This is a genomic window from Bradyrhizobium sp. USDA3010 (assembly GCF_056429065.1).
This window is the reverse complement of sequence record NZ_JBWJZD010000045.1, coordinates 1-42,966: the sequence shown is the minus strand read 5'-3', so window position 1 is coordinate 42,966 and position 42,966 is coordinate 1. Positions and strand designations below refer to the sequence as shown.

The window sequence follows — 42,966 nt, the reverse complement described above, 5'->3', positions numbered from 1 at the left end:
TATACTTCGACGTATCCATACCAATGCGGATAATCTGGTTCACGGACGGCTCCCATGTATGAGATCTAGACAACCTCATTCTGGCACACCGATGCCGTAGGGGGCCGTCCACACCATCAACCACAGGGTTGGATTGTTGAGATAAGCTGTAGCCCCAGCGATGCACAACAACCGCCAGCAGTGGTTATGGGTCCCGGGTCGCGCTTTGCTTGCCCGGGACGACGAGAATGGGGTCAGCAGAAATCCTCGCCCTCGATCTTCTCGATACTCGTGCGATCGAGCAGATGCGCACCAAAGCCGCCGCGCGCCAGCGATGAGGCGATCGGCGGCGATGCCAGCAGCAGCAGTGTCGTCATCACGAGCGGCACGGCACTGAGCCAATCGAGTCGCACCGGCGTCAACTCCTCGCTGCTTCCCCGATAGAGACCTTCGCCCGCGGCGATGCGGCCGCATTCCCTGATCAGGTCGCGCCGGGTGCCGTCGCGCGATGCGCTGCCGAGCAACGCCTGCATGGCGAGATGCGTCCGCACCCCGGCACGGCTCTCGGCCAGCGGTGCCGGCGTCTCGCCGAGCGAGACCCGCAGCAGGAGATCGACCAGATCAGTGCCGGACCGGCACGCGTTGACAGGTTCGACCAGCCGCGGGTTGCAGTCGATCAACAGCGGCGTCGCGCTGTCGAGCGGCATGATGACGTCTACCGAGAGTGCGCCGTGCCAGCCGAGATGCGCGCCGATCGTCTCGAGCGCGGCACGGATCGCCGGCCGGCTCACGCTCTCCTTGATCGCCTCGCCGCCGCCGACACCGGCCGCGATCTGCCGGTAGGCGTGGAAGCCGACCAGCGTGCCGCGGCAGAACACCGACTGGGCCTTCTCGACCGTGCCGGTGATGAGATCCTGCGCCAGCACCTCGCCGGCAAAATCGCCGGCGGATTCGAGGTCGTAGAGTGTGCGATTGAGATCGCCCGCGTCACGCACGAACCAGACGCCGCGGCTCGCGGTGCCGACCGACGTCTTGACCACGGACGGAAACCGCACCGCCTCGCGCAGCTCGTCGGCCGATCGGACGATCCGGGTCGGCGGCTGCGGCAGTCCGAGCCGGTCGAGCAGCCGGCTGAAGCCGGCCTTGCTGTGCACCGCGCGATAGCTGTCGAAATCCGGCAGCGCGAGACCGGTACGTGATGTCAGCCGCGCCGCGGCGCGGGCGAACAGGAAGCCCTGCTCGTGGGTCGGCAGCAGCACATCGAAATGCCGCGACGCCAACAGCCGCTCGACGAAGCGGAGGAAGCCGGCAGAATCTGACCGCAGCGGCGGACAATGATGGTATCTGCGGACAAAGCGGGAATAACGCGCCAGGCACCAGCGCGAAGGATCGCAGACCTCGACGTGATGGCCGGCCAGCCCCAGGATCGTGATCGCCTCGCGGCCGGAGGTGCTGGAGCCCTCTGACACAAGCACCCGGAGCGGCTTTTTGGCGTCGATCATGGCCGATCATCACCGCAGGACCACACTTTGTCGCCGCCTTTAATGCCGCATGTGTCGATCCGGCACGCCCGCGCCGGGGGCAGCCATGCGCCCGCGTTCATGGACAATTAGCGGCCAGCCTTTATTTTCTGCCGGCCCTGCCGGGCATTTTTTTGACGCGTTTTCGTCACGCGAACCGGTACCCACTTCGCTCGAAAACGCTTTGGAATTGGGGCTTCACTGACATGGTCGACATTCTGGCCGCACCGCAGCAAGCGAAAGCCGACAGCGCGCTGCGCACGCTGACGGGGATTTCGGTCGCCCATTGGGTCAGCCATTTCCATATCTTCGTGCTGCCGATGCTGTTCCCGTTCCTGAAGCAGCAACTCGGCGTCGGCTATGTCGAACTCGGGTTCGCGCTGACGGTGTTTGCGGTGGTGTCGGGCTTGACCCAGGCGCCGATCGGCTACCTCGCCGACCATATCGGCGCGCGCAAGATCCTGCTGATCGGGCTGACCATCGGCGGCTGCGCGCTGATCGGGCTCGGCCTGCATCTGAGCTATACGTCGCTGATCGTCTGTGCCGTGGCGCTCGGCCTCGCCAACAGCGTCTACCATCCGGCTGACTACGCGATCCTGTCGGCCCATATGGACGAGGCGCGGATGGGCCGCGCCTTCTCGATCCACACCTTTGCCGGCTTCCTCGGCGGCGCGGTGGCGCCCGCGATCATGGCAGCGCTGGTCGCCTCGATCGGCGGCCCCGGCGCGCTGATCGTGGCCGGCGCGGTCGGCCCGCTGGTGGCGCTGTTCCTGATCGTGCTCGGCATTCCCGATGCCGGCGCCAACAAGAACAAGCCGAAGGACGATGCGACGCCGAAGGCGAGCGTGATCACGCCGGCGCTGATGGTGCTGACGGCGTTCTTCACGCTGCTCAGCCTCTCGACCTCGGGCATCAACAATTTCGGCGTGGTCGCGCTGATGGGCGGCTACGGCGCGTCGTTCTCGACCGCCAACATCGCACTCACCGCCTTCCTCGGCGCCAGCGCCTCGGGCGTGCTCGCCGGCGGCTATCTCGCCGACTGGACCCATCGCCACAGCCAGCTTGCCGCAGCCTGCTTCGCGGTCAATGCCGTGTTGGTCGTGCTGGTCGCACTGGTGAACCTGCCGCCCGTGGCGCTCACGCTCGCGATGGGGCTTGCCGGATTCCTTGGCGGCGTGATCGCGCCGTCCCGCGACATGATGGTGCGCAATGCCGCGCCTCCCGGTGCCGCCGGCCGCGCCTTCGGCATCGTCTCCACCGGCTTCAACTTCGGCGGCATCGTCAGCCCGCTGCTGTTCGGCTGGATCATGGACCAGCACATGCCGCACTGGGTGTTCGGCGCTTCCGCGGTCTTCATGGTGCTGACGGTGCTGCTCGCGCTGGTCACCGAACGCAAGCCGCAGGCCTCCGCACTTGCGATCCAGGCGCAGCCCCGTTAGGCAACCCCCGCGGATCGCCTTCCGCTGCCAAACTCACCGGCCCCAGAATGCCGGCGTCGTCTTGAACCGCCGCCAACTCTTGCGCAGCGTTTTCGCCACCGCGATCTGATCGCGGGCGAGCCAGCCGGCCATCGCGCCGATGCCGAGATGAAGCGCAGGCTGGTCGTCCTGCCGGATGGCATGGAGCAGCACGCGCGTGCTTCCGATGTCGCACACCCGCCCCAGACTGGTCTGCAGCCCGGCGAGCCGCTTCACGTAGCGCTTCGCCGGCGCGTGCGACGCATAGAGCGGCAGGAAGAACTCCGCCGCATAGCGCAACTTCTTGAGGTTGATCCTGAGATTGTGCTGCGCGTGGATATCGAGCCGCCGGAAGCCCGCACCCCGCTTCAATGTCTTGCGATGCAATCGTTCCAGAATCTTGTCGGCGAGCACCGGCATCGGTTGCGACAGGACAGCCAGCGCTTCGCTGTCGATCTCGTTACGCCAGCCCCGACGTTCCACCAGATGCCCGAGCGAGAGCAGGAAGCGGCTGCACCGGGGATCGGCCAGGACGTTCTGCAAGGTGCCGTAACTCGACTTCCGTTGCTGCTGAACCGCCTGGCGAAGGCCATCCAGGTCGATATCCGGAACCGCGCTGACCAGGCGGGTGATCGTCGTTTCGGCGAAGACGTCCCAATCGCGGGCCTGGCCGAGCTGCCGCATCAGCCATTTTGCTTCGCTGTTGATCGCCGGGAATGCCGGCGATGGAACGTCGCGCCGGAACAGCGCGCAGATCGTCCGCAAGCGCCGCAAGGCCACGCGCATCTGGTGCACGCCTTCGGGGTCCGATCCCTGCTCGGCCACCGCGTGATTTCTCAAAAGATGGTGCCAGCAGGAGCCCACGAGCAGCGCGATGACGTCGTCGACCGGAAGCTCCGCGGTGATGCCTGGCAACTCGGCCTTCGCCGCCGATGGCGCGACATCGAACGCGAGCGCATAGCCGCGTTCCGCCTTGCTGAGCGTGCCGATCTGCAGCGGTGCTGCATCGAGCAACTGGGTTCCGAGATCGAACAGGACGCCGGCATTGCCGCTCTTCAGTTCAAGCTCGATTTCCGACAGGACCTCGTGGCGCGCATCGGCCTCGATCGTCCCCTCGTCGAATGCGATCTCAACCGACGCATCGGGCAGGTCGAGCTGCCGCGCGTGGCGGCGCACTTTTGTCGCGAACACCGGCACCAGCGCATCGTTGCTCAGCGCCGCCACGGGATCGCCGACCTCGTCGGCGGGGAACCGCGCCAGATCAGGGGCGATGCTCTCAAGCGGCACCTCCCATTGGCGCCGCCTCAGAGGCTGCGAGCGATTCGGTGAAAGCTTCAGTGTCTGGATGAAGGTCTTGCCGCTGCGTCGCACGCGCAGTGACATGCCATGCCGAAACAATAGCCGCTCCGGCGTGTCGTAATAGACCGTCTCCAGCCGGTGAAATGCACCGCGATTGCGCGCATGCTGCACGATGCAGGCTGCCTCGCGCAGTTTTTCGAGGCTTCCTTGCGGCGCAAGCAGCTTGAGTTCGATTTCCGCCTGATCGCCATGCCTGACGGCAATGGGAGTCCCCGCATCGGTCACGACCGGCCGCCGTCCATTCAATGATATCGCCCCCGGGATGGTCTATGAAGGTTTCATGACAATGACAAGGCACATCGCTGGATTGCAGCCCGCGTTGGCCGCGAATTGCATCTAAAACCGCGCCTTTAGGTTGGATTTGGCCGCGTCGCGATCCAAGCGCGAGAAGCGCGTTGCGCGGGCGCGAAGCGTTATGCGCAGCAGGAATTCATTCCGATCGCCGCGACAGCTCATCGAGATGAACCGCAGACAGTTCGGCGAGATGATCGGCCGCGAGGCCGGTTAGCTTCAGCCGCACCCGCCGCTGGTCAGCGGGGTCAAATTTCCGCAACGCGCAATCCCCGCTGCCAAATCATCGCCGGCGCATCCCAGAGCTTCGCCGGCGATGGTTGACAGCATCAGGGGCTCACCCATGATGCCAGCAACCAAGAACAGCCTCGGGATGAAACGCCATGACCTCGACCCCAGACCTCGTGATCCGCGGCGGCAACATCGCCGACGGCAAGGGCGGCGACCTCTATGAGGCCGATGTCGCGATCTCGGGCGGCAGGATCACCGAAGTCGGCAAGGTCTCCGCAAGAGGCAAGGAAGAGATCGACGCGCGCGGCAGACTGGTGGCGCCCGGCTTCGTCGACGTCCACACCCATTACGACGGCCAGGTGACCTGGAGCCAGGACATCACGCCGTCGTCGCAGAACGGCGTCACGACCGCGATCATGGGCAATTGCGGCGTCGGCTTCGCACCGTGCCGGCCGAGCGATCACGGCAGGCTGATCGAGCTGATGGAAGGCGTCGAGGACATTCCGGAGCCGGTGCTGAGCGCCGGCATTCCATGGGCGTGGGAAAGCTTCCCCGACTACATGGAGTGGCTGTCGAAGCGCAGTTTCGACATGGACATCGGCGCGCAACTGCCGCACGCGGCGCTGCGGGTCTATGTGATGGGCGAGCGCGGCGCGCGCCGCGATCCCGCCACGCCCGAGGACAACCAGGCAATGGCGGCGCTCGCCGGCGACGCGGTGCGATCCGGCGCGCTGGGCTTCTCGACCTCGCGCACGCTCAACCACCGCACCTCGACCGGCGACTATACGCCGACCCTGAAAGCGGGCGAGGATGAATTGACCGCGATCGCCGGCGCGATGCACGGCGTCGGCCGCAGCGTGCTGCAATTCGTGCTCGACCAGAGCACCGTGCATGAAGACCTGCCGATGATGCTGCGGGTCGCCGAGAACACAAGGTGCCCGATCTCGTTCTCGGTCGCCCAGGCCGACAAGGCGCCACGGCGCTGGCGGCAGACCATGGACACCATCAATGAAGCCGCCGCCCGCGGCCTGTCGATCACGACCCAGATCGCGGCGCGGCCGGTCGGGCTGCTGCTCGGGCTCGAATTGTCGCGCAACCCGTTCCAGACCCATCCGAGCTATCGCGAAATCGCCAGGCTGCCGCTGGCCGAGCGGCTGACGCATCTGCGCCGGCCCGAGGTGCGCGCCGCGATCCTGAGCGAGAGCGCGACGGCAACCGACGATCCGCTGTTCTTCCGGCCGAACTACGACAAGATGTATCTCCTGGGCAATCCGCCGGACTATGAGCAGCCGCCCGAGAACGCGCTCGGCCCGCAGGCGCGCCGCCAGGGCCGGCAGCCGGAAGAGCTCGCCTATGACGCGATGCTGACCGACGAGGGCCGCGGCATGCTCTATGTGCCGTTCCTGAATTATGCCGACGGCAATCTCGACGCCGTGCATGAGATGCTGCGCGAACCCAGCGCCGTGCCCGGCCTGTCCGACGGCGGCGCGCATTGCGGCATCATCTGCGACGCCAGCTTCCCGACCTATCTCTTGACGCACTGGACGCGCGACCGCAGCCGCGGCGAGAAGCTCTCGATCCCGTTCGTGATCGCGGCGCAGTCGCGCAAGACCGCGCTGTCGGTTGGGCTCACTGATCGCGGCGTGATCGCGCCGGGCTTCAAGGCCGACGTCAACGTGATCGACTACGACCGGCTGCACCTGCATCCGCCGAAGGTGCATTACGACCTTCCGGTCGGCGGCCGCCGTCTCTTGCAACAGGTCGACGGCTACGACGCCACCATCGTCTCCGGCGTCGTCACCCAGCGCGAGGGCAGGGCCACCGGCGCACGGCCGGGCAGGCTCGTCCGCGGCGCGCAGGGAATGAACTGAGGTAGCTTGTAGCCCCGATGAAGCGAAGCGCAATCCGGAGCAGCTCTATCCGCGGATAGCAAGGCCCCGGATTTCGCTGCGCTTCATCCGGGCTCCAGAGAGTCCGGGCCACCGAGAGCTCGACATTGATGCGAACCGCGGCCGCCGCGTCACCCTCCCCTGGAGGGCAGGGGAAGGTGGAAGCCGCGCCCCTCACGTCGGCGACATCGCGCCCTTGATCGTGCCTGCTGGCTGCGGCGTGCCGGTCAGCCGCGCACGCTCGGTGTTGGGCCACAGCAGCAGCAATCCGAGCAGGCCGGAGCCGGCCATGATCGCGGCGTTGATGGTGAAGCCGCTCATGTAGCCGGCCATCGGCGTGGCGGCGTGCTGGATCACACTGCCCATCACCATCGGCGCCAGGATGCCCGAGACGGTGTAGAGCGCACCGTAGATCGCGATGATCGCGCCACGCTGCGACACCGGCGTGAACTCGCCGAGCATCGGCGGGCACACCACATAGATCGAGCCGCACAGGCCGGAGCCGATCACCAGCAGTGCGATCATCAGCGCGCCCGGCGGCGCATAGGGCAGCGCAGCGAGGATGCAGCCGCCGACGATCAACGGCACCGAGCCGAGCACGCCGCGCGCGCCGCGGGTGGTGAAGCCGCGCGCCAGCATCAGCTGCGAGATCCAGCCGGTCAGGAGCACGATCGTCGCACCGAAGATCCAGGGCAGGATCGAGACGAAGCCGGCCTGCTGCTGCGAGAAGCCGAGCCCCTCGATGATGAACGACGTGAACCAGGTCAGGCCCAACGACAGCGCCCAATAGGCGCCGAAGGTCGCGACCACGCAGCCGACGAAGGTGCGCGACGTCAGCAGCTTCCAGTAGGGAATCCGTGGCTCGTCGGCAACAACGGCAACCGTCGACACCAGCGGCCCTTCCTTGCCGAGCGCGAACCAGGCGACGGTCCAGAGCAGGCCGACGATTCCGAGCGCGCCGAAGGCGTGATGCCAGCTGTGATTGACGATGATCCAGTTCAGCGCGGGCACCGCGAGGATCACGCCAAACGCCGAACCCTGCGACAGGATCGCGGTCGGCAGCGTGCGCTTCTCATCCGGAAACCATTTGTAGATCGCGTGCGCGGCGACCGAGAAGGCCGGTCCCTCGCCGGCGCCGAGGATGATGCGGCAGATCGTGAGCGTCGTGAGGCTGACGGTGCCGATCATCGGAAATTGCGTCAGCGACCAGATCACCGCCAGGATCAGCAGCACCCAACGCGTGTCGACGCGGTTGACGATGAAGCCGACCACGATCGCCGAGATCGAGAACAGATAGAAGAAGGATGAGCCGAGATCGCCGAACTGCTCCGGGGTGAGACCCATCTCCTTCCGGATCGGCACGCCGGCAAGCCCGACCACGATCTTGTCCGCAAAGTTCACCACCATGTACAGGAACAGAAGGAAGGTGATTTGCCAGGCGCCTTTGGGCGTCCCCTTCGACATCCCTTTGGGCGTCGGTTGCGTCGTCATGTCTGGCTCCCCGTCGTTTCGTTTTTTGGCTTCGTAAGATCGGCCTCGGCAGGATGCTAGCCACGCCTCGCCGCGCAACGCAACCCGCATTTCCTCGGGTTCTGTGGCCGGCGCGACACGATGGCCGGGCAAGCGCGCCCCGATCACGATCGCGTCGTCGCGGCCAGTGAAGCGGTGATCTGTCATGGGTCGGCTGCTATGCTCGGGGCAACGAAAAGCCGAGGTTATTCAAGGTTGGGTTATTTCATGAACAGATCGATCCTTCGCGCGGCCGCCTGCGCTGCGATTATGTCCGCCACGCTGCTCGCGGTGCCTCAAGTCCGCGCCGAGGACGCCGCCGGTCCCGACTATGCGGCGATCGTCGCCGCGCCCGATCGCAGCGAAGCGGATCGCCAGGTCGACCAGCGCCGCCAGCCGGCCAAGATGCTCGCCTTTGCCGGCGTCAAGCCCGGCATGACCATCCTCGACATGGCGGCGAGCGCCGGCTACAGCACAGAACTCCTGGCGCGCACCGTCGCCCCTTCGGGCAAGGTCTACGCGCAGGATTCGGCTGCCGTGCTCGAGCGCTTCGTCAAGGACAAGTTCGACACCCGCGCCAAGGCGCCGGCGATGAAGAACGTTGTCCATCTGGTGCGCGACTACGACGATCCGATCCCGCCCGAGGTCAACAACCTCGACATGATCACCTTGTTCTTTTTCTATCACGACATCAGCTATCTGCCGGTCGATCGCGCCGCGATGAACAAGAAGATGTTCGCCGCGCTGAAGCCGGGCGGCTTCCTGGTCATCGCGGACCACTCGGCCAAGGCCGGCGACGGCACAAGCGTCGCCAAGACGCTGCACCGGATCGAGGAGAGCACCCTGAAGCAGGAGATCGAGGCGGCCGGCTTCAAGCTGGTGGCCGAGGCCGATTTCCTGCATCATGCGGAAGACCCGAAGGACATTCCCGTCTTCAAGGCGCCGGTGCCGATCGACGAGTTCGTCCTGAAATACCAGAAGCCTTGAATGAGGCACGGCCATCGCTTCACCTGACCAGACCGCCGCGGTGCTTCGCGTCACCGGCCTGACCAAGAGTTACCGCTCTGCCGGTGAAGACGTCGCGGTGCTGCGCGGCGTCGATCTCACTGTCACGACCGGCGAGAGCGTGGCGCTGTCAGGCGAATCCGGCAGCGGCAAGAGCACGCTGCTGCATCTGATCGCGGGGCTCGATGCCGCCGACAGCGGCGAGATCAGGCTTGCCGATATCACGGTCTCCGCCCTCAACGACGCCGGCCGCGCCGAACTGCGCCGCGACCGGCTCGGCCTCGTGTTCCAGCAGTTCAACCTGATCCCGAGCCTGACGGTCGCGGACAATCTCGTGTTCCAGTCCCGCATCGCCGGCCGCCACGATGCGGCCTGGCATGACGAACTGGTCGAGCGCCTCGGGCTCAGGCCGCTCCTGAAGCGCTATCCCGAGCAATTGTCCGGCGGCCAGCAGCAGCGCGTCGCGATCGGCCGCGCGCTGGCGCCGAAGCCGCTGTTGCTGCTCGCCGACGAGCCGACCGGCAATCTCGACGAGGACACCGCCGACGAGGTGCTGCTTCTGGCGCGCGATCTGGTGGCGCGTACCGGCTGCGGCTTCCTGATGGTCACCCACAGCGCGCGGCTCGCCGCGACGCTCGACCGCCAGGTCACCCTGCATGCCGGGGTCATCGCATGAGGCGGGCGCTGTGGATTCTTGCGGTGCTGCTGAGCCATTGGCGGCGGCATCCGATGCAGCTTGCGACGCTTTTGATCGGGTTGATCTCGGCGACCGCGCTGTGGAGCGGTGTGCAGGCGCTGAACCAGCAGGCCCGCATCGCCTATGACCGCGCCGCCGCGACCTTCGGCGGCTCGCGCACCGCCATGCTGGTGAGCCGCGACAGCGCGACCTTCCCGCAAAAACTGTTCGTCAATCTGCGCCGCGCCGGCTGGCCGGTGTCACCGACGCTGGAGGGCCGCGTCCAGATCGACGGGCGCAGCTTGCGCCTGCTCGGTGTCGAGCCGGTGACGCTGCCATCGGAGGTCGGCAACGCGCCGGCGGTCGGACGCGGCAACCTGCTATCCTTCGTCACGCCGCCGGGCGAAATGCTGGTGGCGGGCGAGACGCTGCGCGATCTCGGCCTCAGGGAGGGCGAACGGCCGCAGGCCAACGGAACGAGCCTGCCGCCGCTGCGCGTGCAGGCGGAGCTCGCACCCGGCGCACTGGTCGTCGATATCGGCATCGCGCAGGACATCCTGAAGATGCCCGGCCAGGTGTCGCGCCTGCTGGTCGGCAAATCGAAAACGCCGCGCGCGACGCTTGAAAGCGTGGCAGGCAAAAAGCTTCGGCTGGTGGAGCCGAGCGCCGAGAGCGACCTCGAACGGCTGACCGACAGTTTCCATCTCAACCTCACCGCATTCGGCCTGCTGTCGTTCTTCGTCGGCCTGTTCATCGTCAACTCCGCGATCGGCCTCGCCTTCGAGCAGCGGCTGCCGATGCTGCGCACCTTGCGCGCCTGCGGCGTCTCGGCGCGGCTGCTCAACACCGTGCTCGTGATCGAGCTGGTGTCGCTGGCGCTGGTCGCCGGCCTGATTGGCCTCGTCTGCGGCTACTTCATCGCGGCAGCCTTGCTGCCCGATGTCGCGGCCTCGCTGCGCGGGCTCTATGGCGCGCAGATCCCCGGACAGCTTTCGCTCAAGCCCGTCTGGTGGTTCGCCGGCATCGCCATCAGCATTCTGGGCGCGCTCGCTGCCGCCGCCGCGAGCCTTGCCAAGGCGATCCGGATGCCGGTGCTGACGACGGCGCAGCCGCAGGCCTGGCAGCAGGCGCAACGGCGCTGGCTCATGTTCCAGAGTGCCGCGGCGCTCGCGGTGTTTGCGGTGGCGGCAGCTCTCATTCAGTTCGGCGATTCCCTGATCGCGGGCTTTGCCGTGCTGGCCGCGCTGATGCTCGGCGCGGCATTGATCCTGCCGATGGTGCTGCAGATCGCGCTCGCATTCGGCCGGCGCAGCGCGCGGGCGCCGGTCGGCATCTGGTTCTGGGCCGACAGCCGCCAGCAGCTCTCAGGCCTGTCGCTGGCGCTGATGGCGCTGTTGCTCGCGCTCGCGGTCAATGTCGGTGTCAGCACCATGGTGGAAAGCTTCAGCCGCACCTTCCTGGTCTGGCTCGACGGCCGCCTCGCCGCCGACGTCTACATCAGCGCCGCCAGCGATCGACAGGCAAAAGAGATCAAGGCGTGGCTGCGCGATCGGCCGGGGATTCAGGCCATCCTGCCCGGCGGCCGCGCCGATACGCAATTCGGCGGCGCACCGATCGAGGTGCTCGGCCTTCCCGACCACGTCACCTATCGCGACAACTGGCCGTTGCTGGAGAGCACGGCGAATGCCTGGGTGCGCTTGCGTCCCGGCGACACCTGTCTGGTCAGCGAGCAGCTGTCGCGGCGGATGAAGCTTGCGATTGGCGATCATATCGAGGTGCCGGCCCCGGGCGGCAGCTGGCCACTCGAGATCGTCGGCATCTATGCCGATTACGGCAACCCCAAAGGCCAGATCGCGGTCAACTTCGCCGCGCTGACCCGGCGCTTTCCGCTGACGCCGCAGACCCGGATCGGGCTCCGCGTCGCGCCCGATCACATCGCACCGCTGATCGCGGCGTTGCAGGAGAAGTTCGGCCTCGACGACCGCAACGTCGCCGACCAGGCGACGATGAAGCGGGAATCCAAACGGGTGTTCAACCGCACCTTCTCGGTGACGGCGGCGCTCAACACCTTCACGCTCGGCGTCGCCGGCATCGCGCTCCTGACCAGCCTGCTGACCTTGGCCAATTCGCGGCTGCCGCAGCTGGCGCCGCTGTGGGCGATCGGCCTGACGCGGCGGCGGCTCGCGGCGCTCGAACTGTTGAAGACCATGGCGGTCGCGCTGATCACCGCGCTGTTCGCACTGCCACTCGGCCTTCTGGTTGCTTGGTGCCTGCTTGCGATCGTCAATGTGAAGGCATTCGGCTGGCGGCTGCCGTTCCACGTCTTCCCGTTGCAGCTGATCGAGCTGCTCGCGGTGGCGCTCGCCGCCGCCTTCTGCGCGGCGGCGCTGCCGGTCGCAAGACTGGCGCGCATGCAGCCAGCCAGCCTGATCAGGATCTTCGTCAATGAGCGCTAGTGCTGATATTACGCGGCGCGCGTTTGCCGGCGGCGCACTGGCGCTCGCGCTCGGCGGCAAGAGCCTTGCGCAGGGCTTTGCCGGGCTCGGCGAGAATGCCGAAGGTTTTGCCGCCGTCACGCCGGGCAAGCCATTCGTTTTCCCAATCGATCACGGCCCGCATCCGGAGTTCCGGATCGAGTGGTGGTACGTGACGGCGAATCTCTCCGACGCGAATGGTGCAGCCTATGGCGCGCAATGGACGCTGTTCCGCCAGGCGATGAAGCCGGGCGGCCCCCGCGAGGGCTGGGCCAACCAGCAGGTCTGGATGGGCCACGCCGCCGTGACCAGCGCCACCACGCATCGTTTCAGCGAGACCTTTGCGCGCGGCGGGGTCGGTCAAGCCGGTGTCGAGGCCACGCCGTTCCGCGCCTGGATCGACGCCTGGGAGATGCACGGGCTCGACCCGTTCGATGCGCAGCGCGTCGCGCCGCTCGAGCTGAAGGCTTCGGCTGCCGACTTCAGCACCGCGCTCCGCCTCGACGCCAATCGCCCGCTGGTGCTGCAGGGCGACCACGGCTACAGCCGCAAGTCGGACCGCGGACAGGCCTCCTATTACTACAGCCAGCCGTTCTACCAGGCGTCCGGCCGCATCGTGATCGACGATGGACCGGTCGACGTCGCGGGCATAGCCTGGATGGATCGCGAATGGAGCAGCCAGCCATTGGCGGCGGACCAGACCGGCTGGGACTGGTTCTCGCTGCATCTGCCCGGCGACGAGAAGCTGATGCTGTACCGGCTGCGCCAGAAGGATGGCCGCGAGAACCTGTTCGGCAACTGGTTCACGCCGGACGGCCGCTCGGCCGAGATCGCTGGCCCCGGCAACAGCATCACGCCGGTTACGACCACCGAGATCGACGGCCGCAAGCTGTCGACGTCATGGCGCGTCGCCCTTCCGGCACGCGGCCTTGCCATCGAGACCAGGCCGGTCAATCCGAAGGCCTGGATGGGGACCAGCTTCCCGTATTGGGAAGGCCCGATCCGCTTTTCGGGCAGCCACGCGGGAATCGGCTATCTTGAGATGACCGGGTACTGAAACGCCGACAGAAGATCGGCGCGCCCAAATTCGTCCAGCCTGTCACACCGGTCGCGGCCGCCCCGTCATGACATCGGGGCCAATGAAACAAGAGGACACGCCCGACATGTACCACTACACGGCCATCGTCACCTCCCTTGCCATCGCGTTCTATTTCTTCACTTCGACACAGGTCGCGCGCGCCCGAGCCGCCTATGGCGTCAAGCTGCCGGCGATCTCGGGCCATCCGGATTTCGAGCGCATCTTCCGCATCCAGATGAACACGCTGGAGTGGATGCCGATCTTCCTGCCGTCGCTGTGGCTGTTTGCGATCTATGTCGGCGATGCCGCGGCGGCCGCGATCGGCGCGCTCTGGGTGATTGGCCGCATCGTCTACTTCATCGGCTATCGCGAGGCGGTGGCGAAGCGCAGCCGAGGTTTTGCCATTCAGGCCGCCGCGTGCATCATCCTGTGGATCGGCGCGCTCGGCGGCGCGGTGTGGCGGCTGGTGCATTGAAGGCGCGATCGCGCCACATACTCCGCTGTCGTCCCGGGCTTGACCCGGGACCCATAACCACAGGTCGAGTTGCGATGGCTGGGGCCCCAGCCTGATCTCACAACCAAGTTCGGTGGTTATGGGTCCCTGCTCCCGTGCGCAATTGCGCACAAGGCAGGGACGACAGTGATGTTGTGTCGCGAGTTGCGTGATACGTCAGCTGCGCGTCACTTGGTCAGCGGGCAGCCGCTGTCCTTGGCGGTGAAGAACGCCTTGTCGCCCGGCACCACGGCAAGCTGCTTGTAATAGTCCCACGGCTTCTTCGATTCCGACGGCTTCTTGACCTCGAACAGATAGAGGTCGTGGACCATGCGGCCGTTGGCGAGCACCTTGCCCTTGGCAAAGGCATCGTCGACCGGCAGCTCCTTCAGCTTCGCGGCGACCGCTTCGCTGTCCTTGGTGCCGGCGGCCTTCACCGCCTTCAAATAGCTCAGCGTCGCCGAATAGGTGCCGGCATGGATCATGCTCGGCATGTGGCCGGTGCGCTTGATGAAGCGCTCGCTGAAAGCGCGCGAGGCGTCGTCGTGATCCCAGTAGAACCCTTCGGTGAGGACAAGACCCTGGGCTGCCTCCAACCCGAGACCGTGCACCTCCGACAGCGTCATCAGCAGGCCGGCGAGTTTCTGGCCGCCCCTGACGATGCCGAACTCGGCTGCCTGCTTGATCGAGTTGGTGGTGTCGAGCCCGGCATTGGCAAGCCCGATGATCTTGGCCTTCGAGCTCTGCGCCTGCAGCAGGAAGGACGAGAAGTCCGACGAGTTGAGCGGCACGCGGACCGAGCCGACCACCTTGCCGCCCTTCGAGGCGACGATGTCGCTGGTGTCCTTTTCCAGCGCGTAGCCGAAGGCGTAGTCGGCGGTCAGGAAGAACCACGTGTCGCCGCCCGCTTCCGTCAGCGCCCCGCCGGTACCGACCGCCAGCGCACGCGTGTCGTAGGCCCAGTGGAAGCTGTAGGGCGTGCAGGCATCGCCTGAAATGCGCGAGGTCGCCGCACCCACCACGATGTCGATCTTCTTCTTTTCCTTGGACAGCTCCTGCACCGCGAGCGCGACCGACGAGGTGGTGAGCTCGGTGATCATGTCGACATTCTCGACCTCGTACCAGCGCCGCGCGATCGCGGTCGCGAGGTCCGGCTTGTTCTGATGGTCGGCGGTGACGATCTCGATCTTCTGGCCCAGCACCTCGCCGCCGAAATCCTCGACCGCCATCCGCGCCGCCTCAAGCGAATACTTTCCGCCGTAGTCGGCGTAGACGCCGGACTGATCGTTCAGGATGCCGATCTTGACACCTTGTGCCGACGCCGGCGCCGCAAGCATCAGGCTGCAAGCCGCGACCGCAGCCAAAAATCCCGACTTCATTTTTGTGCTCTCCCAGCAGTCTCTCATCAGGAAAAATCGGCGGGACATTATTTTATAACCCCGCGCCTGCCCATCTCTTTCCGCTCAGCCGTTAGTATGGGCTGCCGACGCAAGTCTGCACAATATCTGCTCCGTCACCCTGAGGTGCGAGCCTTGCGGCGCAATTGCGCCGCTGGGCGAGCCTCGAAGGCTCGACGGCCCGGCTGGCGGTCGTGCATCCTTCGAGACGCCTGCTTCGCAGGCTCCTCAGGATGACGGGGAAGCACTCGCTGCTGCGGAATGCCGGTCGCCCTCACCCCGCCACGTTCGCTGCGGGTTCCTTCGGCTTGCCCTCGTTCTTTCCTTCCGCGAGGTTGCGTACCACCATGTAGAAGATCGGCGTGAAGACGAGGCCGAACAGGGTGACGCCGAGCATGCCGAAGAACACGGCGACACCGACCGCCTGGCGCATCTCCGAGCCCGAGCCGGTCGACAGCACCAGCGGCAGCACGCCGAGGATGAAGGCGAACGACGTCATCAGGATCGGCCGCAGGCGGAGCCGGCAGGCCTCGATGACCGCCTCCAGCCGTGGCCGGCCCTCGAGCTCGATATCGCGCGCAAACTCGACGATCAGGATCGCGTTCTTGGCGGCGAGGCCCACCAGCACCACGAAGCCGATCTGGGTCAGGATGTTGACGTCCTGGCCCATGATGCGCACGCCGATGGTGGCCGCGAACAGGCACATCGGCACGATCAGGATCACCGCGAACGGCAGTGTCCAGCTGCCATATTGCGCGGCCAGCACCAGATAGACGAACAGCACGCAGATCGGGAACACGTAGAGGCCGGCATTGGCGCCGTTGACCTGCTGGTAGGACAGATCGGTCCATTCGAACGAGAAGCCGCTCGGCAGGGTTTCGTCGGCGAGCTTCTTGATGGCATTGAGCGCCGTCGTCGAGCTGACGCCCGGCGCCGGCTCACCCTGCAGTTCGGATGCCGAGTAGAGATTGTAGCGCGCGACGCGATCGGGGCCCGAGATGTCCTTGAAGTCGACGACGCTGCCGAGCATCACCATGTCGCCATTGGCGTTACGGGTCCGCAGCCGCGAAAGATCGGTGGTCTCCTTGCGGAACGGCAGATCGGCCTGCGCGGTGACGTGATAGGTACGCCCGAACAGGTTGAAGTCGTTGACATAGGTCGAGCCGAAATAGGTCTCGATCGTGTCGGTGATGTTGGCGATGGGGACGCCGAGCTTCTGCGCCTTGACGCGATCGATATCGACGAACAGCTGCGGGGTGTTCGCGGAATACGGCGAGAACACCGAGGTCAGGCTCGGCGACTTGCGCGCGGCCAACACCAGTTCGTCGGTCGCGGACGCCAGCAGTTCGGGGCCGCGCCCCTGTCGATCCTGGACGCGGATGGTGAAACCACCGCCGGTGCCGATACCGGGCACGGCCGGCGGCGGAATGACGATGATGAAGGCGCCCTGGATCACCGACAGCCGCTTGCGCAGGTCGGCCGTGATTGCGGTCGCCGTCAGTCCCTTCTTCAGGCGTGCCTCCGGCTCGTCGAACACCGGGAACAGCGCCGCGGCATTACCCGCCTGCGTGCGCGTCGCGCCGGAGAAGCCGGCGAAGGCCGCAACGCGAACGATACCCGGCGTATCCAGCGCGATCCGCTCGATCTCGCGCACGACAGCCGTGGTCCGCGCCAGCGACGCGGCGCCCGGCAGCTGTGCCGAGATGATGACGTAGCCGCGGTCCTGCGCCGGGATGAAGCCCTGCGAGGTGGTCGCGAGCAGCCAGCCGGCGCTGCCGATCAACACGAGGTAGATCGCGACCATCACCACGGTGTGCCGGATCACGAAGTCGGCGACCGCCGCATAGCCATGCGCCAGCCGGTCGAACACGCGGTTGAACAGCGCGGTGAAGCTGTCCCAGCCGCGCGCGATGATGTTCCAGCGTGCCGGCGGGCGTTTCTCCCCGTGCGGGACCAGGATCTGCGAGGCCAGCGCCGGCGACAGCGTCAGCGAGCAGAAGCAGGAGATCGCGGTCGCGACCGCGATGGTCACGGCGAATTGCTGGAAGAACTGTCCGGAGATGCCGCCGAGGAAGGCAGTCGGCACGAACACCGCGCACAGCACCAGCGCGATCGAGACCAGCGCGCCGCCGACCTCCTCCATGGTCTTGAGCGCCGCCTCGCGCCGGCTCATGCCGTGCTCGAGATGCCGTTCGACATTCTCGACCACCACGATGGCGTCGTCGACCACGATGCCGACCGCGAGAACCAGGCCGAACAAGGTCAGATTGTTGATCGAGAAGCCGAGCGCGGCCATCACCGCGAAGGTGCCGACCAGCGACACCGGGATCGCGATGATCGGGATGATCGCAGGCCGCCAGCCCTGCAGGAACACCAGCACCACGATGACGACGAGCGCCATCGCCTCGTAGATCGTCTTGATCAGCTCATGAACCGATTGGGCGATGAACTCGGTCGGATTGTAGCCGATGTTGTAGTCGAGCCCCTTCGGAAAACCCGCCTTCATCCGCTCCATCGTGTCGGAGATGCTCTTGGCGGTGGCGAGCGCGTTCGATCCGGGCCGCTGCGTCACCAGCAGCGCAACCGCCGATTTGCGCAGCAGGAAGCTGTTGGTGGCGTAGGACAGCGCGCCGAGCTCGACGCGGGCGACGTCGCGCAGCCGCACGGTACGGCCGTCGGAGCCGGCCTTCACCACGATGTCCTCGAACTGCCTGATGTCCTTGAGGCGGCCGGTGAAGACAAGGTTCGGCTGGAAGGCGCGATCGGCGATCGGCGGCTCGGCGATCTGGCCGCCCGCGATCTGCAGGTTCTGCGCCCGGATCGCCGCCAGCACCTCGCCCGAGGTCAGGCCGAGATTGGCGATCCGGTCGGGATCGAGCCACAGCCGCATCGAGTAGTCGCGTGCGCCGAACATCTGGATGTCGCCGACGCCGTCGAGCCGCAACAGCTGGTCGCGGACCTGCAGCAGCGCGTAGTTGGAGATGTAGAGCTGGTCGAACGTGTCGTCGGGCGACAGCATGAACACGACCATCAGGATGTCGGGCGAGTTCTTGCGGGTGACGACGCCGTTGCGCTGCACTTCTTCAGGCAGCCGCGGCTGCGCGATCGCGACGCGGTTCTGCACCAGCACCTGGGCCTTGTCGAGGTCGGTGCCGAGCTTGAAGGTCGCGGTAATGGTGAGCTGGCCGTTTGAGGTCGCCTGGCTGTAGAGATACAGCATGTCCTCGACGCCGTTGATCTCCTGCTCTATCGGAGCGGCGACGGTGTCGGACACGGTCTGCGCCGAGGCGCCCGGATACTGCGTGGTCACCGTGACGGTCGGCGGCACGACCTGCGGATACTCCGAGACCGGCAGCGTCGGATAGGCGATCGCGCCGACGATCAGCAGCACGATCGACAGCACCATCGCGAGGATGGGCTGGTTGATGGAGAGCCTGCCGAGATTCATGGCTTGGCACCTGCCGCCGGCTTATCCCCTGCCGGGGGCTTGGCTTCGGCCGGAGCCTGGGCCATTTTCGGCGTCACCTTGGCGCCGACGCGGGCGCGTTGCAGCCCGTCGACGATCACATGGTCCTCCGGCTTGAGGCCGTCGCGGATCACGCGCAGCCCCTCATCCAGCGGTCCGAGCGTGACCGTTCGTGCTTCCACCGTGTTGTCGTCCTTGACGACGAACACGATCTTGCGCGACTGGTCGGTGGCGATGGCGGTATCCGGGATCAGCAGCGCCTCATAGGGCGAGGAGCCGATCAGGCGGACGCGGCCGAACTGGCCGGGCAGGATCGAGAGGTCCTTGTTCGGGATCACCGCACGGCTGCGCAGCGTTGCGGTGGAGACGTCGAGGCGGTTGTCGAGGAAGTCCATCTTGCCCTCATGCGAGGGCTTGGTCTCGCCGGTCAGGGTCACCTGCACCGGGTTCGCCGTGTCGCGCGAGCTCGGCCGCCGGCCTTCGAACCACAGCTTGCTGTTGCGCTGATAGGTCGCCTCGTCGACGTCGAAATAGATGTAGATCGGATCGAGCGAGACGATCGAGGTGAGCAGCGTCGCTCCGCTCTCGCTGCCTTGCACCAGGTTGCCCGGGGTCACCAGATGCCGGCTGACGCGACCGGTGATCGGCGCCAGCACATGGGTGAATTCGACGTTGAGCTGCGCGGCCTTCAGCGTGCCCTCGGCCTGCGTTTCGGCGGCGCGCGCCGCCTGCAACGCCTGGCGGCGCTGGTCGACGACCTGCTCCGAGACCGCGCTGGTCTGCACCAGATTGAGCCCGCGCTCAAGATCGCGCTTGGCAAGCTCCCCCTTGGCGCGCGCGTCGGCGAGCTGACCTTCGGCCTGCAGCACGACCGCCTCGAACGGCCGCGGATCGATGACGTAAAGCAGATCGCCGGCGTGGACGATCGCACCGTCCTTGAACTCGACACTGTTGACGAAGCCGCCGACGCGGGCGCGGACCTGAACCTCCTCGATCGCCTCGAAGCGGCCGGTGAATTCATCCCAGTCGGTAACGGTGCGCTTGACCGGCTGCGCGACGGTCACGGGCGGCGCCGGAGGCGCGGCCTGCGATTGCGCGCTCTTGTCGCCGCAACCGCCGAGCGCCAGCGCGGCCAACAGCCCGATCGGCGCGAGGCCGCGCCGGCACGCCCTGACAAATCCCTGACGGCGAAGCGAATGACGCCCGACGCCGGTTACCGGAGCCGGACGCTCCGTTCTGTCAATCGAACTCAATTCGCTCTCCCCCAAAAGACTACGAAGCACGCCGACCAAAGCAGGGCTACGAAAGTCGCAATTGAACTTGCGGTGATTCAACACGGATGAGCCACCGCAATGTCGCGGCAGCGGACGTCACAGATGTAGCCGCACCCCAGTCTGTTCAAGATGGCTGCCGGATCAAGCGAATAGTTGCGCAATCTGAACGCCTTACGACACGCTCGCGAAACCGTGACGACGAAAAGGGGCAGTTTGGCTGGCCTATCGGAGCTGCGAGGTCACAGACAGGCCGCCCCGAATCAATCACAACGCGAGTTCGCTTCAAAGATTCGTCACACTGCACCCGATTCCACTTTTGGCACAGAAACCTCCGGCCCGCTAACGGCAGGACCAGCCAAGTTCCCGCACTCTACCTCCCGCTGCACGAGCGGAATCATAGTTAGCGGCGCGGTTGTCATCCGGACACTCATTGACACCCGGTAGTATCGCCAATACGGTCATGGTTGCCAAAGCATGAATATTCTTGGCCCGCCGCATTTTTCTCGAACATTCATTGTGTTTTGTCGCGGCGCGAGTGTGTGAAAGCAACTACGAAAATGGCACGGGCATTTGAGCTCGCTGATGCCACGGCTCCGCGAACATCGCGGCTTGCTCGAATTGCAGGCGGCTTGGCGCGATCGCCGGTCGCGGTCGATCAACTTCAACGTGTGACCGGCTTCACACGTCATCGTCCCCAACAATTGTAAATATTGATCGGCTTCCACGCCGGTCGCAGGAGTGCGCATGTCGACCATACCCGCTTATACAATCGGTGGTTTAACGCGCCCCGAACTTCAGCTCGATTCGACCGGTCATATCGTCCTCAATGCGGCCGCCCAAGCGTTCGCCGACACGTATGGTCTGCAATATCTCTACCTCGGCTGCCCTCCCGGCACGCTCTGGCCGCCGATCCAGGGCTTCCTGGCGCCGCCGACCGATGCCAATTCCAGCACCAACACGGTCGTTGAAGGCGCGGCAGCCAACACCTCGGTCGGCATCACCGCGCAGTCGAGCAGCCTGATCGGCCTTCCGGTCACCTATTCGCTGACATCCGATTCCTCCCATGGCGGCTTCAAGGTCGATCCGAACACCGGCGTGATCTCGGTCGCCGATCCCACCAAGGTCGATTTCGAGAGCTCCGGCGGCAGCTACATCGTCAATGTGCAGGCAACCGACGGCATCTTCGCTTCGTCGCAGAGCTTCACGATCGCGGTAAGCAACGCGCCGCCGTCGACACCGGTCGACAGCAACGCCGCCGCCAACGCCGTCAACGAGGGCGCCGCCGTCAATACCCTGGTCGGGATCACCGCATCGTCGGCCGATGTCAACGGTCCCGGCGTCACCTATTCGCTGACCGGCGATACGTCCGGCGGCGGCTTCAAGATCGATCCCAACACCGGCGTCGTCACCGTCGCCGATTCCACCAAACTCGACTTCGAGACCGCGCCGAGCCACGCCTACACCATCACCGTGCAGGCCAGCGACGGCCATGGCGGCTTTAGCTCGCAGAGCTTCACGATCAACGTCAACGACGTTCCGGTCTCTACGCCGGTTGACACCAATCCCGCCGCCAACAGCATCGTCGAAGGCGCCGCCGTCAACACGCTGGTCGGCATCACGGCGTCCGCGGTCGATCCGAACGGTCCAGCAAGCACCTACTCGCTGACCGGCGACACCTCCGGCGGCGGCTTCAAGATCGATCCCAATACCGGCGTCGTCACGGTCGCCGATCCGACCAAGCTCGACTATGAGAGCGCGCCCGGCCACGCCTACACCATCACCGTGCACGCGACCGCCGGCGCGACCTCGTCGACCCAGACCTTCACCATCGGCGTCACCGACGCACCGCCGTCGGCGCCTACCGATACCGACGTCACGGCCAATTCGGTGGTCGAAGGCGCGGCCATCGGTACCGCGGTCGGGATCACCGCCCACGCCACCGACATCAATGGCGGCGCCGTGACCTATTCGCTGGTCGGCGATGCGCACGGCTTCACCATCGACGCTGCGACCGGCATCGTCACTGTCGCCGATCCCACCAAGATCGATTTCGAAACCGCCCCCGGCCACGCCTACACCATCACCGCGCAGGCCAGTGACGGCACGCTGACCAGCACGCAGAATTTCACCATCAACGTCACCGACGTGGCGCCATCGACCCCGGTCGACAGCAACGCCGCTGCCAACACCGTCGTCGAAGGCGCAACCGCCGGCACCGCGGTCGGCATCACCGCGCATGCGGTCGATATCAACGGCCCGGCCGTGACCTATTCGCTGACCGGCGATACCTCCGGCGGCGGCTTCGCGATCGATGCGGCAACCGGCATCATCACCGTCGCCGACCCGACCAAGATCAACTATGAAAGCGCGCCCGGCCACGCCTACACGGTGACGGCGACCGCCAGCGACGGCACGCTCGCGAGTTCGCAGACCTTCACCATCGGCGTCACCAACGCGCCGCCGTCGGCCCCGGTCGACGCCGACGCCAACCCCAATTCGATCGCCGAAGGCGCGGCCAACGGCTCGACGGTCGGCGTCACCGCGTCGACGATCGACGTCAACGGCCCGCCCGTCACTTACTCGCTGGTCGGCGACACCTCCGGCGGCGGCTTCACCATCGACGCGACGACGGGTGTCGTCACCGTCGCCGACGGCACCAAGATCGATTACGAAAGCGCGCCCGGCCACGCCTACACCATCACCGCGCAGGCCAGCGACGGCCAGGGCGGCACCAGCACGCAGAGCTTCACCATCGCTGTCACGGACGTTGCGCCATCGACCCCGGTCGATAGCGACGTCGGCGCCAACACGGTCGTCGAAGGCGCCGCCGCCGGCAGCACGGTCGGCATCACCGCGTCGGCGATCGACGTCAACGGCCCGGCCGTGACCTATTCGCTGGTCGGCGACACCTCGGGTGGCGGCTTCACCATCAACGCGACGACCGGCGTCGTCACCGTCGCCGATCCCGCCAAGATCGATTACGAAACCAGCGGCGCGGCTCACAGCTATACCATTACCGCACAGGCGAGCGACGGCACGCTGGCGAGTTCGCAGACCTTCACCATCGCCGTTACCGACGTTGCGCCGTCGACCCCGGTCGACAGCAACGTCGCCGCCAACAGTGTCGTCGAAGGCGCCGCCGCCGGCAGCACGGTCGGCGTCACCGCGTCATCGACCGACGTCAATGGCCCGGCCGTCACCTATTCGCTGGTCGGCGACACCTCGGGCGGCGGCTTCACCATCAACGCGATAACGGGTGTCATCACCGTCGCCGACCCCACCAAGATCGACTACGAGAGCAGCGGCCCAACCCATTCCTACGCGGTGACCGCGCAAGCCAGCGACGGCACGCTCACGAGCTCGCAGACCTTCGCCATCGCCGTCAACGACGCCCCGCCGTCGACCCCGGTCGATGCCGACGCCATCCCCAATTCGATCGCCGAAGGCGCGGCCAACGGTTCGACCGTCGGCATCACCGCATCGTCAGTCGACGTCAACGGCCCGGCCGTGATCTATTCGCTGATTGGCGACACCTCCGGCGGCGGCTTCACTATCAACGCGGCAACGGGCGTCATCACCGTCGCGGACTCGACCAAGATCGACTACGAAAGCGCGGCCGGGCACGCCTATACCGTCACCGCCCAGGCGAGCGACGGTACGCTCGCGAGCTCGCAGACCTTCACCATCGCCGTTACCGACGTCGCGCCATCGACCCCGGTCGACAGCGACGGCGCCATCAACCGCGTCGCAGTCGGCGCACCGGTCGGCTCGGGAACCGGCGTGACGGCATCCTCGACCGACGTCAACGGCCCAGCAGTGACCTATTCGCTGGTCGGCGACACCTCCGGCGGCGCCTTCACCATCAATGCGGCCACCGGCAAGGTCACGGTCGCCGATCCCACCAAGATTGTCTTCAACCCCGCCAGCCCATCCTACGACATCACGATCGATTCCTCCGACGGCACGCTGCACAGCCAGCAGACCTTCACCATCGCCGTCGTCATCGACGCAGCCCCGGTCGTCACCGCCGGCCACACCCTGAACTACACGGAAAACCAGGTTGCGACCGCGATCGATTCGGCGATCACCGCCACCGATTCCGACAACGCCACGCTCGACCACGCGACGATCCAGATCACCGACCACTATGTGAGCGGCGAGGACGTCCTCGGCTTCGTCAACACCGCCACGATCACCGGCACGTTCGATGCCGCGACCGGAACGCTGACGCTGACCGGTACCGATTCCGTCGCCAACTATCAGGCCGCGCTCGCGTCGGTGACCTATTTCAACACCAGCGACAATCCGTCCGGGCTGGCGCGCACCGTCACGATAACGGCCAATGACGGCACGCTCGACAGCACGCCGGTCACCGACACCATCAACGTCACCCCGGTCAACGATCCGCCCGTCGTCACCGCCGGCCACACGCTGAACTACACCGAGAATCAGATCGCGACGGCGTTCGATCCGGCGATCACGGTAACCGACGTCGACAACACCACGCTGGGCGGCGCGACGGTGCAGATCACCGGCAACTACGCCAACGGCCAGGATATCCTGGGCTTCACCACCATCGGCAACATCACCGGCACGTTCGATGCCGCGACCGGCAAACTGACGTTGACCGGCACCGACACGGTCGCCAACTACCAGGCCGCGCTGGCCTCGGTGACCTATTTCAATGCCAGCGACAACCCGTCGGGCCTGGCGCGCACGGTGACGATAACAGCCAATGACGGCGCCGCGAATTCCACGGCAGTCACCGACACCATCAACGTCACGCCGGTCAACGATCCGCCGGTCACGTCAGCCGGCGGCACGCTGAACTACATCGAGAACCAGGCCGCGACCGCGATCGACACGTCGGTCAACGTGTCCGACGTCGACAGCGCCAACATGGCCAGCGCCACGGTTGCTATTACCGGCGGCTTCGCCGCGGGCCAGGACGTGCTCGGCTTCAACCCCCAGAACGGCATCATCGGATCGTACAACGCCGCGACCGGCGTTTTGACGTTGACCGGCTCCTCCAGCGTCGCGAACTACAAGACCGCGCTCGACTCCATCACCTATTTCAACACCAGCGACAATCCGTCCGGGGCGGATCGTACCGTCAGATTTACGGTCAATGACGGCTCGCTGGACAGCAACACCTCGACCTCGACCATCCATGTCACACCGGTCAACGACGCGCCGGTGATCAGCTTCGGCGCCATCGCCGGATTCACCGAACCGCCGAATGGCACGCCGGCAGCGAACTCGACGCCGGTGACGATCACGCCAAACCTGACGATATCCGACGCCGAAGGCAACAACCTGACCGATGCGACCTTCGTGCTGAACGATCTGAAGCCGTCGGACGCGCTCTCAATCGCGGGGCACGCCGGCACCAGCGGCGACATCGGCGGAATCCACTTCGACATCAGCAGCACCGCCGGAACGGAAACGATCAGCTTCACCGGCACCGACACGCTGGCGCACTACAATGCGGCGCTCGACCTGATCCAGTTCAACAACACCAGCGAAAACCCCGATACCACCGCGCGTTCCTATACCCTGACCGTGCACGATGACGGCGGCACCGCCAACGGCGGCAACAACACCGGGACGGCATCGACGACGGGAAGCGTGACCGCCGTCAACGATGCGCCCACCGCGACGGTGCCGGCGGACAATTCGATCGGCACCGCCTTCTCGCACACCAATCTCACGATCTCCGGCCTGTCGGTCGCCGACGTTGACGCCGGCAGTGGGAACGTCACGGCGACGATCGCCTCAAACCACGCGGCCCTGAGCTTCGACACCACGGGGCTCGCTAGCTTCACCAACAACGCCAGCCACATCGTCACGCTCACCGGCACTATCGCGCAGGTCAATACCGCGCTGGCGACGCTGACCTACAACAGCGACGACGGCTTCACCGGCTCGGATATCGTCACGCTCAACGTCAACGATAACGGTAACACCGGCACACCCGGCGCGCAAACCTCCGGCCCGCAGACCTTCCATGTCGGCGTCGTGCCGCAGGTGTTCTACATCGACAACTCGGCCACCACGAGCCACAACCTCGGCACCCAGGCCGATCCGTACACCTCGATCGCCGCCTTCAACGCGGCGAATCCGGCAGGCTCCGGCGACTATGTCGTGCTCGAGCACGGCACCGGCACCTACAGCGAAGCCAACGGCATCAACCTCGCCAGCGGCGTCAACCTGATCGGCGGCAGCCATACCCTGACGTTCACCAATCCGGTGACCAACGCCACGGTGACCGCGAATGTCGGCTCCGGCACCGATCCGGTCATCCATGTCACCGGTGCCGACAACGGCATCGACCTGCTCGGCACGTCGGGCCACACCATCACCGGCGTCAGCATCGACACCTCGGCCTCGACCGGCATCGGCATCAGCGACGACGGCAACAATGTCGGCACCGTCACGATGTCCGACATCACGGTCAAGACGGCCAGCGGTGCCGGCTTGAGCTTCACCCATGGCGGCACCATCACCGTCACAGGCAGCAACAACACCATCACGTCGACGACCGGCACCGCCCTCGATGTCGAGCACACCAACATCGGCGCCGGCAATCTCACCTTCAAGAGCATTTCGGCGACAGGCTCGTCGGGCAATGCCGGCATCATCCTCGACACGACGGGAACGGCCGGCGGGCTCACGGTCACCGGGACCGGCTCCGCGGGATCCGGTGGCACGATCAACAACAAGACCGGCGGCGATATCCTGAGCGGCACCGACGCCGGCGGGCAAACCACATCCGGCGACGGCGGTACCGGCATTTTCCTGCACAACACCGCCAACGTGTCGCTGACTGACATCACGCTGCACGACTTCAGCAACTTCGCGATCTACGGCAATGGCGTCACCAATTTCACGCTCGCCAACAGCGCGATCAGCGGCACCAACGGCACCACCAATGCCGGCGACCGCGAGGAAAGCAGCATCCGGTTCGACAATCTGCTCGGCACCGCGTCGATCACGGGATCGAGCATTTCGGGCGGCTTCACCCAGAATGTCGATCTCTACAACACCAGCGGCACGCTGAACCGCCTGACCATGGACAGCGACACGTTCGGCCTGATCGGCTCGAGCGGCAACGACAACGTCCTCGGCCAAGTCTACAACTCCGCGACCGCCAACTACACGGTGACCAACAGCACGTTTGCCGGCACGCGGTCCGACTTCATCGCGTTCGCCGCCAACAACAATTCGTCGATGGACGCCGTGGTGCGGAGCAATACCTTCCACAACGGCCAAGCGATCGTTCCCGGCGGCGGCACGGCCGTCCATATCGCCAGCGGATCCGGTGGCCTCGTCTCCGCCGCGGCCACCACGTTCGACATCTCGCACAACATCCTGACCGACGGCGGCACCAACGCCTTCGACACCGTTGGCATCTTCGTCTCGAAAGGCCAGGACAACGGCACGATGTCCGGCACCATCGCCAGCAACGATGTCGGCCCGGCGAAGGTGGGATCCAACTCCGACGGCATCTTCGTCCGCGACGCCGGCGCCGGCAGCCTGACGACGCTGATCCAGAACAACACGATCACCGGCGTCGGCGACGCCGGCATCGCGCTGCAGAATAACGACGGCAGCTCGACCCTCAACGCCACGCTCTACGGCAACTCGGTGTCGTCTCCGACCTCCGCCAGTCCGTTCGCGGCGCTCGATGTCGAGAACGGCGCGACCGCGACCGATACCAGCACGACGAATGTCGTCATCGGCATGGGTGCCGGCGGCACCGGCAGCAAGAACACACTGAACCATAGCACGCTCTACGCCACCGACGTCGAGTTGAGCAATTTCAACGCCAGTACCCATCTGAACCTCTCGAAGAACGGTTCAACATCGGGGACCGCCGCAGGCGTGATCACCGACGACAACACCAGCACCACGGGTGGCATCACCGTCGACACCACGGGCGGCAACGGCACGACGACGCTGGTCAGCACGCTGCCGACGCTGCCCGCAGTGGTCGCGCCGCTGCTTGCCGAAGCGGGCGGCGTTCAGGCGTCGACCCCGAATACGGGCGAGATGTACCTGACGCAGGCCGAGCTCAGTTCCGTGGTGTCGGCGGCGATCACCGAATGGGCGAGTGCGGGCGCCAACGCGACGCAGCTCGCCCTCCTGCATGCCGCGACCTTCAGCATCGCCGACCTCGCCGGCCAGATTGTCGGTCAGGAAGGCGCCTTGCATATCACGATCGATACCGATGCCGCCGGCCGCGGCTGGTTCATCGACCCGAGCCCGGCGGACAATTTCGAGTTCGCCCACGCCGTCAACGCCGCCGGCACCGATCTCCTGACCGATCCGTCGACGGCGGCTGCGGGTCATCTCGATCTGCTGACCACCGTGGTCCACGAACTGGGCCACGTGCTCGGCCTTCCCGACTCGATTTCGCCGTCGGACGCCAACAGCCTGATGTATATCGGCCTCGCCGACGGCGAGCGCCGGCTTCCCACTGCCGCGGACGTCGCCCAATCCAACGCGGCCCTGCAAAAGGCGATGCCGACGCAAGGCACCTCAACCTCGAACCAGCAAACCGCCACTTTGCAGACCACCGGTACGCTCAAGGTGACCAGCGGCGACAGCTTCGACTTCTCGTCATTGATCCAGACGCAGTCGCAGACCAACACAAACCACGTGGATGTGGCCACGAACACCCAGACCTTGTCCGATCTGTTCAGCGGACAGTCCAGTGCCGCGACGCCATGGTGGGTCGGCCACGAGATGACCTACGCCGCCATGGGCGGCAACCCGACCGATCATCTCCAGACCCATCACGATCTGGTGGTTTGATCGAACGGCGCGAGCAACGCTTGCCGGATCGATCCGGCAGGCGTTGCGATTCGGTCGCGCCGCATTCGCATCGGTCGTTGTGGCGAAGCGAACGTCATTGCAACGACATCTGCGCGTCACGCAGCCAGACAAAGAATCACAAAACTCGGACAATCGTTTAGGTTGCGCTTCGCGTAGAACACGCTATCGTGCGTTCGTAATCGCGCGACCGCATTTGCCTTGCATTTTCATTAATTGAGTCACTGACGAGACGGATCGTCTGACGGAGGATCGATGTCCCTACCGTTTCTCTCTGAAATCAGGATGATGTCGTTCAACTTTCCGCCGAAGGGCTGGGCGTTCTGCAACGGGCAGCTGCTGCCGATCAATCAGAACCAGGCGCTGTTCTCGTTGCTCGGCACGATCTATGGCGGCAATGGCCAGACGACCTTCGCGCTGCCCAACCTGCAGGGAAAAGTGCCGCTGCATGCGGGCTCCGGCTTCACGCTCGGGCAAACCGGCGGTGAAACGTCTCACACGCTGTCGATCCCCGAGATGCCCCAGCATCCGCATATTTTTCAGGGCACGACCAACGATGCCGACAATGCCGCGGTCACCAACAATCTGATGGCGACGTCGGCCAATCTCTATACCGCTGCCAGCAATTTGACGACGCTGGCTCCGAGCACCATCGGCGATGCCGGCGGCTCACAGCCGCACGAGAACATGCAGCCCTATCTCACGCTCAGCTTCTGCATCGCGTTGCAGGGCATCTTCCCCTCCCGGACCTGAAGGACGCGCGCCATGGGCCAGCCTTACGTCGGCGAGATTCGCATGTTCGCAGGCAATTTTGCGCCGGTTGGCTGGATGCTCTGCCAGGGACAGATCCTGCCGATCTCCGAATACGACACGTTATTCAATCTGATCGGAACCACCTATGGCGGTGACGGCCAGCAGACATTCGCGCTGCCGAACCTGCAAGGACGGCTGCCGCTGCACCAGGCCAGCGGCTTCGTCATCGGACAGACCGGCGGCTCCGAGCAGGTGACGCTAACTACGCAGCAACTCCCCGTTCACAACCACCCGATGGCGGCGTCCCTGAACAATGCGACCGGCAACACGGTGACCGGCAATGTCGTGGGCGCGGTGGGAGCGACCCAGATCTACCGCGAGGTCGCGGCCGCCTCGCCGATGGCGAGCCAAGCGTGCTCGTTGGTCGGCGGCAGCCAGCCGCACGACAACATGCAACCCTACCTCTGCTACAACTTCATCATTTCACTGTTCGGCGTTTACCCGAGCCAAAACTAGGACGGGACCATGTCTGATCAATTCCTGGCCGAGATCCGCATTTTCCCGTTCGACTTCGCGCCGTTGGGGTGGGCCGTCTGCAACGGGCAACTCATACCGATCTCGCAGAACACCGCACTTTTCTCCCTGCTCGGCACCTTTTATGGCGGCGACGGCAAGAGCAACTTTGCGTTGCCCAACCTGCAAGGCAGCGCGCCGATGCAGCAGGGGCAGAGCTCCACCGGCACTTTCTACGACATCGGACAGTCCGCTGGTACGACGACCGTGACCCTGCTGCAAAGCGAAATGCCCATGCACAACCACGAGGTTCTGGGCAACATCAATCAGTCACAGCTTGCCACGCCCAGTCCGACACGATCCCTTGCACGCGCAAACCCGGGGCAAGCCTACACGGCGACGCTGACCAACGTTTCGCCGTTCTCGGCAACCAGTTCGATCCTGCCGATCGGCGGCAGCCAACCCCACAATAACCTGATGCCCTATCTCACCTTGAATTTCTGCATCGCGTTGCAGGGCATTTTCCCGCCGCGCAGCTAGAGCGTTTTCGAGCGAAGTGGACACCGGTTCGCGTGAAGAAAACGCGTCAAAACGAGAATCTAGAGCTCCGTTCCGATTCAATCGGAACGGAAAAGGCTCTAGACCGGCCATGACGGATGGTTTGAGCACCGATGCGGCTGCGGCGGCGTTCGGATGGACGCGCGCCGCGGATGCCGGCCTGAGCTTCCGTCGTATCGCTGATGCCGATTTGCCCTTCCTGTCGCGGCTCTATGCTTCGACGCGCACCGATGAACTGGCGGTGACACCGTGGAGCGCGGAGCAGAAGGCCGCCTTCCTGGCGATGCAGTTCCAGGCGCAGCATGCGCATTACCAGCAGCACTATCCGACGGCCGACCGGCTGGTGACGATGCGCGATGGAGAGGATATCGGCCGCCTCTATGTCGACCGCTGGCCGAGCGAGCATTGCGTCATCGATATCGCGCTCCTGCCCGAGCATCGCGGATCGGGTCTCGGCGGCGCGCTGATGCGCGACCTGCTCGACGAGGCCGCCGGCGCAGGCAAGGCGATGTCAATCCATGTCGAGAAGTTCAATCCGGCGATGCGGCTCTACCGCCGGCTCGGTTTCGTCACCGAGGAAGACAAGGGCGTCTACGACCTGATGCGCTGGCGCGGGACCGCAGCTTCCGGCCATCAGGTGAAGACCGCCTGATAGCCGTTGCCGTCTCCGAGCGGGCCGATCGGCACCAGGAAGATCTCGATCACGCCGAGCGCCGGATGCCGCACCGGATAGATCGCCTGCGGCAACCAGGCACCCTTCGGCGTCGTGAACAGCAGCGAGAACGCACCGCCGGGCCGGCCGCTGTTGCCCGCAGCCTCGACCTTGGCGAGCTTCAGCGCCACGACGCCTTCCGCCGTCTGCATCTCGAACTCGGCGTCCCGATGCGGCATGAAGTCGTCAATATGCAGGTTGGCCAGATCGACGGTGGATGACATGCGCACGTCCCGGTTGCTTTTCGCAGCTGTAACATACCCCGCGGCTCCGCCGTCAAGATTTCTGCCGTCACCCGCTCTCTGAACCCGTCATTCCCCGGTGCGCAATTGCGCACCGGGGAATGACGAGTGGATGGAAGCGTTGCCCCTGCCACTGATTTGCCCGACGGCGTTACACCTGTGGTCCTAGGCCTGTGCTTTCTGTTGCACAGGGCCCATGGGTGCGATCGGCACCCGGCTTTCCCTGCGCCCTCTGCTCAGGAGGAGGGCAAGTAAACGCAAGACTCGTGCGCATCGCGCCGCGAGGATGCGGAAGCATGACTCACAGAATGCGCAACACACTCGGCGTCGTCCTGGCGAAGGCCAGGACCCATTACCCCAAACCTCAATTGCTGCGCGACGCTGGGCCCGCGGTCCCTTTCATCACCAAATGCGGTGGTTGTGGGTTCCGGCCTTCGCCGGGACGACTGCGGTGAACGCGGAGCCTCCGACCGTGCAAGCCCTGATGACGGCCCCGATTTCCTCCGCTAACCTCCCGGCAAAGGGCCGCCGGCAAGGCGGGCCATCTTGAGGGAGGAGAGCCGCGTGCATCGAGGCCGTGTCGTATTCGGCGCCATGGACGAGGTCGTGTTCGGGCGGCCCGCCCGTGAGGCCATCGTCGAGCAACTGGACCGGCTGGGCGCCCAGCGCGCCTTCCTGATGGTGTCAGGTACGCTGAACCGCGAAACCGACGAGATCGAAAAGGTCCGTCAGGCGCTCGGCGCCCGCTGTGCCGGCACGTTCGACCAGATGCCGGCGCACACGCCGCGCGCCGCGGTGATCGCGGCGGCGGAACAGGCGCGCGATGCGAAGGCCGATCTGATCGTCACCATCGGCGGCGGTTCGATCACCGACGGCGCCAAGGCGGTGCAGCTTTGTCTCGCCAACAATGTCACGACATCCGACGGCATCGACACGATCCGCACCCGTGGCGGCGTCTCGCCCGAGATGAATCCTCCGACCGTGCGCCAGATCAGCGTGCCGACCACGATCGCCGGCGGCGAGTTCTCGTCGATCGCCGGCGTCACCAACGAGGCCAAGCGGCAGAAGGAGATGCTGCGCCATCCCCTGGTGATGCCGCGCGCCACCATCCTCGATCCGGAACTCTCGGTGCACACGCCGGACTGGCTGTTCCTCTCGACCGGCATCCGCGCGGTCGATCATTGCGTCGAAGGCATCTGCTCGCGCGAGGCGCATCCTTACGGCGATGCGCAGGCGCTGAAGGGGCTGGAGATGCTGGCGCAGGGCCTGCCGCGGGTGAAGGCCGATCCGAAGGACATCCCGGCGCGGATGGATTGCCAGATCGGCACCTGGCTCTCGACCGGTCCGCTCGCCTCCGGCGTGCCGATGGGCGCGAGCCACGGCATCGGCTACGTGCTCGGCGCCGAGTTCGACGTGCCGCACGGCTACACGTCCTGCGTGATGCTGCCGGCGGTGATGCGCTGGAACAAGCGCGACAATGCCGACCGGCAGGCGCTGGTCGTGGCCGCGATGGGGCATCCGGGTGCGGACGCCGGCGACGTGCTCGACCGTTTCATCCGCGACCTCGGCATGCCGCGCAGCCTGAGGGAGGTCAATGTCGGCCCTGAGCATTTCGACCGCATCGCGGCGGGTGCGATGCGCACGCCCTGGGTGCCGCGCAATCCGCGCAAGATCGACGGTCCATCCCAGGTCCGCGAGATTCTGATGATGGCCGCTTAAGGGATGATCCGGAAAAGTGCGAAGCGGTTCTCCGACAAGATCATGCTCAAACAGGAAGCAAAGTAACACTGAGGGGAGATCTGAGCTTCGATGTACACCGGCAAGCATGCTTACCTGCGCCCGCTGCAACCGGCCTTCATCATGGCCGGGACCGGCGAGATCGTCACCTATCGCGAGCTCGAGGCACGCAGCAACCGCCTCGCGCATCTGTTCCGCAACCGCGGCATGAAGCGGCTCGACCACTATTCGATCTTCATGGAAAACAACAACCGCTACCTCGAGGCCTGCGGCGCCGGGGAACGTTCCGGCCTCTACTTCACCTGCGTCAATTCCTACCTCACCGCCGGCGAGCTCGCCTACATCCTGACCAACAGCCAGTCGCGGATCCTGATCACCTCGAAGCTGAAACTCGACATCGCGCGCGAGGCTCTGAAGGAGTGCCCGCAGGTCGAGCTCTGCATCGTGGTCGACGGCGACGGTGAGAGCGATCGCATCGTCGGACTGCAACAGGCGACCGCCGGCCTGCCGGCGACGCCGATCGCCGACGAATATGCGGGCACCGCGATGCTCTATTCGTCCGGCACGACCGGCCGGCCGAAGGGCATCGTGCGGCCGCTACCCGAGCAGCCGCCGTCGCAAAACCTTCCGCTGTTCGATTTCCTAACCAAGCTCTGGCACTACCGCGCGGGCATGGTCTATCTGTCGCCGGCGCCGCTCTATCACTCGGCGCCGCAGGCCGCGGTCAATCTCACTATCCGGATGGGCGGCACCGTCGTCATCATGGAGAGCTTCGATCCCGAGCGCTATCTCCAGCTGGTCGAAAAATGGGGCATCACCCACAGCCAGCTGGTGCCGACGATGTTCTCGCGCCTGCTGAAGCTGCCCGAGGAGGTTCGCACCCGCTACGATCTGTCGACGCTCGAGATCGCGATCCATGCCGCGGCGCCCTGCCCGGCGCTGGTCAAGGACGACATGATCAAATGGTGGGGCCCGATCATCCACGAATATTACGGCGCGACCGAGGGCCTCGGCTTCACCGCCTGCAACAGCGAGGAATGGCTCGCGCATCGCGGCACCGTCGGCAAGGTGCTGCTCGGCGACCTGCATATCCTCGACGAGAACATGCAGCCCTGCCCGAAGGGCACGCCGGGCACGGTGTGGTTCAAGACCGCGACGCCGTTCGAATATTTCAACGATCCGGCCAAGACCAGCGAAGCACGCTCGGCGGACGGCAGCATGAGCACGGTCGGCGACGTCGGCTATGTCGACGACGACAACTTCCTCTATCTGACCGACCGCGCCACCTTCATGATCATCTCCGGCGGCGTGAACATCTACCCGCAGGAATGCGAAAATCTCCTGATCACCCATCCCAAGGTCGCCGACGCCGCGGTGTTCGGCGTGCCCAATATCGATCTCGGCGAGGAGGTGAAAGCGGTGGTGCAGCCGGTCGACGGCGTCGCGCCGGGGCCGGAACTCGCCGAGGAGCTGATCGCGTTCTGTGCAAGCGCGCTGTCGCGCCAGAAGGTGCCGCGCTCGGTCGATTTCGAAACCGAGCTGCCGCGGCTGCCAACCGGAAAACTCTACAAGCGACTCCTGCGCGATCGCTATTGGGGCAACAAGACCTCGCGGATCGTGTGAACACGTGATGCGGCGAGCCGGACCGTCGCAGCCATGGACGCCGGGCGGCGTAACGGACTCGCGCCTCGCGCGGATTTCGCGCTATGCTCCGGGATCGCAAGCCAGCTTCGCCGGAGGCCGCCATGCCGTCGCCCCAACCGCGCGAGCCCGAGCCGGTACAGGCCGGAAGGCTCGAATTCACCGCCGCCGAGATCGGTGCGCTCGCCCATCTCTATCGTGGCGAGGTCTACCGCAGTACGGTCTGGCGCACCCGCCTCGACAGCTCGACCAACTGGGCGGTGGTCACGACCGGCATCGCGCTGTCGGCGACCTACAGCAGCGCGGAAGCTTCGCCCTTGCCGATGGTGCTGGTCGGGCTGCTGGTCACGGTGTTTCTGTTGTTCGAGGCGCGGCGTTATCGCTACTTCAACGTCTGGCGCGCCCGCGCGCGGTTGCTCGAAACCGATTTCTACGCGCCGATGATCCGCGGCGAGGGTCCCTCGCCGGGCTCGGCCTGGACCGAGCTGCTAGCCAACGACTACCGCCACCCGAGCTATCACATCAGCCTTGCCCGGGCGATCGGCCGACGGCTGCGCCGGACCTATGGCTGGATCTTCGCGATCCAGGCCATCGCCTATTACGGCAAGCTGGCGATCCACCCGCTGCCGCTGACCACGATCAGCGAGATCTGGGACCGCGCCGCGATCGGCCCAATTCCCGGAGCCATCGTGGTTCTGGCCGGCGTCGCCTTCCATTCCAGCTGGGCGCTGTTCGCCTTCGTCACGCATCGCATGGAGGTCGCCGACCGGCGGACGCGGCACAAACTGATCGCGATGGGCTGAGGCGGCGCGAGCCGCGTTGCCGCTGGCAGGCTTTTCCCCTAACCTCGCCTCAACAAGAAACGTCAGAGAGGATTTGCCGATGGAAGTGATCCCACTGCGCGAGGGATTCGGAGCCGAACTGCGCGGCGTCACGCTTTCGGATGTTACCGCCAGCGATGCCGCCTATGCCGCGGTGCGCGCGGCGTTCGAGGAACACTCGGTGCTGGTGTTCCGCGGCCAGGAGGTCAGCGACGACATCCAGCTCGCCTTCTCGCGCCGCTTCGGTCCGCCTGAGACGACCAAGGTCGGTTCGATGGGCACCGGCTCGCATTTCGTGATCCTCTCGACCTTCGGACCTGACGGCAAGGTGGTTCCCTCCGACCATCGGCAGCAACTGCGCGCCAGGGCCAACCAGCTCTGGCACACCGACTCCTCCTTCAAGCGCGTGCCGGCGCTGACCTCGATCCTGTCCGCGCGCATCATCCCCGAACATGGCGGCGAGACCGAGTTCGTCTCGATGCGGCTGGCCTTCGAGCGGCTCGACAAGGATGTGGCCAAGCGGCTGGAGAACTCCTTCGCCTGGCACTCCTACGCGCATTCGCGCAGCAAGGTGGCCACCGGGCTCGCGACGTCGGAGGAAGTCGACGCGCTGCCGCCGGTGTGCTGGCGCATGGTCTGGCGCAATCCCGTCAACGGCCGCGGCGCGCTGTATCTCGCCTCCCACGCCTATTGCGTCGAGGGCATGGATGCCGATGCCGGCAAGGCGCTGATCGAGCAGCTGACCGAAGCCGCCACCGCGCCCGGCGTCAGCTATCTGCACCAGTGGAAGCAGGGCGACGTCGTGATGTGGGACAACCGCGCCACCATGCATCGCGGCCGCCCCTGGCCGGCGCATGAGGGCCGCCTGATGATCCGCACCACGATCTCGGCGACCGAGGCCGACGGTGTCGCGAACATGCAGCCGCCCTCAACGCAGGCGGCGGAGTGACCGCGATGTTCTTATCGTACCGTCATCCTGAGGAGCGCGAGGCGCGTCTCGAAGGATCGACGGCCCGGCTGGTGGCCGTGCATCCTTCGAGGCTCGCCCAGTGGCGCAATTGCGCCGCAAGGCTCGCACCTCCAGCGACAAAGGCGAAGCCTTTGCGCGGGGATGGCGGGGAAAGTTTGGGATCCGCAGATCATATTGGCGACAAACTGTCGCTGATTGCGGACTGCTTCACGTCACACGTATCGGCGTTAGCGATCGGAATTGCATAGCGAAACAGACTGAGTTCCCCGCAATCACAGCCATTATCCCCCGTTCGTGGAAATTTTAATGCTGCCACGTCATCCGAATTGCCAATCCCCACACGGCCCTCGCTGGTTGCCCGACAGCCTCACCGTGGTATCGTCGATGCCAATCGGCCATTGAGACCGAAATTCGTGGAGGGGACCATGCGGAGCGTGCAAGCGCTGGCCGTCGCGGTGTTGTCTGTGCTGACCATCAGCGACGTTTCACGCGCAGCCGAGCCGAAATCCGGCGGCATCTTCAGGATCTATCACCGCGACAGCCCCGGCAGCGCCTCGATCCATGAGGGCGCGACCTATTCGGTGAACATTCCGTTCATGCCGATCTTCAACAACCTCGTCGTCTTCGATCAGCACATCGCGCAAAACAGCGCCAGCACGATCCGGCCTGAGCTTGCGGAGAGCTGGGCCTGGAGCGGCGACAACAAGACGCTGACCTTCAAGCTGCGCCAGGACGTGAAGTGGCACGACGGCAAGCCGTTCACCGCGGCCGACGTCAAATGCACCTTCGACATGCTGATGGGCAAGTCGCAGCAGAAGTTCCGGCAAAACCCGCGCAAGTCCTGGTACGACCAGGTCGACGAGGTCACCACCAACGGCGACTATGAGGCGTCGTTCAAGCTGAAGCGGCCGCAGCCCGCGCTCTTGTCGCTGCTCGCCTCAGGCTATTCGCCGGTCTATCCCTGCCATGTGTCGCCGGCGGAGATGCGCACCAAGCCTGTTGGCACCGGCCCGTTCAAGTTCGTCGAGTTCAGGGCCAACGAATCGATCAAGCTCACCAAGAACCCCGATTACTTCAAGAAGGGCCTGCCCTATCTCGACGGCATCGAGTTCACCATTATCACCAACCGCTCGACGGCGATCCTCGGCTTCGTGTCGGGCAAGTTCGACATGACGTTCCCGACCGAGGTCTCGATTCCGCTGCTGAAGGACGTCAAGTCGCAGGACCCGAAGGCGGTCTGTGTGGTGGAACCGAACAATGTCTCCACCAACATCATCATCAATTCGAGCGGACCGCCGTTCGACAATCTCGACATCCGCCGCGCGCTGGCGCTGGCGCTCGATCGCAAGGCGTTCATCCAGATCATGTTCGAGGGCCAGGGCGACATCGGCGGCACCATGGAGCCGGCACCCGACGGCTTGTGGGCGATGCCGAAAGAGATGCTGGAGCAGATCCCCGGCTACGGTCCCGACATCGAGAAGAACCGCGAGGAAGCCCGCAAGCTGATGCAGAAGGCGGGCTATGGCCCGGACAAGCACCTGCAGATCAAGGTGTCGACCCGCAACATCGCGGTCTACCGCGATCCCGCGATCATCCTGATCGACCAAATCAAGAGCATCTACATCGACGCCGAGCTCGACGTCGTCGACACCGCGCAGTGGTTCCCGAAGATCGCGCGCAAGGACTATTCGCTCGGCCTCAACCTGACCGGCAATGCCGTCGACGAGCCCGACCAGTCCTTCTACGAGAACTATGCCTGCGGCTCGGAGCGGAACTACACCAATTATTGCAACAAGGACATCGAGAAGCTGTTCGACCAGCAGTCCGAGGAGACCAACCTCGACAAGCGCAAGAAGCTGGTCTGGGAGATCGACAAGAAGCTGCAGGAAGACGTCGCGCGTCCGATCATCTTCCATGCCCGCACCGGCACTTGCTGGAAGCCTTACGTGAAGAATGTCACGATCATGTCCAACAGCTCCTATAACGGCTATCGCTACGAAGACGTCTGGCTGGACAAGTAGCGAAGCGTTTTCGAGCGAAGTGGACGCCGGCGCGCGTCAGGAAAACGCGTCAAGAGAAGATTCGGGATCAGGGAGAGAGCCAGGGTGTTTGCCTATATCGTGCGGCGGCTGTTCCTGATGCTCGTGACCCTGTTCGGGATCTCGGTCATCATATTCGTGCTGCTGCGCGTCGTTCCGGGCAACATCGTCGATATCCTGTTCGACGCTGCAGGGTTCGTCGATCCCGCCGACAAGGCCAATCTCGAGCGCGAGCTCGGCCTGAGCCAGCCGATCGTGATCCAGTATCTGCACTGGATCGACGGCCTGCTGCGCGGCGACCTCGGCTATTCCTATGTCTCGGAGAAGCCGGCGCTGGAGGAGATCCTGCCGCGGATTCCGATCACCGCGCGGCTTGCTGGACTGGCGCTATTGTTCTCCGCCTCGATCGGCATTCCGCTCGGCGTCATCAGCGCCGTGCACCAGGGCTCGAAGCTGGATTATGCGCTGCGCGTCGTCAGCCTCAGCGGCCTGTCGCTGCCGTCATTCTGGCTCGGCCTCTTGATCCTGATGGCCTCGGTCTCGCTGTTCGGCACCATGCCGATCTTCAATCCGAACCCGAAGACCTGGCTCGAGGCGCTGACCATCTATGCGGTGCCGGCGATGGCGGTCGGCTTTCGCAGCGCGGCGCTGACCATGCGCATCACCCGCTCCTCGATGCTGGAGATCCTGCGCCAGGACTACATCCGCACCGCGCGCGCCAAGGGCGCCTCCGAGGCCTCCGTGAACTACCACCACGCGCTGAAGAATGCCGTGCTGCCGGTCATCACCGTGATCGGCATCGAGGCCGCATTCCTGATCGGCGGCCTTATCGTCACCGAGACCGTGTTCAACATCCCCGGCATCGCCCGCTTCCTGGTCGAGGCGCTGCGCTGGCGTGATTACCCGATCGTGCAGAATCTCGTGATGTTCATCGCGGTCGTCGTCGTGGTCGTGAATTTCATCGTCGATATGCTCTATGCGGCGATCGATCCGCGCATCCGGTTTGGAGACTAGCCCGATGGCGACGATCAATTTCGACAGCGAACTGCGACGCGCCGGAGCCAACGCCACCGGCGGCTGGGGGCGGCTTGCATTCCTCGCGCAGCGCCACGTGCTCGGCACCATCGGCCTGATCATCATGCTGTCGTTCGTGCTGACCGCGATCTTCGCCAACGTGATCAGCCGCTACGATCCACTTACCGTCGATTCCGCCCACCGGCTCGCCGCACCCTCCACGCTGCACTGGTTCGGCACCGATTCCTTCGGCCGCGACGTCTGGAGCCGCATCGTCCATGGCGCGCGGATCTCGCTTGCGGTCGGCATCGGCTCCACGACGCTCGGCGCCACGCTCGGCGTCATTGTGGGTCTCACCTCCGGCTATCTCTCCGGCTGGGTCGACCTTGTGTTCCAGCGCGTGACCGACATCCTGCAATCGCTGCCGCTCCTGGTGCTCGCGCTGGTGATGACCGCGGCGCTCGGCCCGTCGCTGCCGAACGTGATCCTTGCCATCGCCATTCCCCTGATCCCGACGGTTGCCCGCGTGATCCGCGCCAACACGCTGGCGCTGCGCGAGCAGCCGTTCGTGGAGGCCGCCAAATCGATCAGCATGAGCGAGACGCGGATCGCGCTGCGCCATGTGCTGCCGAACACCATCGCCCCGCTAATCGTGCTGGCCACCGCGCAGCTCGGCTCGACCATCCTCACCGAGGCGTCGCTGTCGTTCCTCGGCCTCGGAATCCCCGAGCCGTATCCGTCCTGGGGCCGTATGCTGTCGGAATCCGCCGCTGAATATGTCCGCACGGCGCCGTGGCTCGTGATCTTTCCTGGTATCGCGATCAGTCTCGCGGTGTTCGGTACCAATCTGTTCGGCGACGCGCTGCGTGACATCCTCGATCCGAGGCAGCGCGGCTGATGAGCGAGACTATTTCGGCAGAGACGGTTCTCGACGTGAAGAACCTGCAGACGGTGTTCTTCACCAATTCGGGCCTGTTCCGCGCGGTCGACGACGTCTCGTTCTCGGTCCGCCGCGGCGAGACCCTGGCGATCGTCGGAGAATCCGGCTGCGGCAAGAGCGTCAGCGCGCTCTCGATCATGCGCCTGGTGCCCGATCCGCCCGGTCGCATCATTGGCGGCTCGGTGACGCTCGAGGGCACCGATCTGCTGAAGCTCGACGATGCCGCGATGCGCGCCATCCGGGGCAACCGCATCTCCATGATCTTCCAGGAGCCGATGACCTCGCTCAACCCGGTGATGCGGATCGGCGACCAGATCACCGAGGCGGTGCGCCTGCATCGGAAGATGAGCAGCAAGGAGGCGTGGGCGCAGGCGGTCGACATGCTGCGACTGGTGCGGATTCCGGAGCCGGAGCGTCGTGCGCAGGAATACCCGCATCAGCTCTCCGGCGGCATGCGCCAGCGCGCCATGATCGCGATGGCACTGGCCTGCCGCCCGGCGCTCCTGATCGCGGACGAGCCGACCACCGCGCTCGACGTCACCATCCAGGCGCAGATCCTCGCGCTGATCGTCGATTTGCAGCAGCGGCTCGGCACCGGGCTGATCCTGATCACCCATGACCTCGGCGTCGTCGCGCAGACCGCGCAGCGCGTGATCGTGATGTATGCCGGCAAGAAGGTCGAGGAGGCGACCGTCGAGTCCTTGTTCGAGACGCCGCTGCATCCCTATACGCGCGGACTGATGGCCTCGATGCCGGCGGTGATCGCGCTCGGGGCGAAGACCGATGCGCGACTGACCGAAATTCCCGGCATGGTGCCGTCGCTGACCAATCTGCCGCCCGGCTGTGCCTTCGCGCCGCGCTGCAAACTCGCGATCGACCGCTGCCTCAAGGAGTATCCGCCGCTCGACGAGGTCAAGAGCAAGCACTGGGCGGCATGCTGGCGCGCCGGCGAGATGGTGGAGGCGCCATGACCGAGCAACGCCCGCTCCTCGAGGTGATCGATCTCGTCAAGCACTACGCGGTGCGCGGCGGCGTGCTGCGCCGTCAGGTCGGCACCGTTCACGCAGTCGACGGCGTCAGCTTTTCGCTCGGCGCCGGCGAGACGCTCGGGCTGGTCGGGGAATCCGGCTGCGGCAAGTCGACGGTGGCGCGCACCGTGCTGCGGCTGGTCGAGCCGACCAGCGGCGCAATCAGGCTGGACGGCGAGGACATCGCACCGCTCAGCAAGAGTGCGCTGCGGCCGTACCGCCGCTCGATGCAGATCGTGTTCCAGGACCCGTTCGCCTCGCTCAATCCACGCATGACGGCCGGCGACATCGTCGGTGAGCCCCTGATCGTGCATGGGCTCGCGACCGGCGCGAAGAAGCAGGAGCGCGTCGCGGAGCTGTTCCAGCAGGTCGGCCTCCGGCCCGACCAGATGAAGAACTTTCCGCATCAATTCTCCGGCGGGCAGCGTCAGCGCATCTGCATCGCCCGTGCGCTGTCGCTCGGCCCGCGGCTGATCGTCTGCGACGAGCCGGTCTCCGCGCTGGACGTCTCGATCCAGGCGCAGGTGATCAATTTGTTGATCGACCTGCAGCGCAAGCAGAACTTCTCCTACCTGTTCATCGCGCACGATCTCGCGGTCGTCGCCCATATCAGCCACCGCGTGGCCGTGATGTATCTCGGCCGCATTGTCGAGATCGCCGACAAGCACGAGCTGTTCGCCAATCCGCGGCATCCCTACACCCAGGCGCTGCTCGCCTCGGTGCCGATCGCCGACCCCAAGGCGAGGCGGCTGACGCCGATGATCGACGGCGACGTGCCGAGCCCGATCAACCCGCCGCCTGGCTGCGCCTTCCACACCCGTTGCCGCTACGCGATCGATCGCTGCAAGACCGAACGACCCACGCTGCAGGCGGCCGGCACGGGGCACCAGGTCGCCTGCTGGCTGAATGACGGGACGGGGCGAACTGAATAGCTCTGGTGTCGTCCCTGCGAAAGCAGGGACCCATATGTGGACGGCCCCCGTGGCACAAGAGCGTTCTGGGCTTGGTCGGATCGCTGTCATCCATATGTCCGGCCTGTTTGATGCGATCGTGTTGATCGCTGGG

At 65.3% G+C, this 42,966-nt stretch carries 29 protein-coding genes; 21 read left to right on the top strand and 8 right to left on the bottom strand.

The window, feature by feature from the left end; translation table 11 throughout:
• Positions 1-233: 233 nt before the first annotated feature.
• The gene (locus AC066Y_RS38000) at positions 234-1,481 is read right to left on the bottom strand and encodes a hypothetical protein (protein ID WP_478278328.1); all 1,248 of its coding nucleotides are present in this window, start codon (positions 1,479-1,481) and stop codon (positions 234-236) included.
• 224 nt (positions 1,482-1,705) lie between these two features.
• Here AC066Y_RS38000 and AC066Y_RS37995 point away from each other — a divergent pair, with 224 nt between their 5' ends.
• Positions 1,706-2,938: an MFS transporter gene (locus AC066Y_RS37995; RefSeq protein WP_478278327.1), complete on the top strand. Its 1,233-nt coding sequence runs from the start codon at positions 1,706-1,708 to the stop codon at positions 2,936-2,938.
• Positions 2,939-2,971: 33 nt separating this feature from the next.
• Here the strand turns inward: AC066Y_RS37995 and AC066Y_RS37990 are convergent, their stop codons facing one another.
• Positions 2,972-4,540, bottom strand: a complete 1,569-nt coding sequence (locus tag AC066Y_RS37990; protein WP_478278326.1) for a CYTH and CHAD domain-containing protein — start codon at positions 4,538-4,540, stop codon at positions 2,972-2,974.
• 205 nt (positions 4,541-4,745) lie between these two features.
• Positions 4,746-4,868: a hypothetical protein gene (locus AC066Y_RS37985; protein ID WP_478278325.1), complete on the bottom strand. Its 123-nt coding sequence runs from the start codon at positions 4,866-4,868 to the stop codon at positions 4,746-4,748.
• A 121-nt stretch (positions 4,869-4,989) separates the two neighbouring features.
• Between AC066Y_RS37985 and AC066Y_RS37980 the strand changes: the two genes are divergently transcribed.
• Entirely contained in the window at positions 4,990-6,708 is a 1,719-nt protein-coding gene (locus tag AC066Y_RS37980) for an N-acyl-D-amino-acid deacylase family protein (RefSeq protein WP_478278324.1), read from the top strand.
• Between the two features lie 192 nt (positions 6,709-6,900).
• On the opposite strand, the gene AC066Y_RS37975 is transcribed toward AC066Y_RS37980, so the two are convergent.
• Positions 6,901-8,217, bottom strand: a complete 1,317-nt coding sequence (locus AC066Y_RS37975; RefSeq protein WP_478278323.1) for an MFS transporter — start codon at positions 8,215-8,217, stop codon at positions 6,901-6,903.
• 246 nt (positions 8,218-8,463) lie between these two features.
• On the opposite strand from AC066Y_RS37975, the gene AC066Y_RS37970 reads away from it, so the two are divergent.
• From AC066Y_RS37970 to AC066Y_RS37950, 5 genes are all read left to right on the top strand, one after another.
• Entirely contained in the window at positions 8,464-9,222 is a 759-nt protein-coding gene (locus AC066Y_RS37970) for a class I SAM-dependent methyltransferase (protein ID WP_478278322.1), read from the top strand.
• A 40-nt stretch (positions 9,223-9,262) separates the two neighbouring features.
• On the top strand, positions 9,263-9,916 hold the full coding sequence (locus AC066Y_RS37965) for an ABC transporter ATP-binding protein (protein ID WP_478278321.1): 654 nt from the start codon (positions 9,263-9,265) through the stop codon (positions 9,914-9,916).
• Complete coding sequence (locus AC066Y_RS37960; protein ID WP_478278320.1) at positions 9,913-12,372, top strand: ABC transporter permease; 2,460 nt, start codon at positions 9,913-9,915, stop codon at positions 12,370-12,372. The genes AC066Y_RS37965 and AC066Y_RS37960 overlap by 4 nt, the downstream gene beginning before the upstream one ends.
• Positions 12,362-13,447, top strand: a complete 1,086-nt coding sequence (locus AC066Y_RS37955; RefSeq protein WP_478278319.1) for a lipocalin-like domain-containing protein — start codon at positions 12,362-12,364, stop codon at positions 13,445-13,447. The genes AC066Y_RS37960 and AC066Y_RS37955 overlap by 11 nt, the downstream gene beginning before the upstream one ends.
• A 106-nt stretch (positions 13,448-13,553) precedes the next feature.
• Entirely contained in the window at positions 13,554-13,943 is a 390-nt protein-coding gene (locus AC066Y_RS37950; RefSeq protein WP_478278330.1) for an MAPEG family protein, read from the top strand.
• Between the two features lie 206 nt (positions 13,944-14,149).
• Here AC066Y_RS37950 and AC066Y_RS37945 read toward each other — a convergent pair whose 3' ends face one another.
• The 3 genes from AC066Y_RS37945 to AC066Y_RS37935 form a co-directional block, all read right to left on the bottom strand.
• On the bottom strand, positions 14,150-15,340 hold the full coding sequence (locus AC066Y_RS37945; RefSeq protein WP_212316812.1) for an ABC transporter substrate-binding protein: 1,191 nt from the start codon (positions 15,338-15,340) through the stop codon (positions 14,150-14,152).
• Positions 15,341-15,632: 292 nt separating this feature from the next.
• A complete protein-coding gene (locus AC066Y_RS37940; RefSeq protein WP_478278318.1) occupies positions 15,633-18,806 on the bottom strand; it encodes an efflux RND transporter permease subunit in 3,174 nt (1,057 codons plus the stop codon).
• Entirely contained in the window at positions 18,803-19,969 is a 1,167-nt protein-coding gene (locus AC066Y_RS37935) for an efflux RND transporter periplasmic adaptor subunit (RefSeq protein WP_478278329.1), read from the bottom strand. Before AC066Y_RS37935 ends, AC066Y_RS37940 begins: the two co-directional genes overlap by 4 nt.
• An 873-nt stretch (positions 19,970-20,842) precedes the next feature.
• Here AC066Y_RS37935 and AC066Y_RS37930 point away from each other — a divergent pair.
• The 5 genes from AC066Y_RS37930 (at position 20,843) to AC066Y_RS37910 (ending at position 31,409) form a co-directional block, all read left to right on the top strand.
• The gene (locus AC066Y_RS37930) at positions 20,843-28,915 is read left to right on the top strand and encodes a cadherin domain-containing protein (RefSeq protein WP_478278317.1); all 8,073 of its coding nucleotides are present in this window, start codon (positions 20,843-20,845) and stop codon (positions 28,913-28,915) included.
• Positions 28,916-29,188: 273 nt separating this feature from the next.
• Positions 29,189-29,686 (top strand): phage tail protein, encoded by a 498-nt coding sequence (locus AC066Y_RS37925; protein ID WP_478278316.1) that lies wholly within the window; start codon positions 29,189-29,191, stop codon positions 29,684-29,686.
• Between the two features lie 12 nt (positions 29,687-29,698).
• On the top strand, positions 29,699-30,202 hold the full coding sequence (locus AC066Y_RS37920; RefSeq protein WP_478278315.1) for a phage tail protein: 504 nt from the start codon (positions 29,699-29,701) through the stop codon (positions 30,200-30,202).
• Between the two features lie 9 nt (positions 30,203-30,211).
• Positions 30,212-30,739: a phage tail protein gene (locus AC066Y_RS37915; protein ID WP_478278314.1), complete on the top strand. Its 528-nt coding sequence runs from the start codon at positions 30,212-30,214 to the stop codon at positions 30,737-30,739.
• 109 nt (positions 30,740-30,848) lie between these two features.
• Complete coding sequence (locus AC066Y_RS37910) at positions 30,849-31,409, top strand: N-acetyltransferase family protein (RefSeq protein ID WP_478278313.1); 561 nt, start codon at positions 30,849-30,851, stop codon at positions 31,407-31,409.
• On the opposite strand, the gene AC066Y_RS37905 is transcribed toward AC066Y_RS37910, so the two are convergent.
• On the bottom strand, positions 31,391-31,693 hold the full coding sequence (locus AC066Y_RS37905; RefSeq protein WP_478278312.1) for a DUF6916 family protein: 303 nt from the start codon (positions 31,691-31,693) through the stop codon (positions 31,391-31,393). The two genes, AC066Y_RS37910 and AC066Y_RS37905, sit on opposite strands and share 19 nt — an antisense overlap.
• A gap of 582 nt (positions 31,694-32,275) precedes the next feature.
• Between AC066Y_RS37905 and AC066Y_RS37900 the strand changes: the two genes are divergently transcribed.
• From AC066Y_RS37900 to AC066Y_RS37860, 9 genes are all read left to right on the top strand, one after another.
• Positions 32,276-33,430 (top strand): iron-containing alcohol dehydrogenase, encoded by a 1,155-nt coding sequence (locus AC066Y_RS37900; RefSeq protein WP_478278311.1) that lies wholly within the window; start codon positions 32,276-32,278, stop codon positions 33,428-33,430.
• 90 nt (positions 33,431-33,520) lie between these two features.
• Positions 33,521-35,071, top strand: a complete 1,551-nt coding sequence (locus tag AC066Y_RS37895) for an AMP-binding protein (RefSeq protein WP_478278310.1) — start codon at positions 33,521-33,523, stop codon at positions 35,069-35,071.
• Between the two features lie 122 nt (positions 35,072-35,193).
• The gene (locus tag AC066Y_RS37890) at positions 35,194-35,892 is read left to right on the top strand and encodes a DUF2270 domain-containing protein (protein ID WP_478278309.1); all 699 of its coding nucleotides are present in this window, start codon (positions 35,194-35,196) and stop codon (positions 35,890-35,892) included.
• 79 nt (positions 35,893-35,971) lie between these two features.
• Positions 35,972-36,859 (top strand): TauD/TfdA dioxygenase family protein, encoded by an 888-nt coding sequence (locus AC066Y_RS37885; RefSeq protein WP_478278308.1) that lies wholly within the window; start codon positions 35,972-35,974, stop codon positions 36,857-36,859.
• Positions 36,860-37,305: 446 nt separating this feature from the next.
• The gene (locus AC066Y_RS37880; protein WP_478278307.1) at positions 37,306-38,901 is read left to right on the top strand and encodes an ABC transporter substrate-binding protein; all 1,596 of its coding nucleotides are present in this window, start codon (positions 37,306-37,308) and stop codon (positions 38,899-38,901) included.
• Positions 38,902-38,985: 84 nt separating this feature from the next.
• Complete coding sequence (locus AC066Y_RS37875; protein ID WP_478278306.1) at positions 38,986-39,933, top strand: ABC transporter permease; 948 nt, start codon at positions 38,986-38,988, stop codon at positions 39,931-39,933.
• A 4-nt stretch (positions 39,934-39,937) separates the two neighbouring features.
• Complete coding sequence (locus tag AC066Y_RS37870) at positions 39,938-40,831, top strand: ABC transporter permease (RefSeq protein WP_478278305.1); 894 nt, start codon at positions 39,938-39,940, stop codon at positions 40,829-40,831.
• Positions 40,831-41,844: an ABC transporter ATP-binding protein gene (locus AC066Y_RS37865; RefSeq protein WP_478278304.1), complete on the top strand. Its 1,014-nt coding sequence runs from the start codon at positions 40,831-40,833 to the stop codon at positions 41,842-41,844. Before AC066Y_RS37870 ends, AC066Y_RS37865 begins: the two co-directional genes overlap by 1 nt.
• Positions 41,841-42,833: an ABC transporter ATP-binding protein gene (locus AC066Y_RS37860; protein ID WP_478278303.1), complete on the top strand. Its 993-nt coding sequence runs from the start codon at positions 41,841-41,843 to the stop codon at positions 42,831-42,833. The genes AC066Y_RS37865 and AC066Y_RS37860 overlap by 4 nt, the downstream gene beginning before the upstream one ends.
• The last annotated feature ends 133 nt before the right edge of the window (positions 42,834-42,966 follow it).

Excerpts from the sequence above, each read along its gene's own strand:
- AC066Y_RS37940 (WP_478278318.1), bottom strand. The coding sequence starts at position 18,806 with ATGAATCTCGGCAGGCTCTCCATCAACCAGCCCATCCTCGCGATGGTG.
- AC066Y_RS37970 (WP_478278322.1), top strand. The coding sequence starts at position 8,464 with ATGAACAGATCGATCCTTCGCGCGGCCGCCTGCGCTGCGATTATGTCC.
- AC066Y_RS37925 (WP_478278316.1), top strand. The coding sequence starts at position 29,189 with ATGTCCCTACCGTTTCTCTCTGAAATCAGGATGATGTCGTTCAACTTT.
- AC066Y_RS37890 (WP_478278309.1), top strand. The coding sequence starts at position 35,194 with ATGCCGTCGCCCCAACCGCGCGAGCCCGAGCCGGTACAGGCCGGAAGG.
- AC066Y_RS37955 (WP_478278319.1), top strand. The coding sequence starts at position 12,362 with ATGAGCGCTAGTGCTGATATTACGCGGCGCGCGTTTGCCGGCGGCGCA.
- AC066Y_RS37975 (WP_478278323.1), bottom strand. The coding sequence starts at position 8,217 with ATGACGACGCAACCGACGCCCAAAGGGATGTCGAAGGGGACGCCCAAA.
- AC066Y_RS37945 (WP_212316812.1), bottom strand. The coding sequence starts at position 15,340 with ATGAAGTCGGGATTTTTGGCTGCGGTCGCGGCTTGCAGCCTGATGCTT.
- AC066Y_RS37905 (WP_478278312.1), bottom strand. The coding sequence starts at position 31,693 with ATGTCATCCACCGTCGATCTGGCCAACCTGCATATTGACGACTTCATG.
- AC066Y_RS37915 (WP_478278314.1), top strand. The coding sequence starts at position 30,212 with ATGTCTGATCAATTCCTGGCCGAGATCCGCATTTTCCCGTTCGACTTC.
- AC066Y_RS37895 (WP_478278310.1), top strand. The coding sequence starts at position 33,521 with ATGTACACCGGCAAGCATGCTTACCTGCGCCCGCTGCAACCGGCCTTC.
- AC066Y_RS37920 (WP_478278315.1), top strand. The coding sequence starts at position 29,699 with ATGGGCCAGCCTTACGTCGGCGAGATTCGCATGTTCGCAGGCAATTTT.
- AC066Y_RS37860 (WP_478278303.1), top strand. The coding sequence starts at position 41,841 with ATGACCGAGCAACGCCCGCTCCTCGAGGTGATCGATCTCGTCAAGCAC.
- AC066Y_RS38000 (WP_478278328.1), bottom strand. The coding sequence starts at position 1,481 with ATGATCGACGCCAAAAAGCCGCTCCGGGTGCTTGTGTCAGAGGGCTCC.
- AC066Y_RS37930 (WP_478278317.1), top strand. The coding sequence starts at position 20,843 with ATGTCGACCATACCCGCTTATACAATCGGTGGTTTAACGCGCCCCGAA.
- AC066Y_RS37885 (WP_478278308.1), top strand. The coding sequence starts at position 35,972 with ATGGAAGTGATCCCACTGCGCGAGGGATTCGGAGCCGAACTGCGCGGC.
- AC066Y_RS37980 (WP_478278324.1), top strand. The coding sequence starts at position 4,990 with ATGACCTCGACCCCAGACCTCGTGATCCGCGGCGGCAACATCGCCGAC.
- AC066Y_RS37880 (WP_478278307.1), top strand. The coding sequence starts at position 37,306 with ATGCGGAGCGTGCAAGCGCTGGCCGTCGCGGTGTTGTCTGTGCTGACC.
- AC066Y_RS37995 (WP_478278327.1), top strand. The coding sequence starts at position 1,706 with ATGGTCGACATTCTGGCCGCACCGCAGCAAGCGAAAGCCGACAGCGCG.
- AC066Y_RS37870 (WP_478278305.1), top strand. The coding sequence starts at position 39,938 with ATGGCGACGATCAATTTCGACAGCGAACTGCGACGCGCCGGAGCCAAC.
- AC066Y_RS37910 (WP_478278313.1), top strand. The coding sequence starts at position 30,849 with ATGACGGATGGTTTGAGCACCGATGCGGCTGCGGCGGCGTTCGGATGG.
- AC066Y_RS37960 (WP_478278320.1), top strand. The coding sequence starts at position 9,913 with ATGAGGCGGGCGCTGTGGATTCTTGCGGTGCTGCTGAGCCATTGGCGG.
- AC066Y_RS37950 (WP_478278330.1), top strand. The coding sequence starts at position 13,554 with ATGTACCACTACACGGCCATCGTCACCTCCCTTGCCATCGCGTTCTAT.
- AC066Y_RS37865 (WP_478278304.1), top strand. The coding sequence starts at position 40,831 with ATGAGCGAGACTATTTCGGCAGAGACGGTTCTCGACGTGAAGAACCTG.